Below are 57671 nucleotides of genomic sequence, written 5' to 3' on the forward strand. Positions count from 1 at the left end.
CAAAGCTTTCTATCTTTATAGGAAGCTTAGTATCAGCATCATCTTCTTGTGAAAGATTAGCATTAGTTCTTAAAACTAAGACTATGATTCTAGAATCTTGGGCTGGGACTGCAAAACTATCATCTTTTGGGCTAATGACATATACATCTTTTGCTAAGTCTCCAACTACCCTAATCTTAAAATTATGCGGTTTAGAATCTGTGTTTTCTATAAGCACCTTATAAGCATTATCAACTGCACCAGTTCTTCTTATCTCATAGGTTTCTTGGGTCCTATTTATATTTAGCAAGGTATCTTTTTTGTTAAAAGCTAAGATAATAGCAACTATTATAATTAAGACTATAACTACTATGTAGCCTATGGTTTTTGGGCGGAAGAATCTAATCTTATTACTTTTTGCTACAGCATTAGGAGAACTCCAAGTTATAAGGCTTTTTTTACCCATACGCCCCATGACATTAGTACAAGCATCAACGCACTCTAGACAGTTTACACACTCTAACTGCATGCCTTTTCTTATATCTATGTGAGCTGGGCAAATATCTACGCAACGCATACAGTCTATACACTCATGGTCATTTCCACCTTGGAAGTTATTAGGCTTGCCATCTGGCATATAAACTGCCCCACCTCTATTTTCATTATAGATAGCCATGATGGTATCATTATCATAAAGTACGCTTTGTACTCTTGCATAAGGACAGATATAAACGCAGAAGTTCTCAGCTATAAAGCAAACATCCGCAAATAAAAATAGCCATATAACTATCCAAAATCCTAAAAAGACAAAGTGATCTTGTATCGTTAAAAGGAAGTGCCAAAAATCAACTGGGGCTACAAAGTAAAACAAAAAGTCAGCACTAGCAACGCCTGCTATAATGAAAAATATAACTAGTCCTAAAAAATATCTAAACTTCTTACTAGCTGTGTCTAAGACTAAAGGCTGTTGCTTATTTGATATCTTTTTTCTAAGCCTTAGAATCTTTGTTTGGATTAAGTCTCTATAGATAACGCGGAATATGGTCTGTGGGCAACCCCAGCCACACCAGACCCGCCCCCCCATCGTAGTAATAAAAAAGATGCCAACAAAAAGCAGTATGGTTAAAAAGGGCAGCACATAAAGCTCTTGGAAGTTAAAGTTTACAAAAAATAAATGCAACTCTCCCCTAGTAAAAGAAAGCAAAAATACATGGATTCCATCTATAGTTATAAACGGAACTACTAGCAAGACAATAGTCAAGATCACATACCAAACATAACGCTTCTTGCGAAAAAGCTGTAAGCCTTTGGGGATGAATTTTTCTTTTTTATCTTTTAGAGCTGAGTTTGGGTTGTGTGTACTTATAGTCTGAGTAGATTCCATTAGCTCTCCCTTATCTTCTTGAATGCACTAATCTTAAAGTGACCTAAGCTTAATTATATTTCATCAAGACAATGCAAAACTAAACTTGGGTTAAGTTTTCTTAATAAAACACATATCTAGGAAATCTCTACACTAACCTAATATATAAAAGGTCTAAAGCCTTAATCTTTTTCTAGGCTATTTTGGATAGTAAAAGTTTTAACTAGTTAAAAAGTCATCTATAAATGCACTCTGAAGATAAATATTAGCATAATTACTTGTATCTAAAACCATTAGTTTTTAATATTTTAAGCAATCTTTTATATAAAAAACTATGTATTCAAGCTGGATATTTTTAGGATTTTATATGTGTAAAAATGTACAAAAAAGAGATTTTGTAAGATGGGCTAGCTTATATAAAAATGAAAGTGGATAAAAAGCCTTCTTTTAAAAGAAGGCTTTTTACACGGAATCAAAACTTAGATTAACTCTATTATAGCTAGAGTACTAGCGTCACCTTTTCTGATGCGGCTTCTTTGGATTCTTGTATAGCCACCATTTCTATCTTTATAGTTTGGTGCTACTTCAGTTATAAGCTTTTTAGTAGCTTCTTTGTTTTGAAGCTCGCTAAATACAGCTCTGTGAGTATTAAAGTCTGCATTCTTTGCTGGAGTTATAAGCTTTTCTATATAGCTTTGAAGTTCTTTTGCTTTGAAAACTCCAGTTTCAATCTTCCCATGCTTTATAAGGGCTATAGCAAGATTTTTAAGTAGTGCTTTTCTGTGGGAAGATGTTCTTCCTAGCTTTCTATAACCGTGTCTATGTCTCATTTCTTTTTCCTTACTTTTGCTTACTTAATCGTTTATTTAATGTATTAACTAATGTTGTAGGTAGCTCTGTGCCTACTGCAAAACCTATATCTGCAAGCTTTTGGGCTATCTCATCATAAGACTTTTTGCCTAAGTTTTTAATAGACTTTAGTTCTGCTTCATCCATCAAGACTAGTTCACCAACATACTTAATACCTTTGTTTTGCAAGCAGTTACTTGGTCTGTGCTCTAAGTTTAGTATCTCTATAGGAGACATTAAAACATTAAGCTCTGGACTATTTTCTATGCCACTTGAGTTATTAACTGGTTCTGAACTTAGATCTGCGCCAAAAACTTTCATCTGAGAGTGCATAGTAGATATGGCTTCTTTAAAAGCATCTACTGGGCTGATTTGACCATTAGTTTCTATGTCAAAAACTATTCTTTCAAAGTTTGGGTCAGATTCTACAAGTACATTTTCTATCTCATAGGTTGCACGTCTTACAGGTGTAAAGAATGCATCAAGTGGTATATAACCAGTTGGTGTGCTTTCGCGTATGTTTTCACTAGGAACATAACCTATGCCTTTTTGAATGATGAAGCTAAACTTAAAAGTAGTGTCTTTGTTTATAGTGGCAAGATGAAGATCTTTATTAATGATTTCAACTTGGTCATTATCAAGATGTTTTCCAACTAAAGTTAAAGGACCATCAAACTCATAGTCCACTTCGATTCTGTCTACTTGCTCACCTTTTATCTTAAACTTAAGGTTTTTAACATTTACTATAAAAGGTGCAACATCTTCAACTATACCACGCACAGAATCAAATTCATGTGCAACGCCTTCTATCTTTATAGCAGTAGTTGTATAACCTGCACAGCAAGACAAAAGTAGTCTTCTTATAGGATGTGCAAAAGTTATGGCATAACCTTGCTCGAAAGGAAAAACATTAATGCGAACTCTATTATCAGCCACATTTTGCACTTGAAGCTCTGTAGGTTGATATGGGCTTGTTTTGATACTATTCATGTTACTTCCTATTATTTAGAATACAACTCAACAATTAGTCTTTCTTCTATTGGTATTTCAACTTCAGATCTTTCTGGATATCTAGTTAAGATTCCAAATTTTTTATCCTTGTCTATATCAACCCAAGGGGCGATTCCTACTTGCTCAGTTAAACCTATAGCTTTTACTATTTGAGGGTTATTTTTACTTTTTTCCCTTACTTCAACTTTTTGACCTTGCTTTACTACATATGAAGGAATGTCAAGTCTTTTTCCATCTACTAAGATATGACCGTGAGTTACTAACTGTCTTGCAAATCTTCTAGTAGTAGCAAAACCCATTCTATAAACCACGTTATCAAGTCTAGTTTCTATTAGACGGATTAAGTTTTCTCCAGTATTTCCTTCTTGTCTGTTAGCTTCAAAGAAAGTAGCACGGAACTGTTTTTCACTAATACCATACATAAACTTTGCTTTTTGCTTTTCTCTAAGTTGTAAGCCATACTCTGATATCTTACCTCTTCTTTGCCCATGTTGTCCTGGGCCATAGCTTCTTTTATCCAAAGAGCTTTTTCCAGCGATTCGCCTTTCGCCCTTCATATTTAAAGAAACGCCAAATCGTCTTTCGATCTTTTCAACTGGTCCTGTATATCTAGCCATCTACTCTCCTTATACTCTTCTTCTTTTAGGTGGTCTACAACCATTATGCGGTAAAGGTGTGACATCTTTTATCCAAAGTACTTTTATGCCTTCAGTAGCACCTACGCTTTTTATAGCAGTTTCTCTACCACTTCCTGGACCTTGTACTTTTATACCAACTTCTTTGATGCCGTGTTCTTTTGCCTTACCAAGTGCACTTTCTACTGCTTGTTGTGCAGCATAAGGAGTGCTTTTTTTAGAACCCTTAAAACCAAGACCTCCAGCAGTTGCCCAGCAGATAACATTTCCGACTTCATCAGTTACTGTTATGTTTGTATTATTAAAAGAAGCAGCTATGCATACTATGCCTCTAGCTATATTTTTTTTGACCACTCTTTTTTTAAGTGTTGTATTTTTCTTTGCCATTAACTACTCCTTACTTACTACCAACAGTTTTTTTCTTACCCTTGCGAGTACGTGCATTGTTTTTAGTTGTCTGACCACGTACTGGAAGACCTTTCCTGTGGCGAAGCCCTCTATAGCTTCCTAAGTCCATTAAGGCTTTTATATCCATCGTTACTTTTTTTCTTAAATCACCCTCGACCATGTAGTCTGATTGAATCTTTTTAGCAATCCTTGAGACTTCATCTTCGCTGAGATCAAAAACTCGCTTATCAAAAGATATATCCACGCCTTTCAAGATGTCTCTTGAGGTCTTAAGACCTATACCGTAAATATATGTTAGAGCGTATTCAACTCTTTTCTTTTTTGGCAAATCTACACCAGCAATCCTAGCCATATTTTATCCTTGTCTTTGTTTGTGTTTAGGGTTAGCACAGATCACTCTGACTACACCCTTACGTTTGATAACTTTGCACTTATCACACATTTTTTTGACCGAAGGTCGAACTTTCATAATTTCTCCTTGACTGCCCTAAGCACTAAATGATGTTTAAATTAAAGGGAGTTTTTAGTGATCAATACATAAGTATTAAGCTTTGCATTCTATCATTTTAATATAAAAAAAAGCTTAACTAAACCATGACTTCTATGTGGATGTTTGCGTGGCGGCTAGCAGGCTATTTGAACTATTTGGGATAAACTTTTGCATTTTTATATAGCACACTAGCCACGCACGTGATGAGATATAGCAACATACATCAAGCACTACTTATAAGTGCTTTATACCTTATTAAGCACTTATAAGTCTTACATCTGCAACTTGTAAGAAAAGTCTTAGCACTCTTTCTACTAGCTTGGTTCGGTTTATACGCAAGGCTTTATTTTCATCATTAATTAACACACTTTCAAATAGCCTATCAAGCAAAGGTATCAAGCTAAAAAATGACTGAACTTTTACATCCACGTTCTCAAACTTCCCATTTTCAAGCTCTAAAAGCCTTGTAAAAAGCACCTTCTCACACTCAACCATCAAGCTTTCATCTACCTCTAAGTTATCACTACTTTCACTAGATACATTAGCTAGCCTTTTAAATGTGCTTTGAAGCGTGCTTAAAGAGTTTTCCTTTAAGTACTTATCTATAGCATAGATGTTTTTAAAAGTACTTGCCACGTCTTGATTTAAACTAACCACCGATCTAATCACGCTTGGATTGATATTAGTCAAGATTCCAAAATAGCGCTCTTTTATAAAGGTTAAAAGCCTTTCATCACTTATGATATCTTCTAGCTTTAAGTCAAGTTCAAATTTTTCTAAGATTCTAAGTAAGGCACTTGCGTTACGCCTTAAAGCAAAAGGATCTTTTGAGCCAGTTGGAATCTTATCTAGTTTAAAAAGCACATTTAGAGTATCTATCTTAGTGGCTATATTTACCAAAGCACTAATCTTAGAACTTGGCAAGGCTGGGTCTAAGCCATTAGGCAAGTACTGCTCTTGTATAGCCTTGCAGACTTCTTCACTAAGGCCTGCTTTTCTAGCATACTTTGCACCTATTACTCCTTGAAGCTCTGGGAACTCATTAACCACTTGACTTAAAAGATCGTTTTTTGCAAAACTTAAAGCAGTTGCCGCTTCTTTGCTATCTAGTCCTAAAAGTGTGCAAAGCTTTAAGACTATCTCTTTTTCGCGCTCACACTTTTCTTGTAAGTTGCCACCACCACTCACAAAGCCTATAGTGCTTAAATCGCCAAAGTCAAGCTTAGATTCTAAGTCATTAAGATAGAAAAACTCAGCATCTTTTAGCCTTGCCTTAAGCACTTTTTCATTACCACTTATAATTAAAGAGTAGTCATCATCTTTTAAAAAAGCATTACTTACTACTACAAATGAGTTATGCAACCTTCCATCTTTAAAGGTAGGAAAATAGCGCTGATTAGTCTTCATAGATGTGATTATCACTTCGCTTGGCACTTGTAAAAAGCACTCTTCAAAACGCCCTAAAAGTGCACGTGGATACTCAGTTATAGCCACTACTTCATCTAGCAAGCTAGAATCTAGGTCAATTGTGATTCCATATCTTGCTTCTAGTGCTTTGAAGTCTTTTTCTATACTTGCCCTTCTTTTGTCTTGATCTAGCACAACTCCAAAGTTTTCTAAGCCTTTAAAGTACTCATCTATGCTATTTACTTCAAGTATAGGCACTTGAGACTGCCTATGAGTAAAGGTTATGCTTTTAGATTTTAGTCCATAGCCACTAAACTCTAAAGTTTTAGAATCTAAAAGTATAAGAACGTTTCTAATAGGACGTATGAAACTCTCTTTATTATCCCCCCATCTCATAGCCTTGCCAAAGTTAAGCCCTCTTAAAAACTCTAACACTAAGCTAGGCAGTATCAAACTAGTATCTTTTGGGCTTTCATACTCTTCATAAAAAAGCACTTCTTTCCCATCTTTAGTAGTAGTTTTTACATCCTCTTCTTTTAAATTATGCTTTTTTAAAAAAGCAAGGCCTGCATTAGTAAGTTTGCCATCTTTATATGCTATCTGAACTGGTGCGCCATAGTGTTGTACTATCTTTGGTGTGCTAGCTTGTGGAAAACTTTCAGCAAAAAAGACTAGGCGTCTTGGTGTATAGTAAAACTTAAAATCACTATCGATGTTGTTTTGTGCTAACAGGGTTTTAAAGCTAGAGGTTATAGAATCTAGATTCTTAAGTAAAGGAAAGGCTGGTAGTTCTTCAGTTAATATCTCGATTAAGGCTTTCACAGTGCTCCTTTTTTGTTTTAAGTATAATACAGATTTATCAAAGGTATAGAGTGCTAAAAAAAGTTTTAATCTTTATTATATTTAACATTTTGCTAGTCTTTGGAACTGAATTAAACTTCAAAGTTGAACAAAAGTGCGTTCATATAAATGAGTTTAGCAAACAACAAATTGACGTTTTACTCTATGCCTATCTATACGGAAAGGAACATGGCTTTGGCTACACCATGGCAGCTATTGCTTGGCAAGAATCTTGTAGTGGGGAGTATCTTCTTAACTTCCAAGACCCAAGTGCTGGAATCTATCACGCACTAATACCGGGTGTAATTAAAAAATATACTAAATATAGAGATTCTAAGTTCTTGCGTAATATCATAGGACAGATGCTTATCTCTAATCCTGAGTTTGCAAGCTCTATAGCCTTAGATGAGTTAAAGTACTGGAAGAGGATAAGGAAGGGCAACTTTAAAAGCATCATTAAAAGCTATAACAAAGGCTTTTCGTGGGAGAAAAATCATAGGGCTAATAGGATGGCTACAAACTACTATTTAGATATAAGCAAAAAGATAAAAGCCCTCCAAAACTTCATACCCAAAAAACTAAAGCACTATGACTACAAAACCCCAAGTCTTGACCTAGACTACTCTATAAAAAAAGAAGACAAATTTAAACCTTACAAGAAAGATTCTAAAACTCCTACCTACTATCTACTAAAAGAAAAATAGCATATGGCGTTTGAAAGCTTTACCTGCCTTAACAAAGCCTCTTTTGAGTATAATAAAGCCTAGTTTTAAGGAGATTTAATGGAGAACAATGTAAAAGAGATACACATAGATCAGTCTATGAAGGAAAGCTATCTTGACTACTCTATGAGTGTCATAGTAGGTAGGGCTTTGCCCAATGCTAAAGATGGCTTAAAACCGGTTCATAGACGTATACTTTATACTATGAGTGAGTTAAACATAACCCACAAAACGCCTTATAAAAAGTCAGCCCGTATCGTTGGGGACGTTATGGGTAAGTATCACCCCCATGGTGATAGCTCTATATATGATGCTTTAGTTAGACTAGCCCAGCCTTTTTCTATGAGACTAGAATTAATTGATGGGCAAGGTAACTTTGGGTCAATTGATGGCGATAAAGCCGCTGCTATGCGTTATACAGAAGCGCGTATGACCTTAGCTAGTGAAGAGCTACTAAAAGATATAGAGAAAAATACAGTTGACTTTACACCAAACTATGATGACACCTTAAAAGAGCCAGATGTCTTACCTACTAGGATTCCAAACCTTTTGATAAATGGTAGTAGTGGGATAGCTGTAGGTATGGCTACTAATATACCTCCACATAGGACTGATGAAGTCATAGACTGCCTTTTACATTTAATAGATAATAAAGATGCTAACTTAGAAGAGCTTATGCAGTTTATCGCAGGGCCTGATTTTCCAACAGGTGGGATAATCTATGGTCGAAGTGGAATCTTAGAAGCCTACGCCACAGGACGCGGACGCATAAAGATACGCGCTAAAACTCATATCGAAACTAATAAACATAAAGATTCTATCATCATCGATGAGATACCTTATCAAGTAAACAAAGCCCGTTTAGTGGAGCAAATTAGCGAGCTTGCTAAAGAAAAGATAGTTGAAGGTATAAGCGAAGTTAGAGATGAAAGCGATAGAGAAGGGATGCGTGTAGTTATCGAGCTTAAAAAAGAAGCTTTAAGTGAGATAGTGCTAAATCATCTTTTTAAATCAAGCCAACTAGAAGTCACTTTTGGAATAATCATGCTTGCTATTGATAATAAAGAGCCAAAAGTCTTTACCCTTGTAGAGCTGCTTAATCTTTTCTTACAGCACAGAAAAACTATCGTCATAAGAAGAACTATCTTTGACCTAGAAAAAGCACGTGCAAGAGCACATATACTAGAAGGGCTAGTTATAGCACTAGATAATATAGATGAGGTCATAAAACTTATAAAAGCTAGCAAAGATGCACAAAGTGCAACTGATGGGCTAATGGAGAAGTTTAAGCTTAGTGCCCTTCAAGCAAAAGCGATTCTAGAGATGAGGCTTCAAAGGCTTACTGGACTAGAAAGAGACAAGATAGAACAAGAGTATAAAGAAGTACTAGAGCTTATAGAAGAGCTTAATAAGATTCTAAAAAGTGAAGAGCGTCTAAATGAAGTCATCAAAGAAGAGCTTTTAGAATCTAAAAAGCTTTTTAGCACTCCTCGCCTTACTCAGATTGAAGACAACTATGATGCTATAGATGTGTTAGACTTAATCCCTAATGAACCAGTAGTTGTAACTATGAGTCATAGAGGCTATGTAAAACGTGTGCTTCTTAAAAACTACGAAAAACAAAACAGAGGTGGCAAAGGAAAAATTGGGGCTAATACCCATGATGATGACTTTATACAAAGCTTTTTTACTGCCAATACTCACGATACTATCTTGCTTATCACTAACCGCGGTCAGCTTTACTGGCTAAAAGTTTATAAGATTCCAGAAGCTAGTAGAACAGCCATTGGCAAAGCTGTAGTTAATCTTGTAAATCTCCAACAAAACGAAAAGATAACTACAACTATTACAACTACAGACTTCTCTGATGAAAAATCCCTAGTCTTTTTCACTAAAAAAGGCATAGTCAAACGAACTAACTTAGATGAATATAGCAATATTAGAAATGTAGGCGTAAGGGCTATTAACCTTGATGAAGATGATGAGTTAGTAAGCACTCACATAGTTGATAAAAACATAAAAGAGCTTTTCATTGCTACTTATAAAGGTCTTTGCATCCGCTTTAATGTGGATGATTTAAGAGAGATAGGTCGTGTAAGTCGTGGAGTTACAGGTATAAGATTTAAAGAAGAAGGCGACTACGTCATAGCCGCTACTACTTTAAGAGGCGATAGCGATAAGCTTTTAAGCGTCTCAGAACTTGGTATAGGCAAGCAAACTACTGCGGGTGATTATAGAATCCAAAACCGTGGCGGCAAAGGTGTTATAGCTATGAAGCTAACTAACAAAACTGGCAATCTTGTAAGTGTGGTAAGTGTTGAAGATGAAAGCCAAGATCTAATGCTTCTTACAAGCCTAGGCAAGATGATAAGAGTAGATATTGCTAATATTAGAAATGCTGGGCGTAACACTAGTGGTGTAAAGATCGTAAATGTAGTAGCCCCTGATAAAGTAGTCTTTGTAAGTCTTTGTGCTAAAGAAGATGTAGATGAAAATATAGAAGATGAAGGCTTAGAAGGTGGAAGTGAGGGCACATCAGATTCTAGTGGAAGTCAAAATACAAATACTAGTAAGGATGAAGGCGGACTGTTTTAGTTAAGTGGTATTTTTAGTTAGTAAGTCTTAAAAAGACAAAGGATTAAGTCATATAAAGGGACAAAATATGAAAAAAGTGGTGATTTTAGCTACAGTACTAGCCATAAGTGCACTTTATGCTAGCTCTTTAAAAGACTTAGCTAAGAAGTGTGATTTGAAAGATGCAAGCAGTTGCAAAGAGGTAGCAAGAATGTACTATAACGGTAAAGATGCTCCAACTGACTATGAAAAAGCACTTAATTATGCTAAAAAATCTTGCTCTTTAAAAGACCTTGAAGGCTGTATCATGGTAGGCTCACTTTATAATGAAGGCGAAGTTATAAAGCATGATGCTAAAAAGGCTATCACCTACTTTAATGAGGCTTGTGAGTTAAAATCAGGTGAAGGTTGCACTTTAGTTGGTCAAGTCTATGCACAAGAAGCCCTTGCTAAAGAAGCACAAAGCAAAGAAGGCGTACAAAAAAATGGCAATATGCAAGGCTACAGCAAAGCAGTTAGTTTTTTTAACAAGTCTTGCAATCTTAATAGTGCTAAAGGCTGCTATAACTTAGGTATAGCTTATAGCTTTGGCAAGGGTGTAGCACAAGATGATAATAAAGCAAGTGCTATGTTTAAAAAAGCTTGTGAGTTAAACAGTCCTGCTGGCTGTTATAACCTAGCTATAAATAGCCTTATGCATAAAGATGATGCTAAGACCAAAGAAGCGGCAAAAGGCTACCTTACAAAGGCTTGCAAGCTAGGAGATATGCGATCTTGCTCTGCTTTAAAACAACTAAAACTATAAGGATGTGGTAAGTTGAAAAAAGGAATCTTATTAGGAGCTTTGCTTATAGCTGGCTTTGCTTATGCAAACCCAACCTCGCTAAATGACTTTTTTAGCCCTTCTCACTTGCAAAACACTGAGCATTTTACTAATCCAAACAGGGATGATGAGATACGCTACTACAAAAGAAACTGTGATAATAACAACGCCCTAGCTTGCAACAGCCTAGCAAACCTTTACTTTTCTGGCAGTGGTATAGCACAAGACTATCAAACCGCTAGCAAGCTTTATGCTAAGGCTTGCGAGCTTGGTAGTGCAAACGCTTGTACATCTTTAGCTTCTATCTACAAAAATGGCATTAGCGGTAAAAAAGATTCCATGCTTGCTAAAAGCTACTATCAAAAAGCTTGTAACTTAGGTGATAACACTTCTTGCTTAGAATCTAAATGAGTTATATAGTTTTTATCAACGTAGGTTTTGTATATGTAGTTTAAAAATATATGATTGCTACGACTTGTTGCACAAGTCTGGCACATGATATAAAGTTATAGCCTTCTTATAAAAAGAGATCTATAAGTAGTTAGTTATATAAAGTGGCTCTAAGGGTTGTTTAAACTCAGATATATCTAAAACTTCTGGCATATAAAAGCTAGAATGTGGACTTATGCTTTTTTCTAAAACTATCTTTCTTGTAAGACCTTCTTCTAGCCTCTCCTCTTTTAAAAAATAGCTCATAGCCCCAAAGGCTTTTATCTCTTTACTCTGTGAAAAGCTAAAGATATCACTAGCATGTAATGTTATGCCTTTAGTTTTATGCAAGGTTTGAAGTGCTATATGAGTTAGCTTCATAGCACTTAGATTCCCAACACCTCTAGCATAAAAAATAGATTCTAGGCTTATATCACCTAAAAGCACACTTAAGGCCTTAGCATCAAAAAAACTTTTATCAAAGTCTTGTTTTAAAAGTGCACCAAAAAGGGCGCGCAAGGAGTGAACTAGCATGCCTTCAAAAGAAAAGCTTGCAAGTTTTGTGTAACTATCACTGTAGATTCCCACCTGAAAGGGAGGTATCAGGGTTTGGAGTGCTACAGTCATCTACTAGTTATATCTTAGTCTCTAGCATAAGAAAATGAAGTCTGAAGTGCCTTATCTTCTACTTTATCTTGTAAGTCTACTATCTCATAACTACTTGCATCACTTAGAATCTTTTCTGTTAAAAAGTGATTTAGCTTATGACTTCCTGCAAAAGATATATAGCTGCCAACTAAAGGCATGCCAAGAAGTGCCATATCACCTATTGCATCTAGGATTTTATGTCTTACAAACTCATCTTTAAAACGAAGGCCTTCTTTATTTAAGATTCCATTCTCATCTAAGACTATGCAGTTGCTAAAGCTTCCGCCAAGCCCAAGCCCCATAGCCCTAAGCTGTTGTACTTCTTGCAAAAAGCCAAAAGTCCTAGCCCTTGCTATCTCTTCTTTATAGGCTTGAAGGCTGTAGTTAAACTTATAGCTTTGCTCTTTTATACTTGGGTGAGGAAAGCGTATAGTAAAGTCAAAGATTATAGAATCACTTGGCTCAACTCTTACAAACTTATCTTTATCTCTAACCTCAACGGCTTTTTTTATAGAGATGATTTTTTTAGGCTTATCTAGCTCTTGTATGCCCGCTTCATCTATAAGCATGCAAAAGCCTATGCTTGATCCATCCATTATAGGGGCTTCTTCATTATCAAGCACTATGCGCAAGTTATCTATACCATAAGCGTGCACTGCAGAAAGAAGATGCTCTATAGTAGAAATCTTTGCTTTTTCCCTACCTATAACCGTGGCCATAGTTGTGTCTATAACATTTTCTGGCTTTAAAGGCACAGACACACCAAGATCACTTCTATAAAAAACTAGACCGCTATCAGCAGGAAGTGGCTCTAATGCCAAGTTAACTGGCACTCCTTTATGAAGTCCTATGCCTACTAGCTCCACTCTTTTAGCTATGGTTCGCTGTTTCATCACTTGCTCCTTACTTAAAGTGGATTTAACTCTGTTATCTCTAGCTTTTGGTTAAACCTTAGCATCTTTAGCTCAGAGTTTTGATTGATTCTTTCTAAATCTTCTTTATTTAAAATATTACCTTGAAAAGTTACTCTTCCAATAAATATATTTCTTAAAATAAGCACATCGCCATCACAGTTAATATTTCCTTCGCACTTTTTGCCAAGTATGCTAAGACTACCCATGCAAGTTACACTTGCCCCACTATGTATGTTACCCCTTATGACACAGTCCCCTGCAGCAAAGACTTCTTCACCACTTCTAACATGCCTGTTTATAACCACAGTGTCAGCACCTTCTTCTATAGCAGCACTAGATTCTACGTCATCTTCTAAGTTGCCTTCTTGCTTTAAAAGGGCTGCTTTTTTTAAAGAATCTAAGATCTTAGTCTCATCAAAAGCAGGATAAGTGTCTATATCTTCATCTTCAAAAAGACTAAGTCCATCATCAACTTCTTCGTTTTTGACTTCTTTAAACTCAAGGTATTGCATATTCATAGAACTTAAAAGTTTTTTTAAATTATCATCATTAATAGATTCTAAAAGTTCATCTTTAAAACTAAAGTAGTAGTTTTTTAAAAGCTCTGCATGCTTTAAAGTATAGGCTTTTATCTCATCTAAGGTGCCTTCTTCAAACTCGAATACGCGTATGGTTTTTTGTCTGGCTTTTACCATTTTTATCCCTTATATACTTAGTGCGATGCGATGTATCGCCCTTTCTACTTTCAAGTCTATAGTTTGCTTAAAGTAGCCTTTAGACCTTCTATATTGTTTACGCTTAATGTCCTTGCATCAAGCTTTGCATTTAACCCAGCCAAAACTGTACCATTACCAAACTCTATAAAGCAAGTTATGCCCTTTTCTTTTGCAAGGCTTACGCACTCATGATATCTAACTGGCATGACTAGCTGACTAGTTAAGTTAGTTATAGCTTCATTTTTAGTTTTATAAAGGTTTATATTTGCATTACTTATAACTTCAACTTTGCTATCTTGCAGGCTAGATTCTAAAAGTGCTTTAAAAGGCGTACACGCACTTTCTAAAAGCTCACAGTGGCTAGCAACTGACATATTTAAAAGTAAAGCCCTTTTAGCCCCTGCTTCTTTTAAAACTGGCATAAAAGATTCTAAGTCTTTTTTGATGCCTGCTAGCACTGTTTGACCTTCTAAGTTAAAGTTAGCGGCATAGACTTTAGCGCCTTTTTGTCTTACCTCTTCACACATAGTTTTTAAAAGACTTTCTTTAAGTCCTAAAACTACTAACATAGCACACTCATACTTCTCGCAAGCCTTTGCCATAAACTCACCTCTTTTATGAGTTAGCCTAACCCCCTCTTCAAAACTAGTCCCACCATTTATTGAATAAGCACTTACTTCACCTAAAGAGTGCCCAAAAGCAAGGCTTGGTCTAATCTCACTTTCGCTTTCAAAAACAGCTTGTGCCATAGCACTTACAGCAAAGATAGCAGGTTGGGTAAACTGAGTTTGATTAAGCCTAGATTCATCTTTTAGCAAGTCTTTAAGCTTAAGCCCTAAAGCCTCACTAGCCCTCTCTTCTAACTCTTTTGCTACTTTGAAGTTATCTATAAAATCTAAGCCCATATTTAGACTTTGTGAACCTTGTCCGGGATATAAAAAAGCGTATTTCATCTACTAGCCTTTGTCTTGGTATTTATATACAAAAAGTATAGTTTATAATTAAAGAAATCTAACATGGAGAAAAAGCTAATGAGTAAAAATATTTTTATAGATGCCTGCTTTAGAAAACCTACGCCTTATACACCTATATGGATGATGCGTCAAGCGGGAAGATACTTAAGTGAGTATCAAGAAGTAAGACATGAAGCGGGTGGCTTTTTAAACATGTGTAAAAACCCTAGCCTTGCTTCTAAAGTGACTTTGCAGCCTATAGATGTGCTAGATGTAGATGCTGCGATACTTTTTAGCGATATCTTGATGCTTCCTCATGAGATGGGGCTAGATCTAGTCTTTGAAAACCATGTGGGGCCAAAGTTTTTAGAAGTTATAACTAGTCTAGATTCTATAAAGAATCTTAAAAGGGGTGCTTTTAAAGACTTAAACTACGTTTATGAAACTATTTCTTTAACTAGAGCTAAGCTTGATAAGTCTAAGGCGTTAATTGGCTTTTGTGGTGCGCCATGGACACTAGCAACTTACATGATAGAAGGTCAAGGAAGTAAAAGCTATGCTAAGTCTAAAAAGATGCTTTATTCTAATCCAGAAACCCTACACGCCTTAATGAGAGTTTTAACCAGCGAGTTAAAAGGCTATCTAGATTCTCAGATAAAAGCAGGGGCTGATGCAGTTATGCTTTTTGATTCTTGGGCGAATGCCTTAGAAGATAGTGCTTATATGGAGTTTGGTTTTAGCTATATGATAGAAATTAGCGAGTATATAAAAAGAGAACACCCTAGAATCCCAGTTATACTTTTTCCAAGGGGTACTGGAAACTTTTTACATAAACTAAATGGCAACTTTGATGTTTTGGGTGTTGACTATCAAACCCCTATGGAAGAAGCCAAGCACAAAGCTGGATCAAAGTACGTCTTACAAGGAAACCTAGAGCCTGCAAGACTTTATGACTTTGATGCTATGAAAAAAGGAGTTGAGCATATAATTGAGATTATGGGTAAAAAAGAAGGGCATATATTTAACCTAGGTCATGGCATGCTTCCAGATTTACCTAGAGAAAATGCTATCAAGTTAGTAGAGCTTGTAAGAACACTAAGTGCTAGATAGGTTTTATGATTTTAGATTCCATCTTTGGAATCTAAAAGGTGTTTTTAAAAATAAAAAAAGCATTAAGCCACATAACAAACTAAAGTAAAAGTCACATTTTCCTTGCAAGCTTAAGTATTTACTTAATATTTAGCTAGTTTTAAAACTAATATCTTAATAAGCTATAAGCTACTATTAAGAATTAGTCTATTTTTATATAAGCGTGCTAACATTCATAACACAAACTTTAAAAAGCCAAAACCCCACACAACAAAAGGATACAGCCTATGAGACTAAACTTAAGATTTAAAGCCTTAGCACTTATATTACTACTGCCTATAAATTTTACCTTTGCAGAAGTGCTAAGCTTATCTGACTTTAAGCGTGCCATAGATTCCAACTCCTTAGAGCTAAATGACAACAAAGCAAACTATGAAAGCCAGATTAACCAATCTAAAAGCGACCTCTCTTGGCAGTTCCCCTATATACAAGCTACGGGTAATACAGAGCCTAGTGGCATAGGTGGAGGCACAGTTTTTACTTCAACTACACTTTTTATGCTAAGACCCACGCTTCCTTGGGTTAACTCACTTTTAAAGCAAGCCCTAAAAGTAAAAGGACTAGAGTATAAAGAAGCTACAGAGCTTGTAAAAAACATAGCTTTTATAAATGCAAAAAAGATGTATCTAACCTATATGGCCATAAAAGAAAAGTATAGATATGACATCCAAAGAGAGATAAACTTTTTAACACTTTTAAACATAGCCAAAAAAAAGCTAGATGCTGGAAGCATCAGTCAAAAAGACTATGTAAACTTTGAAAGCGCCTACATAGCTGCTAATCTAATAAGCATCTCTACTAAAAATGACCTTATAAAAGCACAGCAAGACCTCTATGTGATTTTAGGACTAAAAGATGCTGAGTTTTTAGAAAGCACTACTAAAAAAGATATATCTTCCATACTAGCTGATACTACTAGTGAGCTTTTGCGTCTAAAGAAAGTAGAAAGAACTATAACTAATAATAAAAATGACTTAATGGTACAGGGCTTAGAGATAAACTTTGATGACTTAGAAAAAAGTCAAGTACTAGGCATGCTTGAAAAATCTCCTTACTTAAACATACTCCAAGCACAAAGTAAGGGCTATGAGCTTTTAGCTAGGCAGGCTGGGAGGGATATCTTCCCGGCAGGAGATTTAATAGTTGGCCTTGGGGTTAATACAACTGGTCTTTCTACAGGAGCTGCTTTTGATGTACAAATCCCTTTGCCCATAACTAGAAAGCAAACCCACTTAAAAGCTAAGTATATGGTGCTAAATCAAAGCACTATATATAAGTCTAATATCACAAAAAACACACTTCACATAAAGGTTAAATCCTACTTAGAACAGATGGATATATTAAAGCACTATATAGAGATAGCAAAAGAAGACATCAAGATAAAACGTAAACTTGCAGCCTTAACCAAGCTAGCCTATGATGCACAAAAATCTAACCTCTTTGAATACATAACTTATGAAAACGCCTATGTAGATTCCCAAATACAGCTAGTAGACCAAAAGATACGCTACATCCAAACACTTGCCTTTTTAGAAGAAACGCTAGGGCAAAGCTTTACTAAGTAGAATCTTTTTAGATTCTAAGTTTTTAGAATCTAGTTTTTTATAAAAGTTTAAACTAAGCACTTTAGTGCTTAAAAGCTAAAAGCTTAGTAGTGCATAATGTCAGCATTTTTGCAGCCTAGTTTATTACCTAGCTTGCAAGATTTTTTAAAGTACTCATTTGCCTTAATCTTATCTTGCTTTACACCCATTCCCTTAAAGTAAAACACTCCTAGATTAAAACAGCCTTTAGCACTACCTAGCCTACAAGCCTTAGTATATAGCTTAAAAGCCCCCTCATAACTTTGCGTTATACCATCTCCATATTCGCTAAAGTATCCAAGGGCATTACAAGAATCTGCCACATCACCATCGCAGGCTTTTTTAAGATACATAAGGGCTTTAGCCATATCCCTTGGTGCTTCTCTCCCAGTATAATAGGTCTTACCAAGCCTCCCACATGAAGCCATATCGCCACTATCACATGCCTGATTTAACCGTTCTAGCGAAGTAGCAAAGCCAAAACTACTAGCTAAAAACACTCCTACTATAAACCCTTTTAATACCAACTTTTTCATTATGTATCCTTTGAGTTATGTTTTAGCTAGTCTTAATGTTAGCAAAAACTACTAGTGATGCTAAAGTCTTTAAAACATATAGCAGCTATGCAAAAAGCACTTATGTTAGACTTATAAGACTAGATAATATTAAAAAGGATCTAAAGATGACTAAGCTTTTAAAGATAAGTCTAAAACTACTAGCTAGCTTTTTTCTTCTAGCCTCTTTTGGGAATCTTGCAAGTGCTAAAACTAGCTCAAAAGATAATCAAAGTAGCAGCATAGACTTAAAAGCAAGCAATATACTCTCAGGTGAAACTTTGCAGCATATGCAAGATGATAGATCTTTAAAAGAAAAGATTTTAGTTATAGATATAAGATCTAAGAAAGAGTATAAAAAAGGTCACTTAAAGTTTGCTATAAACTTAGATAAGAAGGCACTAAAAACGCTAGATAAGCACTTTATAACTAAGTACAAAGACTTTCCTTTAGTGCTTATAGCAAACAAGGCAAGTGAAACTAAGTCTGTGCTAAAAGAGCTTAAAAAACTAGGTTTTAAAGATATAAAGATAGCTAAAGGCTATGATGAGTTTAAAGGCTATGCACTTTATACTTATACAAGTATATTAGGTGAAGATGTAGAAGCAAGTGTTGGTAAAAAGAATGTGTTGATAATAGATGTTAGGGCTAAAGAAGACTATGAAAAAGGTCACCTTAAAGGTGCTATAAATATCCCTTTAAATGATGATATAACACCTTTTCTTCCTATGCTAGAAAAAAATAAAGATAAGAAGTTTGTAGTACACTGCTATACAGGCACTCAAAGTCAAGTCATGTCCACAAGGCTTACAAAACTAGGGTTTAAAAATGTTTATAACTCACTAGATGGAAGCTTGGAGTATGACTTTAAGTTTATACACTAAAGACTTTGCAAGCTTAAAGCCTAGCTAGATTTAAAACTTTTACCTAGGCTTTTTAGGCAGTTTTAGTCCATCTTTATAAGCATAAGAAAGTACTTAGTTTTATCCCTTTTTTATCTTTCTTGCAAGTAAAATAAGTTAAAATTAATTATCACAATTAAAATCTTAAAAGTTAGGTATAACCAAGATGAATAAGCTAAATATAAACAAACTAAAAACAAATAAGTTGAGGTTTTTGGGGATAGTAGCAGTAGGTGTATTTTTCATAGCCTGTCAAAGCCATGATGGAACACATAAAGATAGCAAGCAAGACAAGATATCAAGCAAGGAAGCCAAAAGTGTAGCAAGAGATACTACAAAGCCTATAACCTTTAGGGCGCTTTGTAGAAACTAAGACTTTGCCTTTTGCTAGATTTTATATTTTTACTTTTTTAGTTTTTGCACATAGCAAGATTCTAAGCTTTTCATAAAAGTTAGCAAAGCTAATGCACGCTTTTAGTAACGTAAAAAGCACTAAAGGCATTAGTTTTGTCTCACTTGTAAGTGAAAGTAAGTTAAAATCTAGACTAATTTAAATTTTAACAACTAGGCAAAGACATGAACTTAACAAAAAACATTCAAAATAAATATCTTAACAACTATCTAAAATACCTTGGAATCTTAGTCATAGGCATCTTTTTTATAGCCTGCCAAGGTGAAGCAAGCAATCACAACAAGACAAGCACTCAAACTTCACAAAACTCTATTGACGCTTCAACATCAAGTGCTAAAGCAAGCACTCAAACAACAAATAACGATATGGAATCTAAAGTAGATTCTAAAGCAAGTGATGTAGACTTAAGTAAGCCTATGGAGTTAAGGGTTGGGCATGAAGATGCTTACTATCCTTTTACTAGTATAAAAGATGGCAAGCCTTTAGGTTATGACTTAGATGTGATAAAGGCTATAGGTGAGATAGACCCTAATCTAACTATAAAGTATAGTGGTGTGCCTTGGGCTAGCGTTATATTAGGTCTAGATTCAGGTCGTTTTAACGTTATAGCTAATCAGATAGGGAAAACTAAAGTAAGGGAAGAAAAGTATATATTTAGCAAGTATCCTTACTTTATAAGCACTTCTCAGCTTATAGTTAGAGGAGGTGATGACAGTATAAAAACTGTAGCTGACTTAAAAGGGAAAACTTTAGGTGCAAATATAGGAGCTAATCACACTTTGACTTTAGAAAACTATGACAAAGCACATGGGAATCTTTTCAAGATTAAGTACTACAAAGACTTAAACTCTCTTTTAACTGACCTTAGTCTTGGTAGGATAGATGGCACGCTTAATGACCCAGCAAGTATAAAGTATCAAGCACAAACACAGCATCTTAACTTAAAAGCACTGCCTTTAGTTTTTGCAATAAACCCAATCTATTTTATGTATGAAAAAAATGACACTGCCCTAAGAGATAGAATCGATGTCGATCTTAAAAAAGCTATAGATAGTGGTAAGCTAAAAGAGCTTTCACTTAAGTGGTTTGGGGATGATCAAACAAGCCTAGATTCTATAAACTCAAAGGCTATAGTCAAATAGATGTTTCACTACATACTAGAAGTTTTTGTAAGTCTTATAAAAGGCTTGCCTTATACCCTGCTTATAATGATAGTGGGCTTTGTGATAGGAAGCATCATAGGCTTTATACTAAGTCTTCTTCGTATATATAAAGTCTTTTTCTTTTCGTGGCTAGCTGGAGTCTATGTATCTTTTTTTAGAGGCACGCCCTTACTAGTTCAAATATTACTAGCTTATCAAGGGCTTCCTTTAGTTTTAAAAGATACTAGTATCTACCCTTATATAAGGGACTTAGGGGCGATTTACTACGTGCTTTTTGTATATGTCTTATACTCTAGTGCGTATTTAAGTGAGATCTTTAGGTCTGCCCTTTTAAGCGTGCCTCACTCTCAGATGGAGGCTAGCTACTCTGTGGGCATGAGTACATCTAAAGCCCTCTTTCATGTCATCATACCTCAAGCTTTAAGTAATGCCATGCCTAATCTTTCTAACTTCATAATCTTGCTTATAAAAGATACCTCTTTAGCAAGTATCGCTACTATCCCTGAGGTAATGGGTCTAGTAAACCAAGAAATAGCCAATACGAGGTCAGTTTTTACTGTCTTTTTAGTAGCAGCAGTCATCTACTGGGTGATATCTGTAGTGCTAGAAAAGATATTTGGTAAGTTAGAAAAAAGACATAGTTTGCACAAAAGGAAGATTTAGTAAATGGCTAATGTGATAGCAACAGAAGACTTTGTGCATGAAAAAGAAACTAGCAAGCTTGTAAAATCAACTGACATGGTAACCATATCTTCGCTTTATAAAAGTTTTAACAAACTAGATGTATTAAAAGATATCAACCTAAGCATACAAAAAGGCGAGATAGTAGCACTCCTAGGCCCTAGTGGCAGTGGCAAAAGCACACTTTTAAGGTGTCTAAACTTACTTGAGATTCCAAGTAGTGGTAGTTTTATCATAGATGGCTATAAGTTTGATGCCAAAAAGTACAACAAAAAAGACATCTTAAATATGCGTAAAAAAACTGCCATGGTCTTTCAAAACTATAATCTTTTTGCTAATAAAACTGCACTTCACAACATCACTCTAGCCTTAAATGTAGTCTATAAGCAAAATAAAAAAGAAAGTGAAAAGCTAGCTTTAAGTCTACTAAAAGAAGTAGGGCTAGAAGATAAAAAAGATGTTTTCCCCCATATGCTTAGTGGTGGACAACAACAGCGTATAGCCATAGCTAGAGCACTTGCCTTAAAACCTAAAGTCATACTTTTTGATGAGCCAACTTCTGCCCTAGATCCTGAGCTAGTAGGTGAAGTCTTAAACGTTATAAGTAATATAAAAGATCAGACCATGCTTATAGTCACTCATGAGATGGAGTTTGCAAGGAAGGTTGCAAGTAGAATAGTTTTTATGAGTGAAGGAAGGATAGTTGAGATATCTAGTAGTGAGGAGTTTTTCTCCCATCCTAAAACTGAGAGGGCAGTGGCATTTTTAGAGAACTTTCATAAGAGGTTTTAGGGCTAGTAGACTAAAGCGTGTAGTGATAGATGTAAAAAGGTTAATAAAGCTTTTTAACTAAAAGATTAAAGCTATGCTAATACAAAATCTAATTTTTATAATCCAAGTCTAATTAGATCTAATTAGATACATAACACCTAAGATTTTAATCATAAAGATATGTTTAAAAAGTAGTATAGATTCTATTTAAGATAAAGATTATATTTTCTTTAGTTTGCAAGATTAAAAATTTACTAAATTGGAGCTTTGCTAATAAAGCTTGCGCCCTCTTTCATATTGTGAAAAAAGAAGACGCCAGTGTGTGTGTAAAGGAAGATAATGCGTAAAATGTTCTTTAACTTAACCCAAAACTTAAAGGACTTTTAATGTATCAAAGGAATTGCTACACGAAAACTAAATCTAATGTTGTAAATCATTTGATTTATGAGTGGTATATTATCAGAGCTAAACTTAAAAGAATATTAAAAATAAGAATTAATCTTAAAATATAAAACTATAAATACTTACCCCAGTTTAATAGAAAATTTGGCAAAGAAATGTAGAATCACGTGTAACAAACCAAACCCCAAGGATACCCAACATGCAACATATCCAAAAAGCCCTCACATTTGAAGATATATTACTAGTCCCAGCCTACTCTGACATCCTCCCAAAAGAAACCAATCTAAACTCAAATCTAACTCGAAACATCACCCTTAACACTCCTTTTTTAAGTGCTGCTATGGATACAGTAACTGAATTTAAAACAGCTATAGCTATGGCGCGCATTGGTGGCATTGGGATAATCCACAAAAACATGCCAGTTGCAGAGCAAGCTAAGCAAGTAGCCCAAGTCAAAAAAAGTGAAAGCGGGATAATCACAGACCCTATATTTATCCACGCTTATGATTCTTTACAAAAAGCTAGAAATATAACTGATACTTATAAGATTTCAGGTGTGCCAGTGATTGATGATAAAGGCGTATTAATTGGAATCTTAACTAATCGTGACTTGCGTTTTGAGACTAATATGGACAAAAGAGTGGGCGATGTCATGACCAAAGCTCCTCTTATCACTGCAAATGTAGGCATAAGCTTAAATGAAGCAAAAGATATCATGCATAAACATAGAATCGAAAAGCTTCCTTTAGTAGATAAAGATAATGTCTTAAAAGGGCTTATCACCATAAAAGATATACAAAAAAACATAGAGTATCCTTGCTCTAATAAGGATTCTAAAGGGCGCTTAAGAGTAGGAGGTGCTATAGGAGTAGGACATATAGATAGGGCTTTAGAGTTAGCAAAGGCTGATATTGATGTGCTAGTTTTAGATAGTGCGCATGGGCACTCAAAAAATGTCATTAATACTTTAAGAGAGCTAAAGTCTAGGCTTAGCATAGATGTCATAGTGGGTAATGTAGTCACTCCAAAAGCTACACTTGATCTAATAGAAGCGGGTGCTGATGCCATAAAAGTTGGAATCGGACCTGGCAGTATATGTACTACTAGGATAGTAGCAGGAGTTGGTATGCCTCAAGTAAGTGCTATATCAAACTGTGCAGACGTAGCCAAAAAACACGGTGTGCCTATAGTTGCTGATGGGGGTATAAAGTACTCAGGAGATGTAGCTAAAGCCTTAGCAGTGGGTGCAAGTAGTGTTATGATAGGCTCTTTACTAGCAGGCACTGAAGAAAGTCCGGGCGACTTAGTCATCTATCAAGGAAGACAGTATAAAAGCTATAGAGGCATGGGGTCAATTGGTGCTATGACCAAAGGAAGTAGTGATAGGTACTTCCAAGAAGGAACAGCTGTCGATAAGCTAGTACCAGAAGGCATAGAAGGAAGAGTACCTTTTAGAGGAAAAGTAGGCGATGTTATGTATCAGTTAATTGGTGGGTTAAGAAGTTCTATGGGCTATCTAGGTGCTAGTACTATAAAAGATATGTGGGGGGCTGATATAGTACAGATAACTCAAGCAGGCTTAAGAGAAAGCCACGTGCATGATGTAGATATAACTAAAGAAGCACCAAATTATCATGGATAGGACTTGTATGAGTAAGATTTGCACAGATAAACAAAAAGATATGGAATCTAAAAGTGCCAAAAAGCATGTACTAGTAAGTCCAAGTTTACTAAGTGCAAACTTTTTAAGACTAGGAGAAGACATCCTTAGTGTTAGCTCTAGTGATATGTTGCACATTGATGTGATGGATGGTCACTTTGTGCCTAATATGACTATAGGTCCTTTAGTGCTTGAAAATGTACAAAGTATCACTAGTTTGCCGCTAGATGTGCACTTAATGGTAGAAAATACTGACTTTTTTATAGATCTTTTTAGCCCACTAAAGCCAAAGTTCATGAGTGTGCACTTAGCAGGGGCTACCCATCTTCATAGAAGCATACAAAAGATAAGAAAAGAAGGTATAAGTCCTTCAGTCGTACTTAACCCCCACGAAGACCCTAGCACCTTAGAGTACATACTACAAGATCTTGACATGGTCTTACTTATGAGTGTTAATCCGGGCTTTGGCGGTCAAAGCTTTATAGAATCTACTTTCAAAAAGATAGAGCGGCTTAAAGAGATGATAACGCGTCTTAACCCAAACTGCTTAATAGAAGTAGATGGGGGCGTAAGTGATAAAAATATACATAGGCTTAGTGTTCTTGGAGTAGATGTCGTAGTATCAGGTAACTATATATTTAAGTCCAAAGATAGAAAAGAGGCTATAAAGTCCTTGCAAGTCCCAGTTCATGCGTCTTTGCCAAGATAGCCCAAAATGAAGTTTAACCACTATAATCAGCTAGTAGAAGCCCTCTACAAAGCCCCTATACCTAAAGATGTGTTTATGAAAAACATAAGGCGACTTTTTGATTATAGATTCCAAGTTAATACTTCTTTAAAAGACGCCCTAAGCAAAAAGCTAGAAGGTTTTTTAAGCACTCTTATAGATAACAGCTTAGAAGATGACACGACACTAGAAGTTCTAAAAGCTTATGGCATGCCTATAGTTTGGGATGAAGACTTTGTAACTTGCTCTTTAAAGGGTCTTAGCTTAGATGAAGCAACTTTTTGCTTTGTGGATATAGAAACTACAGGCCCTCGCCCCAGTGAAGATGAACTCTTAGAGATAGGGGCCTTAAAGTGCAAAGGTGGCAAGATATTAGGGACTTTTCAAAGCCTAGTAAGAGTAGAAGAGATCCCAGAAAATATACAAGAGTTAACTAGCATAACTCCAGATATGACCAAAGACGCCCCTTTAGCTAATAAGGTCTTAGGTGAGTTTAAAGCCTTTTTAGGTGAAAGCATCTTTGTAGCACACGGCATAGACTTTGATTATAACTTTATAGCTGACACTTTAAGATATAAAAATATGCCTCTTATGTTAAACCCAAAGCTTTGCAGCCTACTACTTGCTAAAAAAACCATCCTTTCAAAAAAGTACTCTATATCTTTTTTAAATGACTTTTTAGGACTAGAAGTGCCAGTGCAGCATAGAGCCTATGAAGACGCACTATGCTCTAAAAAGATCTGTGATATAGCCTCTTTTATGCTACCTTATAGCGTGGATGATGTTTTAGGACTATTTGAGTTTGCAAGAGGGAAAAGTGGCTATCCTAAAAGTGCTATCTTTATGCAAGATAAATATAAGCTAGCCAAAGAAGAAGACGCAGCAAAAAAAGCTAGCCTAGAAAGCTTAGAATCTAAAACAGAAAGTCTTATAAAACTAGAAGGTGTAAATGTAGACTTAGAGATTTTGCGAAAAAAAAGGTGGCTACTATGAAGCTTCAAGACCTAAAAGATGTCGCTACACTTTTTAAAAGCAAGCCTAAGCTTAACCATATAGGACGTATAAAAGATAACCTAGTAGCCCTTAGGATGGATAAAGACTTTTACTACCTAGACTTGCAAAGTGGCGATATCTTTGAAACTAGAGAGCTTACTAGCATTAAGACTTACTCTTCTCCTTTTGATATGGCTTTAAGCAAGTTTGCTTCCTCATCTAAGATACTAGATTGCACTCTAGATGGACTAAATAAGATCTTATTTTTAGACTTAGAAGTTAAAAATGCTTATAAGGTTTTTAACTCCCGCCTTGTCATAAATCTAATCCCAAGAAGCACTAACCTTATCTTGCTAGTAGATTCTAAAGTAGTAGCAGCACTTCACTATAAAGAAGATATCATCTTAAAGATGCCTTATATCCCAACTCCCCAGCCAAGCTTTACTAAGACTTTAAAAGAAACTACCAACTTAGAAGCAGTGCAAAAAAGCCTTAAGCAAAGATATATAGACTTACAAGAAGACTTAGTAAGACAAAAACAAGCTAGCTTTAAAGCAGCTATATCAAAGCAAATAGCTACATTACAAAGTGTGCTAGATAGTCTTTTAAGTGATGAAGACTTACAAGCCAAAGTAAGACTAAATTACACTTTAGCTAACTTTGTTTTATCAAACTTATCACTCATCCCCCCTTATGCAACTAAGCTTACTATGGATAAAAAAGTCTATAAGATAAAAGCCTTTCCTAGTTCTACTGAGTTAGCAAACTCCCTTTTTAGTGAAGCTAAAAAGCTAAAAAGAAAACTTAAAAATATCTCCTTGCAAAGGGCTAACTTAGAATCTAAGATAGTCCTTTTAAAAGAAAAACTAAGCCTTACAGAAAATACAAACATGCTTGAGCTTTTAGAGCACACACAAAAGTCTAAAAGCCAAGATTCCAAAAAAGAAAGATGTTTTTTTTATAAAGACATAAAGATAAGTGTGGGCAAAAGTCAAGCAGAAAATGCAAAGCTTTTAAAAGATGCTAAGGCAAAATACATATGGATGCACCTAAAAGATAGGCCTTCATCTCATATGATCTTACATACTTCAAAGATAGATTCTACTTTATTAGAGTATGCAGGAGAACTGCTTTGTCGACTTAATGGTTTAGAATCTGGGAAGTTTTTGGTCGATTATACTTATAGGAGAGACTTAAAAGTACAAAGCAACGCCTTTGTAACTTATAATAAATACTCTTCAGTCTACATAACTCTATAGTTAAAGGAGCAGACATGGCATTAAGTCCTATAGCTAATCTAACCTACATCAACCAAGCTAGTTCAGTAACTGCTAACTTGCAAGCTAATAACCTAACCCATCCACTCCCGCTTAACCAACAGCTTTTTGCTGACGCACTAAATCAAGTTCAAGAAGTAAGACCCACTGAAGAAAGCGATGCTTTAAATCCAGATAGAGATTCCGCAAAACATGAGTTTGACGAAGAGGCAAAAGAGCAACTTGGAGAAAAGTCTAAGCCTAAAAAAAGATATAGCTATGCTAAAGCTACTAGAGAAGAAGACATGCTTTTAAAGCCAGATAGGCATTTGCTAGATATCTCAGGCTAGAATCTTTTTAGTACTAACTCCCTTTTAATGTTAGAATTTAGCCTTAAGACTTTAAAAGGAGTTAGCCATTAAGCAGTACGTAAAAAACAAAAAGCAAGATATAAAAAAGATAGTATTTCTAACTGGCTCAAGGGCAGAGTATGGCAAGCTTAAGCCTCTTATAAAGGCTCTAGATTCCAAAAACTTCAAAACTCATATATTTGCTTGTGGTATGCACCTACTTAAAAAGTACGGGCTTACTTACATGGAGATCTATAAAGATGGCTTTGAAAATGTCTTTTTAGGCAAGCCTTATAAAAGAAAAGAGTCTATGGACTTAAACCTAAGTCATACTATAAAAGACTTTTCTAAGTTTATAAAATCTTATAAGCCAGATTTAATAGTAGTACATGGCGATAGGCTAGAAGCCCTTGGAGGGGCTATAGTTGGGGCATTTAACAACATCTTAGTAGCCCATATAGAAGGTGGTGAAGTAAGTGGCACTATAGATGAAAGCATAAGGCACGCAGTAAGTAAGCTTTCTCACATCCACTTTGTAGCAAACGCCAAAGCCAAACAAAGGCTAATGCAGCTTGGAGAGGCAAAAGAGTATATCTATGAGATAGGAAGTCCTGATATAGACATCATGCTTAGTGCTAATCTTCCTAGCTTAGAATCTACAAAAAACTACTATGGCATAGATTTTGAAAGCTTTCACATACTTACTTTTCACCCAGTTACTACTAGTATAAGCTCTCTAAAAAAAGACATAGATGAGGTAGTAAAAGCCTTGGTTGCAAGTAAAGAAAACTTTGTAGTCATCTATCCTAATAATGACTTAGGTAGTGAGATAATCTTAAAAAGACTAAAAGCTTTAAGCGGTAATAAAAACTTTGCCCTCTTCCCATCTTTGCGTTTTGAGATGTTTTTGACCCTTCTAAAACACGCCAAATCCATCATAGGTAATAGCTCAGCTGGAGTTAGAGAAGCCCCTATCTTTGGTACTCCAAGCATAGATATAGGTCTAAGACAGACTAATAGATATGATGCAAACCCACTTATAACCCATATAGAATCTCCAAAAGACTTAAGCACAGCTTTGCAGACCATAAAAGATAAAAAAGATTCTAAAAGCACTAGGCAAGAAGCTGTGCAAGGTGAGTTTGGAGATGGAAAAGCAAGCCTTAAGTTTAAAGAGATCTTAGAAGGCAAAGAACTTTGGGAGTTAAAAGTACAAAAGAACTTTATAGATCTAAGATGGGGTATGTAGTGTCTAAGATAGCTTTAAAGTCTTTAAAAACCCTAGCTCTAATCCCAGCACGCAGTGGCTCTAAAGGCTTGCTTCATAAAAACATAAAAGAGTTTTGTGGAAAGCCTTTGCTAGCTTATACTATAAAAGCAGCACTAGATTCTAAGGTGTGTGATTATGTCTTAGTTAGCACTGATAGTTTGGAGTATGCAGATATAGCTATAAAATACGGTGCAAAGGTGCCTTTTTTAAGAAGTGAGAAGAACTCTAGCGACTTTGCTAGTGCTAGTGAGGTTATAGCTGAAAGCTTAGAATCTCTAAAAGAGTTAGGATTAGAGTTTGATACTTTAGTATTTTTGCAGCCTACTAGTCCTTTGAGAGATGCTAGTGATATAAGGAGTGCTTTTAAGCTTTTTGTGGAATCTAAAGAAGATGTAGTAGCTGTTTGCAAAGCTAGAAAGCATATAAACTTACTTAGAAGTATAGATGAAAAAGGCTTTTTACAAAGTGTGAGTAAGACTAAAGCTTATAGAAGGCAAGACTACTTGGCACTTTTTGAGGTTAATGGAGCCCTTTATATAAACAACCTAAAAAACTTTACAAAAGATACTAGGCTAAATGATAACAAAAAGCCTTTTTTAATGCCCTCTCTTAAAGGTATAGATATAGATGATGAAGATGACTTTTTTTTGGCAAGTTGTGTTATGAGGCATTTGTCTAGTTTAAAGGGTAGATAAATATTTATAGAATCTATTTTTAAAGTCTCTTACTTAAAGCAGTAATCTTTAGGCAAGTTTAAAACAATCTTGTAGTGCGTAAACGTAGTGCTACTTTTTTAAAAAATCTTATGAATTTCTTATAACCAAGTATATTTCAACTAAATATGCTTAAAAAAGCTTATTACACAAAATAGGGCTTTTTACAAAGCCCCTTAATTTAATTTAAAGCTTGTGAGTTAGTTTTTAGCATGTGCTTCTTTACGTCTTAGTCCATCAGCAAATCTTCTTTTCTCTTCTTCAGTTTGAGGATTTAAAGGTGGGATAGGAGTAGGTCTTCCATGCTCATCAACTGCCACCATAGTAAAGTAAGAGCTATTAGAGTGTACTACTGATCTATTTTGTATATTTTCAGTTATAACTTTTATACCTACTTCACAGCTTGTGCGGCCAGTATAATTTATATTTGCCAAAAAGTGCAAAAGATTACCTATAGGGATAGGGTGTTTAAAAAGCACTCTTTCTACACTCAAAGTTACTACATTTTTTCCAGTATATCTACTAGCACAAGAGTAGGCTACTTGATCTAAGATTCTAAGTAAGTCACCTCCATGCATAACGCCGCTAAAGTTAGCCATATCAGGTGTTACAAGCACGCTAAGTTGCAAGTTTCTACTATCAAATATCTCATTATTATCTATCATGTTATTCCTTATGAATCATATTTTTGATTGCAAAACAAAAACTGTAAAGTATAACAGAACCAAAACGCTATAATATTGGCTAAGGCATTTTATATGCAAAATCAAGTAAGACTAGGAGGCACAAATGACTTTACTTATAACTGGAGCATGCGGATATATAGGCTCTCACACTGCTATGGCATTTTTGAAAAACACAGACTGTAAAGTAGTAGTAGTAGATAACCTAGTAACTGGATTTATAGATAACTATAAGACTTTAAGAGAGCTTTTTGGTAGTAGAGTGACCTTTGTAGAATCTAACTTTGATGCGGCTAATGATGTATTTTCAACTTATGATATAGACTGTGTCATCCACTTTGCTGCTTCTATCTCAGTAGAAGAAAGCGTAAAGTCTCCTCTTAAATACTATATGAACAACACAGCAGCAACATCTATGCTACTTGATATGTGTGTAAGGCATGGAGTGAAGAAGTTTATCTTTTCAAGCACAGCTGCAGTTTATGGCGAGCCACAAGATGTACCAGTTAAAGAAGATAGTCCCTTGCTTCCTATAAACCCTTATGGAAACTCAAAAAAGATGATAGAAGAGATACTAAAAGATGTCTCTAAGGCACATGATTTTAATTACGTGGCTTTAAGATACTTTAATGTAGCAAGTGCTTATAGTGGTAATAACTATAACAACATAGCCCTAGGTCAAAGGACTAAAAACGCAACCCATCTTATAAAAGTAGCTTGTGAGTGTGCGGTTGGTAAAAGAGAAGGGATGAGTATATATGGAGATAGCTACGCTACAAAAGATGGCACTTGTATAAGGGATTATATACATGTAGATGACTTAGCAGATGCCCATATAACCGCTTTTAATATGCTTAATGACAATAAGGGAGTTAATGCTGCTTATAACGCAGGCTATGGTCATGGATTTAGCGTAAAGCAAGTTATAGACTGTGTTAAAAAAGTTAGCCATACTGACTTTAAAGTTGATATAGCCCCTCCTAGGGCGGGTGACCCAGCTGTGCTTATAGCTGATAACTCTAAGCTTAAGTCTATGGGATGGAAGGCAAGGCATGATGACTTAGAGCAAATCATCCTAGGGGCTTACTTATGGGAAAAGTATCTTTTAGTACAAGATACTAAAGTGACACTTTAAAAGTAGCTATATATTAGTTTAATAGCTTCAAACACGCTTACATCAAGTAAAAGGCTTAGCTTTTCATTTTAAGCCGCTTCATTGTAGTGGCTTCATTTTAGCCATTTGGTGTATAGCGATGTTTTTTTGTGTTTTTTGTTATAGGTGTGCTTTTATGCCATGTGCCAGACTTGTGTAACAAGTCATAGCGTGGCAAATATTTAAAAAAGATTGCCAAAAGACTGATGATTTTTAACAGTCTTTTGCAAATAGATTTAAGTGATATGGGAATCTAGTCTATGAGATGCTTTAGTCTATGATATAAGGTATGCTATGTACTCCAGACTTTTCTACACTATCACTTATCTTTAAAGCAGTATTGTTATCTTTTACACTAGGGCTATAGCTATCTTCAAAGACTTTTTTAAGTAGTGCTAGCTTTTGTGCTTGGCTTTTAGCCTTAGGGAGTTCTTCATAAAAGCCTGAAGCCCTATTCATAGCATCAACCCCTAATAATCCAGCAACTAAGATTTCTACATTACCTTTATCAAGATAAGTATTTATATTATCTATCTCTTTTTTGCAGTGAGGGCAAGTAGTATCTACTATCATGCGTATAGTTTTAGTGCTAGGTTTGTTAGCCTTTAGAGTTATGACATCTTTTTTGTAAGTCTTAAAAAGTGCTAGGGCGTTTTTATCTACTAAGACTTTATTAGCAGCGTTATTATCAGTAATGCTAGCTTGAATCATTCCTATAAAGTCCTTATTACCAGTGACTATACCTTCTGGATCTGGGGCTATAACTACGCTTCCATCTTCGCTAGTTAGCACTGAAGTTTGGATTCCATTATCCCCTTTTATGGTTACTATCTTTAGTCCTTTAGCTTTAGAATCTTCTATCTTAACTATAGAAAACTCTGAGTGCAAAGCTAGTTTTAAAGTATCAGTTAGGTTTGCTTTTAAGTCCTTAGCAGATAACATGCTTAAAGGCAGACTTAAAAGTAGCAAGGGGGCTAGCAGCTTTACTTTGTTTAGTTTTTTCATTGATTATTCCTTTGTTTATTAGTTTAGTAAAGTTTTACAGGAGATGGGTCTCTTACAAGGTTGGCAAATCTTTGGTGCCAGTAAGGATATATAGGCTTAAGCTGGCTTGCTTTATCAAGTAGCTCCATATGTTTAGAATCTAGTTTTATCTCACTAGCTTTAAGATTTTCTTTTAGCTGTTCTACTTTTGTAGCACCTATGATTAAAGAAGTCACGCTTGGGCGAGATAGATTCCAAGCAAGGGCGATTTGTGCCATAGTGTGACCACTTTCTTTAGCTACTACTTCTAAAGCATCAGTTATCTTAAAAAGATGCTCTTTGTCTATATCCCAAGCCCCACCACTGCCAAGGCGGCTATCTTTAGAATCTGTCTTGCTTCTAGTAACCTTACCACTTAGATAAGCCCCACTTAAAGGACTCCAAGGCATAGTAGAGATGTTTTCTTCTAAGGCTAGTGGCATAAGCTCAAACTCATACTCCCTAGCAGCTAGTGAGTAGTAAGCTTGGTGGGCTATAGGGCGAGAAAGATTATATCTATCAGCCACGCTTAACATCTTCATTAGATGCCAACCTGAGTAGTTACTAACTCCAAAGTATCTAATCTTGCCTATACGCACTAGTTCATTTAAAGTCTGAAGCACTTCAAGGTGTGGAGTTAAGGCGTCATAGCAGTGAAGATAATAAAGGTCTATATAGTCAGTTTGAAGACGTTTTAAGCTTGCATCTATACTTTGTAGAATCTTATATCTTGAAGTACCAAACTCATTAGGCCCTTCCCCCATATACATACCAGTTTTAGAGCTTATATAAACTTTTTCCCTATCTATCTTTATAGCTTTTAAAGCCTCACCTAAGACTATCTCACTATCGCCACATGAGTAGCAATCAGCCGTATCAAATGAGTTACACCCATAATCTAAACAAGTCTCAAGCAAAGCTACTGCTTCATTAGTCTTAGTAGTGCCCCACTTTTTAAAAAGCTCAGTGCTTCCTGCAAAAGTGGCAGTGCCCAAGGTCATAGCAGGGAGGATTAACCCACTGCCTTTAACATGCCTTTGTTCCATTAATGTGTCCTTTGTAAAATTTGGAATTTAGCAAATTGTATAATATTAAAGGTATATTTAAAAGATTAAGGAAAGTTTATGTTTCAAAAGATTATAAGCGAAAACAAACGTAAGACCATCTACGTGCTACTTACTTACGTGCTTATATACATCATCATAGGCTTACTAGTTGATATAGTTAGGATTAATGCAAGTGATTTTCCTAAAAGTTTTTACTACCTAATAACGTTTAAAATCTTCCCAACTGCAACAGTTATACTAATACTTATAAGCTTAGTTATCATTTTTATAGCTACAAAGTCATTTAATAAAATAATGCTAGGTGGAGCAAGGCACAAGCTTTTAGACCCTAGTAGTGCCTTATTAAACTCAAGGGAAAAAGAAGCCTACTACATACTTCAAAACTTAGTTAGAGTTTCTAAAACCGGCTTTACCCCTAAGCTTTATGTCATGGAAGCCCCTTTTATGAACGCCTTTGCAAGTGGCTGGAGTGAGAGTAATAGTCTAATCTGCCTTACAACAGCCTTGCTATCTAAGCTAGAAAAAGATGAGCTAAGTGCAGTTATAGCCCATGAGTTAAGCCATATAAGACACTATGATATAAGGCTTACTATGAGTGTTGGAATCTTAAGTAATATCTTAGTTTTTTCGGTTAATATCGCTTCAAGCTTTATGTTTGTTAATAATAGAAACTCTGGGGCAAACATCGCTAGAAATATCCTCTTTGCCCTGCAGTTTATCTTGCCTCTTTTAACTATAGTCTTAAGCCTTTATCTATCGCGTGCTAGGGAGTATATGGCAGATTCTGGTGCGGCTTATATTATGAAAGATTCTAGACCTATGATAAGGGCTCTCCAAAAGATAAATGCCGATTATAAAAAGACAGACTACTCTCACACCGAGACTAATCCAGCGCGAAATGCAGCTTATTTGGTTAGTATAAAGGAGATGTTTAGTACACATCCAAGCATAGATAGTCGCATAAAAGCCTTGCTTGGCAAGCAATATTAAGGAGTGTTTTATGAAAAGATTCTATGATGTTTTATACTCTCCAGTTAGAGAAGAGTACTTTAAAGAAAAAGTAGAAGGCTGCGTTTTTTGCAATATATCTAAAACACCAGAAGATGATATGAAAAATAGAGTTTTTTATAGAGATGAGTTTTGCTTTGGCGTTATGAATAAGTACCCTTACTCCCCGGGTCACTTTATGCTTATCCCTCATAGTCATGTTAACTCACCTAGCCTTTTAGATCCTAAAACTTGGCTTCATATAAACGCTTTATCACAAAAGGCTATAGCGCTTTTAGAAGAGTATGGTGCAGGTGGGATAAACCTCGGGATGAATATACAAAAAGCAGGAGGAGCTGGCATACCAGATCATATCCACATGCACTTTGTGCCTCGCTACATCGGTGATACAAATTTCATAACTACTATAGGCAGTGCTAGGATTTATGGGGTTAATCAAGATATAATTTTTAATGAGATTTTAGAGCTTGCCAAAAAGCACTTTAAATAAAACTTTTTAAATAATACTTTTATAAGTTAAAGACTATCAGATACAAGGAGACTAGATGTTTAAGCTGGCATTTTTGCTTTCTACTCTTTTTGTATTTTTAAATGCAAACGTATATGACTACTTACTTACAAGCAATGTTTACTCAGATGTTAAAAAAGGCATAGAGCTAGGTGCTGATGTTAATGGCAGGATAAGGGGTAAAACCCCACTATATATCGCCGTGCAAAATAACAACATAGAGATACTTTACCTACTACTTAAAAGAGGTGCTAAGGTTAATGCACTAAGTGATGGAGAAAGCCCCCTTCATAAAGCAGTAGAGTTAAGAAAGCTACTTTATGCTAAGGCACTTTTAGAATCTGGGGCTAATCCAAACTTAAAAGACAACATAAAAGGCAACACCCCCTTAGCCTACGCAGTTGTAAACAACGATGTTAATATGGTAAGCCTTCTTTTAAGATATGGCGCTGATATGAAACTATCTAATGATGAAGGTATAAGCCCAGCTAAGTTTATCTTGGCTAATACTTTTATCCCTCCACTAGAAGCACAAGACCAAGTCCTTGCCTTCTCTTCTAGCGCGTTTAGAGTGGGAAGTGGTGCTATTGCCTTATCTATAAGGAATCTAAGCGACTACCCCGTAGTAGTTAACTACGTTAGCTTTTATATCAATAAGACTTTAGTTAATGACTTGCCGCTTAATAGAGTGATACCACCTAACTCAGTTATAGATTCTATGGCTATCTTACCTTTACCTCCAAAGTCACTAGACTTACTAAAGATAGATGAAGATGGTATAACTGATATAGAATATGGCTTTGATGTAAAATACACTATAGGCAATAGTCCAAATAGTCTTTATAATACCACTATAAAAGAGCTTAAGCTTTGGTAGAGAAACTAATATACATAAGGGCATAAGATGATAAAAGTAAAGATAGAAGTAAGTACAAGAGAGGGCGTTTTAGATCCAGAAGCAAAGGCCATACATACTGCCTTATTACACATAGATGACAAAGTGGCAGGCCTTAAAAAAAGCACAGTTTTTTATGTCGACTTAGATGTAGACTGTGTTGATGAAGCAAATACAAAGGCTATAGCACTTTGCGAGGAGCTTTTAGTAAACCTAGTCATACAAGACTATAAGATAGAAGTTTTACCATGATAGCTATACTCCACTTTCTAGGCACAAACTGTGCCTATGACTTAAAAAACTTTTATGATGATGAAGGCTTAGAATCTATCTTAGTAGATGCTAATACTACTAGTTTGCCAAGTGAGACAAGTCTTGCCATACTAGCTGGGGGCTTTAGCTATGGAGACTATCTTAGATGTGGGGCTATAGCTGCTAGAGCAAAAAGTATAAAAGCTTTAAAAGACTACGCCCAAAAAGGTGGTAAAGTTTTAGGAATCTGCAATGGCTTTCAAATCCTTTGTGAAGCTAGGATGTTACCCGGAGTTTTGATGAGAAATGCTGGCTTAAAGTTTATAAGCAAAGATGTAAAGCTAAAGATAGAATCTAAAGACAATGCTATGCTAAAAAACTATGCAAAAGATAGTATAACCCTGCCTATAGCTCATATGGAAGGAAACTATCAAGTTGATATAAACATACTAGAAGAGATGAAAGCTAACAATCAAGTGCTTTTAACCTATGAAAATGACATTAATGGCGCCATCTCTAAAATAGCTGGCATTTGCAATAAAGACAAAAATATATTTGCTTTAATGCCTCATCCAGAAAGAGCAGTAAACAAACATCATCACGATCATAGCCATCATCACGACTTAGGACACACCCACGACCACCACCATCATCATGACCACGACCACGCACATCTATCTTTGCCAAGTGAAGGCAGAGAGATGCTTTTAGGGCTGGCTTAAAGGCGGCATATGTTTTGCTTTTTACTTACTAAAATATCTCATAAAAGGGTTTAAATCATGAAAACTACACTATTTTGCGCGCTAAGCCTTTGTAGCATCTTAAGCCTAAGTGCTAATGGCTTTAATGATGGGAATATGAACTATAACTCACCTAGCCAAAGGGCTACCCTAGACCCAAGAAGTCCAAACTACGACCCAAGGCTTGACCCTAGAGTTAACTCTAATATGAATCCTTACTACTATCAAAGCACGCAGCAGCCTTCCATGCAGCCAAGTTATAATGACGCTTATAATCAAATGCAAAACTACAACCAAGTCATGCATAATATACCAAATCCAAACGTGATGCAAGGAAGAGTTATACAAAAAAATCCAAACACAAATCAAAATATGCCTTCCCAAAACACCCCTCAAAACACACCTATGAATCAAGGCTTTACCGCACAAAACACCCCTCAAAATGCACCCCAAATGCCTCCTCAAAACATGCCTCAAATAAACCCTAACTATAATCCAAGCTATAACCCTAACTATGATGATAGAAACTATAGGGCGCCTAATAACCAAGCACCAAACTACCCAAGCAATCAAAGATATGGAAGTAGTGACTACTATAATGACGCCCCAAACTATCAAGACCCAAACTACGACCCGGGCGTTTATAGAAATGGTCAGTACTATGATAGATATGACCCAAGACTTTATGAAGATAGAATCTATACACCAGCCCCAAGAGTGTACTATGTGCAGCCTCAGCAAGTCTCGCCTAATGTCTACTACTCTCCAGTAGCTCCAAGTAATGGCCCCTCTTTAGATATACCTTCACAGTCTCTAGACCCAAACTATCAAGATAGTCCTTCACAAGGCTGGTATGATGACACTAGATCAAACATGGCACCTCGCTTTAATCAAGAAAGATTCCAAGTGCTAAAAAAAGGAGGGGGTGATATCTACCTAACTGCTAGTGCCCCTATAAATAAAGCACAGATTCTAAAAATAGCAGATGGTGATATAGACTTAGCACCTAGAGTGCCACCTATGCCTCAAGGTCCGGGCTCAGTAAACGTCTTAGCACCTAGTCAAGCTTACAGCCCAAGTAATCATAATAACTTTGCTAGCATGCTTCCTCCTAGTGAAGATTCCCTAGCTAGCCCACTAAGTGCTTCAGCTGCTTTAAATGCCGCTATAAAGTCAGCAAGAGAAGGCGACTATAAAAAAGCCCTAGATCTTTTTAACACTTCTTGCAATCAAGGAAACCCTGCTGCTTGCTTTGGCATAGGCGTTATGTTTATGTATGGTGCAGGTGTGCCTCAAGATAGAGCTAAAGCTACTAGATACTATCAGATGGGCTGCAGTGGAGGCGACCCTACAGCTTGTACTAACTTAGGCATGCTTTATGATGAAGAAGCCAAACAACCGGGTAACTCAAGAAAGGCAGCTGAGATGTATATGACAGGTTGCCAAGGTGGAGATATAGAATCTTGCAACAACCTAGCTTGGGCTTACTCTAATGGTGTAGGTGTACCAAAAAACTATCAGATGGCACTGCAGTACTACAAGTTTGCCTGTGATAATGGCTCAGATATTGGCTGCTATAACCTAGGACTATTAACTAATACTAATAGTATCTATGGCCCAAATAAAGCCACTATGACTCCACAAGAGCAAAACGTCGCTGCTTGTAACGCAGGTGATGTAGAAGGCTGTGCAAACCTAGGCTGGATGTATGTGCAAGGAAGCAATGGAGTTTCTAAAAACTACCGCCTTGCCGCCCAGTATCTAAACACTGCTTGTATAGGAGGTGTAGGAAGTGCTTGTAATAACCTAGGGGTTTTATACGAAAAAGGGCGAGGTGTAACTCAAAACAGAGCCCAAGCCTTAGAGCTTTACTCACTAGCTTGCAATAGAGGTGTGGCTAATGGCTGTAGGAACTATGCTATCTTAAACAACAAGCCAGCAGAGAAAAAAAGTAGATTTAGGTTTTAGTCTTGGATGAAAAAAAGAAAAAAGATTCTAAATTAGACTTTATAGAATCTTTTTTTTTCTACCCTAAGCCTTATCACCTTATCCTTGCCTTTTTACTTTTACCTTTTAGCTTTTTATATGCACTTTTTACTATTGCTACTAAGCTTTTTACTCCTAGGAAAGATTTTAAACTCCCCATCATTAGCATAGGGAATCTTGTAAGTGGTGGCAGTGGCAAAACGCCTTTTTGTATAGCAACTGCTAACTTACTAGAAAGACAAGGTATAAAAGATGTGTTTATAGTTTCAAGAGGCTATAAGCGAAAAAGTAAGGGTGTGCAAGTAGTTAGCCTAAGAGGTAGTCTTAAGCTTAGTGTTAGCCTTGCAGGAGATGAACCCTACTTAATGGCTAGGCTTACTCAAGCTAGCGTTATAGTAAGTGAAGATAGAAGTGAGGGTATAAGACAAGCAAAGCTACTAGGAGCAAAAGTTATCATTTTAGATGATGGCTATAGATTTAGCTATAAAAAGCTTGATATCTTGCTTAAACCTAGCCTTAGCCCAAGGCTTCCTTTTACGCTTCCTAGTGGCTACTACCGCTTTTATCCTTTCTACTACAGGCTTTGTGATTTGTGTTTAAAAGAAGGCAAAGACTACAAAAGACATGTTAGCTTAAAACACGAAAGCCCCGCTATGTTGCTAGTTACTGCTATAGCCCAAAGTAGTCGCTTAAAGCCCTACTTAGATTCTAAGGTGGTTGGCTTTGTGTCTTATAAAGACCATGCTAGCTTTAATGAGGGCATTTTAGAATCTTTGCTAAAAAGCTATAATGCCAAAAGTATCTTGATGACAGAAAAAGACATCATCAAGTGTGAAGGCTTTGCCCTCCCCTTTAGCTTACTAAGCTTAGAGATAAGTATAGACCCTAAGATAGAAGAAAAGATCTTAGAGTATGTACAGGGCTACTACAAAGGTTAAAATGCAAAAGATAACTGTGATAATCCCAGTTTTTAACGTAGAAAAGTACTTAAAAGAGTGCTTAGATTCTTGTTTTAGTGAGGGCTTAGAAAACTTAGAAGTTATAGTTATAGATGATGGTTCAAGTGATACTAGTTTAGATATAGCTAAAGACTATGCTAGAAAATATCAAAACATCTTAGTACTTACTAAGCCAAATGCTGGAGTTAGCTCTGCGAAAAATGCAGGCTTAGAGCTAGTCTCTAGTACGCCTTTAAGAGCCTTGCTAGATTCTATGCCTATAGAATCTAAAACTTTAAAAGAGCCTTCAAGTCTTAAGCCTTTAGGTTTAAAGACTAGTGTCATAACTCCAAGTTTTGGTTTACACCCTGATGCAAGTGCCTACTTTGAAAGAATAGAATCTAATATCTATAAAACTAATATCGCTAACTTTAATGATATAAGTTTAAGCAAACTCCCAAGTGATAATATAGTTCACTTTCTAGATAGTGATGACTACTTTATAAATGACGCTTTAAAAGCCACCCTAGAAGCCTTTAAAGACCCTAGCTTAGATCTTATCTTTAGTGATCACTTTAGCTTTCAAGAAGGAAGTATAAAAGGCTTTATTAGAGGTGGTAGGGCTGACTTAAATGCCTTAAAGCTTCATATACCAAGTCTATATGTAGCACCAAAAGATATTTTAAAATATCTCCTAACAACTATATTTTGGTGGAGTTGGAGTGGGGCTTTTAGGGCAAATATACTAAATCCTTATGCACTTCGTTTTAGCCTAGATATGGAAAATGAAGATGTAGACTTTGGCTCTATCATCTTTGGCTTAGCTTCTAAGATCTATCTTGATTACTCGCCACGCTTTGCTTATAGGGTAAATGCCAACTCTACAAGTCACTCTGCTAATAATGTCTTTAAGCCTACTACTATGCCCTCTCATCTAAAAGAGCTAGATTCTAGCTTTAAAACTTATGCTAGCTTAAAGCATTACTACAAAACTCATAGCCTTCTAGCCATCTGTGAAAACTTATATAACTTTCAAGAAAGCCTAAAAGATATAGAGTTAAAAAAACTATATATTGAAAACATACGCCTTATGTTAAAAGTAGCATCAAAAAGACTAGATTTTAAAAAGCTAAGCCTTATTGACCCAAAAGGGCTAGTAAGCCGCTTTGAAAAGCTAAGCAAAGAAGCTAGCTTTAAGCCTAAGGGCTTTGATATGAAACGCTACGCACTAAAACACCGCTATAAAGATATAAAAGATAGCTTTAAATCCCTAAGCAAGCACGCATAAACATAAGAGGTAAAAATGGCAAAACTTTCTATCATCATCCCAGTTTTTAACGTAGAAAAGTACTTAAAAGAGTGCCTAGATTCTTGTCTTTGTGAAGATGTCACTAACTTTGAAGTTATAGTTATAGATGATGGTTCAAGTGATACTAGTTTAGATATAGCTAAAGACTATGCTAAAAAATATCAAAATATCTTAGTAGTAACTAAACCAAATGCTGGGCTTAGTTCTGCAAGGAATGCAGGCTTAGAGCTTTTAGAAGGGCTTCCTTTAAGAAAGATCTTAGATAACTTAGATACAAACCAAAAGATACAAAACCTAGAAGGCTTTATCCCAATAGCTACTAAGGCTAATAAGACAAAACCAAGTTTTGACATCCACCCTGATGCAAGTGCCTACTTTGAAAGACTAGAATCTAATATTTATAAAACTAATATCGCTAACTTTAATGATATAAGTTTAAGCAAACTCCCAAGTGATAATATAGTTCACTTTCTAGATAGTGATGACTACTTTATAAATGATGCCTTAAAAACTACCCTAGAAGCCTTTAAAGACCCTAACTTAGACTTACTTTGGCATGACTTTAGTGTCATCTTAGATGATGGCATAACTGGCATAACTTGGTATAACTCGCATGAGCTAGCCTTACTAAAGACTTTAACTAGTAAGATAAATATGACTAATGTAGAAGTGTTAAGCCATATACTAACTGGATGGTTTTGGTGGAGCTGGGGAGGGGCATTTAAAGCAAGTGTGTTAAACCCTTACGCACTTCGTTTTAACCACTCTGTAGAGTTTGAAGATAACGACTTTGGCCCCATAATCTTTGGGCTAGCTAAAAATATACACATAGACTACAACCCCCGCATGATATACAGGATAAGAAACAACTCCATAACTAGAAGCTACACTCGCCCTAAAGTAGTACCAGACTATCTAGCAGCTATAGAATCTAACTTTGAAACCTACACAGAGGCTAAAGTCTACTATAGGGCATATAGCTTTTTTAAGCTTTGTCTTAATGTCTATAACTTCCAAGAAGCCTTCATCCCTGAGACTTCACCCTTAAAAGATAACTATAAAAAGTGTATGCAAGCTATCTTATTAGGTGCTTTTGAGTTAGCAAGTATGCAAAGCTTAAAGAAAAGTGACCCACTAAATGCCCTAGAATTATTTGAGTTTTTAAGCAAGGCTTGTAACTTTGCCCCTAGCATGTCTCAAAACCTTAATAACTCCCTTAAAAGAAAGATAACTTCTAAGTCTAAAAATGCAAGGACTGTGCTAGAAAGTCTCTCACAGATAAAGCAGCTTACTAGGGCTTATGTAGGTGGGATGCTTAAAGTGCCTCTAATCAGAAAGTTTCTCAAGATGATAGTGCCTTCTTTTATAAGAAAAGGCTTAAAAAAGCTTTTAAAGATAGCCTAGCTTTGTCTTCCAAGTCTGTTATAATCTTTTAAAATCCAACTTTTCATAGGAACGTCCAAGCCATGGTAGATTACGGTATAAAGTTTTGGTCTAATGATGATTTTATCATCGAAGATTCTGTAGTTAAGATTAACTATAAAAGCAAGCCTGCTTTGATAGATATAGTCTTAGAAGCAAGAGAAAAAGGTTACAGAGGCCCCCTACTTATAAGATTCCCCCACTTAATAGAAAATCAGATAGATAAGATATTTTGTGCTTTTCACTCTGCTATAAAAGAGTATAGCTACAAGGGTAGCTTTAAAGCAGTCTTTCCTTTGAAAGTTAACCAGATGCCTAATTTCATACTGCCTTTAGTTGAACTAAGCGAGGATAAAGAGTATGGACTAGAAGCAGGCAGTAAAAGTGAGTTAATAGTAGCTATGGCTTATACTAATAAAGGAAAGCCTATAACAGTTAATGGCTTTAAAGATAAGGAGATGATTTCTCTTGGCTTTATCGCAGCCAACATGGGGCATGATATAACTTTAACGATAGAAGGCTTAAACGAGCTAGAAACTATAATAGAAGTAGCAAGTGAGATGAGTGAACCTTACCCAGATATCGGCCTTAGGATAAGGCTACATAGTGCGGGTGCTGGACTTTGGGCAAAAAGTGGCGGGATAAACTCAAAGTTTGGGCTTACTAGCACTGAGCTTTTACAAGCTATAAAGATGCTTACTAAGTCTAACCTCTTGCATAAATTTACAATGATTCACTTTCATATCGGATCGCAAATTAGCGATATATCCCCTTTAAAAAAAGCTATACGTGAGTTAGGAAATATCTACGCAGGCTTGCGTAAGATGGGTGCTACAAACTTAAAAAGTGTCAACATAGGTGGTGGTCTTGCTGTTGAGTACACCCAGCATGAAGGTATAAACTATAAAAACTATACTTTGCAAGAGTTTAGTGGCGATGTAGTTTTTAGCTTAAAAGAGATAGTTAAAAATAAAGGCGAGCCTGAGCCTGATATATTTATAGAAAGTGGACGCTTTATCGCTGCTAATCACGCAGTACTAGTCGCGCCAGTCTTAGAGCTTTTTTCTCATGAGTATGATGAGAAAGCACTTGATTTAAAAGAGGAAAATCCTCCTTTGATAGAAGAGCTTTATGACCTCTATAATACTATGGTTGAAAAAAATGCTATCGAATATCTACATGATAGCCTAGATCATATGGAATCTTTACTTACGCTTTTTGATCTAGGTTATATAGACTTACAAGATAGATCTAATACTGAAGTCTTAGTGCATCTAATCATAAAAAAAGTTATCAAACTTCTAAAGTATAAAAATCATAATGAGATTTTACGTATCCAAGAAAGTGTACAAGAACGCTATCTTTTAAACTGTAGCTTTTTTCAAAGCTTGCCTGATTACTGGGGCTTAGCACAAAACTTCCCAGTCATGCCACTTAATAGGCTTAATCGCCGCCCAACGCGTGCTGCAAGTCTTTGGGATATCACCTGTGATAGCGATGGCGAGATAGCTTTTGATGCAAGAAAGCCTCTATATCTCCATGAAGTAGATGTATCAAAAGAAGAGTACTTTTTAGGCTTTTTCTTAGTTGGGGCTTATCAAGAAGTACTAGGCATGAGGCATAATCTCTTCACCCATCCAACCGAGTTTAGCGTAGTCTTTGATGATGAACTAAATAAGGGCTATGAGATAGAAAACCTCCTTGAAGCACAAAATATATTAGATGTGCTTGATGACTTAGACTATGATACTAAAGAGATAGAAAGAAGGCTTAAAGCTGGTCTTGAAGAAAGCGAGCTAAGCCCAGAAGACAAAAAAGATGTACTAGGCAAGCTTTATGTCATGCTTAGTGAAAATGGCTACTTAAAAACTATAAGTCCACAAAAGGATAGCTAAATGTTAAGCGTTATCATCATGGCTGCAGGCTTTGGCACACGCATGAAAAGCACCACGCCAAAAGTCTTGCACACTATATGTAATAAAAGCCTTTTAGAGTACGTGCTAGATGCTGCTTTAAGTGTCAGTAAAGATGTGCACTTAGTGCTTTTTAATGAGCATGCAAAGATTAAAGCCTACGTAGAATCTAAGTATGAAAACACACTTAAAGATATAACTTTCCACCTACAAAACCATAACGAAACGCCCGGTACTGGCGGGACTTTGATGAAAAAAGATAGAAGCTTTTTAGATATCAAAGGAGAAAAAGTGCTTATCTTAAGTGGAGATACTCCTCTTTTAGAAGGCTTTGAGCTTGAAGGGCTTTCTAAAGTAAAATCTCCTATAGTGCTTAGTTGCTTTAAGATAGATGATCCCTTTGGCTATGGACGCATAAAAGAAAAAGAAGGCAAAATCTCTATAGTTGAAGAAAAAGATGCAAGCGAGGAAGAAAAAGCTATCACTTTAGTAAATGCTGGGCTTTACTGCTTTGATAAAGAAGTGCTAAAAACTTGCGTGCCACTTTTAAAAGATGATAATGCACAAAAAGAGTTTTATCTAACTGACATCATATCCATCGCCCAAGATAAGGGCTATAAAGCTAGTCTTTTCTCTGTGAAAGAAGAAAATCTTTACGGTATAAACACTAAAGCTAATCTTGCCCATGCCCAAGACTTGATGCTTAAGCGTTTACGTAAAAAGTGGATGGAAGCAGGAGTTATTATGAATATGCCTGATTCTATATACATAGATAGCACAGTTAGCTTTGAAGGCGAATGCATCCTAGATAGCTTTGTGTCTATTAAAGGTAAAAGTGTTATAACAAACTCTCACATCAAGCAAAGTAGTGTGGTAGTAGATTCTAAAATAAAAGATAGTGATGTTGGACCTAGTGCACACGTGCGTCCAAACTGCGAGATAGAATCCTCTCACATAGGTAACTTTGTAGAGTGCAAAAACGCCAAACTAAAAGGCATGAAAGCCGGCCATCTTAGTTATCTAGGTGACTGTGAAGTAGATACTGGAAGTAATATAGGCGCTGGAGTTATCACTTGTAATTATGATGGTATAAGAAAGCATAAAACGCTAATTGGCAAAAATGTCTTTGTAGGAAGTGACGTGCAGCTTGTAGCCCCAGTAACTATCGCTGATAATGTTCTAATTGCTGCAGGAAGCACTATTACCAAAAATGTAAAAGCTGGCTATCTAAGTATAAGTCGCACCAATCAAACTGATATAGAAAATGGATTTTTTAGATTCAAAGAACTAAAAAGCAAGAGTTAAAAGTAACAATGTAGTTTGTTCTCCCTCCAAGCCACGAGTAAACTCTGGAGGCTTAAGTGAAAAAACACATGAAGGGCTAAGAGGGCTTAAGTGAAAAAACAAATAATGCCCTATCTAATCACCATACTTTCTTACTGCAAGCATCAAGCGTGGCAAATGACATAAAAGACAAGATTACCACGCTAGCTTTTAAAATCCCCTAGCGTCAAGACCAAAAATAGATTCTGTAAATAAACCTCTAGCTATTTTTAGGCTCAAAATGGCAAATAACACAAGAGCACTCTATCTGAAATACCCTTGCATGAGAAAAGTTCCTTAAAACTAACTCTCCTACTTTTTGAGCTTCTTCTTTACTGACATAAAACTTGATTAAAGAAAACTCCTGTCTACCGCTTACCCTTTCTTTATCGCTTGCTAAAAGGCTTTTAGAGGCGTACTTTTGAGTATCTATATAAAAAAAGTCATCATAGCCATTTTCTAAAAAGAGATCTACTATATTGTCTTTAAAGTCTGATTTGATATGGATATCTAGCATTACCATATATGCCTCCTTATAGCTTTAGCTTTTTGGCAATTATCTTAAATGTCGGTGGAAGGATAAGTAAGGTTAGTATAGTTGAAGTGACTAGTCCACCAAGCACAACTATGGCTAGAGGCTTTTGTACTTCTGAGCCAACCCCATGAGATAAAAGCATAGGCACAAGTCCTAAGGCTGCTATAAAAGCAGTCATTAAAACTGGTCTTAAACGCCTTTTAGCTCCTATCTCCACGGCTTCATCTATAGTATGGTTTTGCCTTATAAGCTGGACAAAGTAGCCTACCATAACTAAGCCATTTAAGACTGCTATACCAAAGAGGGCTATAAAGCCTACGCTTGCAGGAACTGACATATACTCTCCTGATAAGAAAAGAGAGATAAGCCCGCCAGTTACCGCAAAAGGTATATTAAGCAAGATAAGAAGTGAAAGCGATATAGACCTAAATGTAAAAAATAAGATAAAAAATATCACTAGTATGCTTATAGGTATAACTGTAGCAAAGCGTGCATTAGCCCTTTGTTGATTCTCAAACTGACCGCCATAGGTTATAGAGTAGCCACTTGGAAGCTTTACTTCAGAATCTATTTTTTGCTTAACCTCATCTACAAAGCCACCAAGGTCTCTTCCAGCGACATTACTTCTTACAACGCTATATCTTTTACCACCTTCTCTTATGATACTTATAGGGCCATCTACTTCTGTTATATTGGCTATTGAAGTTATAGGCACTGCTATGTCGTTATCACTAGCTAACTCTAAGTTTTTAAGCTTAGCTATATCATAAGTTATGCTTTCATCTTGACGGATGATAACTGGAGTTCTTATAAAGCCAGAAGGTATATAGTCTACAAAGATTCCTTCAAGCGAGCTTTTCATAAACTTTGAAAACTCATCAGTTGATATACCAGCACGCGCCATAGCCTCTCTTGAAGGGGTTATATAAAGGTAGTTTACACCCTTATTTAAAGCAGTATAAACCTCACTACTTCCATGAACCTTTCTTAATATATCAGCAATTTGTGCACTAAGCTTATTAAGCTCATCTATATCAGCACCAAAGATCTTTATAGCTAAGTCTCCCCTAACCCCAGTTAGCATCTCACTTGTTCTCATCTCTATTGGTTGAGTGAAGATAAAACTTACGCCTTTCATGTCTTTTACTGCATCATTCATCTTTTCTAGTAGTTCTTTTTTAGTCTTAACCTTCCACTCTTTATGAGGCTTCATGGATATAAAGAGGTCAGTTTGGTTAAGCCCAGATATATCAAGCCCTAGCTCATCACTACCAGTTCTTCCAACTATCTCTTTTATCTCAGGTACTTTTTCCATTAAAAGCTTTTCTACTTTTAAGACTATCTCGCGAGACTGAGGAAGTGAGATAGAAGGCACAGTCTCTACAGTTAAGACAACCTCTCCTTCATCAAGGTTAGGCATGAAAGCCTTTCCGATGTAGGGAAAAAGTGAAAAAGAAAAGACTAAAAAGATAAGGGCTATGACTATAACTTTTTTAGGGTTGTTAAGACAAAACTTTAGACTTGGGTTATAGATATAGTTAAAAAAGCGTATCAAAAAAGTATCTTTATGAGGCTTTGCCTTTAAGATAAGAGAGCTTATAACTGGTATAACAGTAATAGATAGTATAAGAGATCCAATTAATGCAAAAACTATAGTAGCCCCAAGAGGTGAAAACATCTTACCTTCTAGCCCTTGGAGTGTAAGTATAGGTATAAAAAAGACTATTATTATAATTATCCCACTTACTACAGAGGTTGATATCTCTTTACACGACCTATAGATTGAGTGAAGTTTAGTAGAGTTTTGATCGTGACTTAACCTTTCAAAAGCGTTTTCCACCATAACAACTGCACTATCTACTAAGATTCCAACAGCTATGATTAACCCTCCTAAACTCATGAGGTTTGCCGTTATATCCGTAAAGTGCATAAGGATAAAAGCTACACTTAAAGCAAGAGGAAGTATGACACTAACTGCGACTGCAGCACGCAAGTCCCCTAAAAATAAAAACAGCAAGATGATGATTAAGACAATAGCTTCTATAAGCACTTTTATAACATTATCAACAGCCTTTTGAGTAAGGTCAGATCTGTTGTAGTAAGTAATTATCTTTACACCTTTTGGAAGTTGGGACTTTAACTCATCAAGCTTTTTTTCAACTGCAGTTATAGTGTTTTTAGAGTTAGCCCCTTTTAGTCCTAAGACTACAGCTTGTGCTGTTTCTTCATTGCCATCACGGGTTATAAACCCAAGACGTGTTAGGTGGTTTTGAGTAACTGTTGCGAAGTCTTTTATCCTAACATAGCCATGTTTGGTAGAGATAGCTATATTTTCTATATCATCCATACTTTTAGCAGCAGATTCTATCTTTACTATATAGCCCTCGCCTTTACGGTTTATGATACCAGCGCCATCGTTTTTAAGGTTGTCTTTTAAAGCACTTTCAAGCTCATTAATGGAGATTCCAAGTTTTGCCATATCATGAAAGTCTGGTATCACTACATAGGCTTTAGCATAGCCTCCAACAACACTTACATCAGCCACGCCTTTTATACTTCTAAGGGCTGGTTTTATAGTAAAGTCTAAAAGCTCTCTTTTTTCAGTTAGAGATATATCCCCTTCTATAGTAAACATATACATATCGCTTAGTGGAGTTACTATAGGGGCTAGTGATGCAGTAACACCTTCAGGGAGATTAGGCAATATGGAAGCAAGCTTTTCACTCACCATATTCCTTGCAAGATATATATTCATAGAATCTTCAAAGTCTAAAGTTATATCAGCAGTTGAGTACTTGCTAACACTTCTTAAAGACTTTTGTCCTTGAAGACCTAGCAAGTCAAGCTCTAGAGGGCGTATAACTCTGTTTTCTAGCTCTTCTGGGCTAGCACCGGGGTATTTAACAACTACTTTAACCTGAGTGCTGCTTACATCTGGATAGGCATCTATTGGGATATTTATAAAGTTATAAACTCCATATATAAAAAGCAAACAGGCGATTATTACTATGATTATGCGTTGTCTTAGTGAAAACTCTATGATTTTTGTAAGCATTATTCTCCTTCGCCTACGCCATTTAAGATACCTTTAAGTGTGACTAAAGATCCACTTGCTATAACAGTGCCTTTTTTTATCTGCGATGAAACCACAACAAAGGCGTTATCCCTCTCTTCTAAAACATTTACATTAATAGGTAAAAAGCCAGTTTTGGTCTTTTTAAAAACAAGATAGTCATCTCCATTTTTAATAACTGCATCAGTAGGTACCACGTAAGCATTACTTGGGATGATGCCAGATATATAAACTTCTATTATCTCTCCTACTTTGTAGTCACTTCCTTTAGAGTTTGTGATATTAGCTATGGCGTTTATACTGTTTGAGTTTTGATCTACTACTACAGAAACTGAGCCTACATAGCCTATAACATCTCCATTAGAACTCATAACCACATCACCCACACTTATATTATCTTTCATACTTAGTGGCACTCTTATAGTAGCTAGGAGTTTTTTTGAAGTTGAGATTCTAATAAAAGGACTAAAGGCTGGTATCTTTTGCCCTATGTAGTTTGGTGCCACACTTATAGTCCCACTTCCATTAGCCCTAACTATAAAGCCATACTGCCCGCGTGGGTTTTTTACATCTATACCAAAAAGATTAAGTGTATAAGTTATCTCATTTAGCTTTAATTGAAGCTCATTCATAGCAAGATGGCTTGCTTGTGCCTCCCTGTGGGATATAACTCCTTCTTTAAAAAGTGTTTCATCTTTTATGGCTATATCTTTTGCGACATTAAACTTAGAAAGGGTGTTTTGATACTCAAAAAAGAGGTTATTTAACTCATTAGAGCTAATCTCAGCTATCTTTTCACCCTTTTTAACTCTCTGACCTTCTTTTTTATAAATATTTACCACTATGACTTCAGAGCTAGTAGTCCTTGTATAGCCCTCTTTCCCATCAAAGTCTATAACCGCACTAAATGGTATACCCTTGCCAGTATAGTTTTTTTGTATAGCTGTTGTACTAAGCCCCATGTAGTCCATGTCTTTTGAGCTTAGCGTGATGGGTTTATAGGTTTGAGCGCTTAAACTTGCAACGCTTAGGGTGATAAGAAATGTAAGAAAACTTACCAATGCCTTCATATTTCATCCTTTTGCTTTTGTGTTACTTAGATGTCTAATAGCAATTTATCTTATAAAAGAGATGTGCTAGTTATTCTATCTTAGAATTATTATTTAACTTAGTTTACTGAGAAAATAAATACAATATTTATCATTTAGATTCTCATTTAACTAGTGAAAATTACTATTACTTTTATTAGATGTAATGGATGTAATGATTAATAAAATTTAACATTATATAGACAACACACAAATACCAAAGCTTCATTGCATACCCTCTAATAATCTTGTCTATCTTTGCTGCTTAAGTATTAAGAAAAAAGCTATCTTTTTAATCTAAGTAGGTAGTGATAGTTTTTACTTTTTTTATCCACCTCTTAACCCCTTGCTACCTTGCCTTTTGTTCCTTGCCAAAAAGCATCATATAGGAGAACTAATACAAACAGCCCTTAAAATAAAGAATCTATATTTAGATTCTCCCTGCACTCTTGTAAAAAGCCACCTACCCTACTATCATTTATGACATCTCTAATGCTTATATTACACATTAAGTGCATGTCTTCTTTTCTCCTAGTGCGACTTAAAGCGACATAAAGCTGACCATGGGCAAAAGCCCCCTTGTTTATATCAACTATGACCTTATCTAGCGTCTTTCCTTGTGCCTTATGTATGCTTAGTGCGTATCCAAGCTGGAGTGGAAACTGAGTGAACTTGCCTATCTCTTTTTCTTTTATAGTGCCACTTTCATCATCTAGCTCATAGCTATAGCTACTCCACTCTTCTCTTTTTACTTTGACACACTCACCACTTTGCAAAAGTCTAACAGTTATCTCATCTTCTTCTAGTCTTTCTACTAAGCCGGAAGTACCATTTATCCAAGTAGTGCCATTGTTTTTATTAAAAATTACTAAAGCGCCAACTTTTAAGGTTAAAACTTTAGGAGAAGGAGTGTTAGCACTTTGCTCAAAAGTCCCACTAGTCTTACAAAGATAGCTCTTACTAGGCGTGCTAAGCAAGGCTAGCCTTTTATTATTAACCTCATCTACTACTTTGTTATAAGGGGTTATAAGGAGGGCAGATTCTAAGATATTAGGATCTGTTATCTTGCAAGTATTAAAGTAGCTAACTGCAGAGTATAAGTCTTTGCCTTCCCTTATTTTTATAAGATTATCAAGTAAGCTTTCATCTTCTTGTCTATAGACCTTTGTTAGCTCTATAGTCCTAAAGTTTCCTTCTTTAAAAGCTTTAGAATCAAAAAAGTAAGCCCTTTTACTTCCATAAAACCGCTCACATATCTCATAAGTATTAGACTTGATAACTGGAGGTAGCTGGCAAAGATCACCTACTAAAAGCATCTGTATGCCACCAAAGGGCTTAGTGCTATTTCTTGCTTGCTTACATAAAAGATCTATGGCATCAAGCATATCAGCCCTTACCATAGATATCTCATCTATGACTATTAAGTCGATTTTTGCAAGTATATTTTTTAGTCTTCTTCTAGGGGTTTGTAAAATCTCCTCAAAGACAAAAAAGTCACTTAGTGGAAGCTTGAAAAAGGAGTGCAAACTAACACCATCTATATTTAATGCAGCAACTGCAGTGGGTGAAGTAAGGGCTATCCTCTTAGTGGAGTTAGCCTTTAAATGGTGGATAAAAGTAGACTTTCCACTGCCTGCTTGACCTTGCAAGAAGATGTTTTGTGAGGTGTAGATGACGTCATTAAAAAGCATCTCTAAATCTTGCATGTTAAAAGCCTTTAATAGAAGTGTTATCTTATAAGATTAATTTACCTTAGGGCAGTCTTGCTAAGTTGTTTTTGCATTTTTGTACTTGCAAGGCTTTGAAGTAAGCTAACAGCATAGCAGATATTAAAAATTTCTAATTTTTGGAATCTAAGCTTTTATGATCTAATATCTCAGCACTTTTTTCTCCGCCATGCATGATTTGCATGTTTATAAGACTTTAAGCTAACAGTTTTCCTAAAAAAAGAGGGGCTTAACCCCCTACCCTATCTACCTTGAAAGACTTTTAAGATATCAGCAGCACTCACCTCAGCTAGCTTTGCCTCACTAGATTCCATAGAATCTAACTCGCTTAAAGTTCTAATAGAGTTCATACACATACTTATCTCATCTTTTTTACTAGCTATGTAGGCATTTAGTGTTTTAAAGTTTTTAGATTCTAATAAAGGAAGTGGACTATCCATCTCAAAGCTTATCTCAACACCACTTAAAGAGGCATTCAAGTTAGCATCAAAAAGCTCTTTATCTACAAACCTAGCCCCAGCTATAAGCTCCCTTGCTTGGTTCATAAGTAGCGAACCAGTATTAGCAGTGTCTGCTTCAAAAGGCACTCTATCTTCAAAGCCAAACTCCATCTTTGAGACTAAAGTAGAAAGCTTATTAAGCTTAGATCTTAGAACTTGCAAGCAGCCTACTAGCTCATTTATCGCCTTCATGCCTTCTCCAAAGCGGTAGGTACTAACTTGAGAAGGAAGGGAATCTTTTAAGTTAGTGCCTGTATCTAGCCCATCTAAGTGCTTTTTTAAAGTCTGCAGCATCTTATCCATATTTAGCCTTTATCTTGAAATGTAGTCTTTTCAAGCAAAGAGCATGCCAAAGGGCTTAAAAAGCATATATTAACTAGAAGATATAAGAGTAGCCTATACTCCCTGAGTAGTCTAGGGCTGTAGTGCTTACGAAGCTGTTTTCAACTGGCAAGAGTTTGACTAAGACTTCGATTCTATGTTTGTAAGCTAGGGTAAAACTTATACCACCTTGTACTATGACGCCATTTCTAAAAAGTGTGACGTGGTTTTGAGTGTCTTTGTGATAAAGCGTTGCTAGTCCAAAGCCAGTTATAAGCCCCACATAGTAGCTATAAGCGTTATCTAACCTAAAGTCAGTAAAGAAGTCTAGCCCAAGGCTTGCAGAGACTGTGTAGCCTTCATGTATGGCGGCGTTATTTATAAAGGCTATGTTATGAAGGGCACCTTCAGCTTTTAGATAGCCTCTAACGCCTATGGCGTTGTTTAGGTAAGTTATCACCCCGCCATAGATTCCAAGTGCTATAGGATAGTTAGTATCTTTAGAGTTTACTGGCTGAAAAGGAAAAGTGCCAATTGACACTCCTATAAACTTCCCACTTCTTTTAACTATGCTAACACGTGCGTTTATAAACTCTGACTTTAAGTCAACTTCCTTAGAGCTATGTTGTAAGGGCACATAGTCTTTAGGGTTTATAACGAGATCATCATAAGAGTGAGTATCATCACCAAAATTTATATCATTGCCCCCCATGTTGCTTCCTTCTGCATGAAGCACAGTTTGAAGCAAGATAAAAAAAGGCAAGATAAAAAGAAGCTTTTTCATATAAGGCTTTCTCCTTTAGTGATGATGCCTTGAGCTAGCAACTCTTTAGCTTGGCTTTCAAGTGAAGCTATAGCATTAGCTTTAAAAAATGATTCTAAAGCGCTTAAGCTTTCCATAATGTAGTCTATCTCAGAGCTAAAAGGAAGGTACTCATTTATAAGCCTTCTTTGTCCAAGACCACTAAAGTAGCAAGACACACATCCTTCTCCCTCACACTCTAAGCACTTAGTCATAAGCAAGCGTTGGGATACAAAAAGACGTAAAGTAGCTTTTAATATATACTTTTTCGCACCAAGATTTCTAAGCCTTTGTATGGTGCTAAAAACTGAGCTTGAGTGGATACTTGCTAGCACAAGATGCCCACTTAAAGCTGCCCTCAAGGCTAGGGCAAGCGTTTCTTTATCTCTTATCTCACCTATCATTATCACATCTGGGTCTTGGCGAAGCACGTACTTTAAAGCCACCTCAAAGCCAAAGTTTTCTTTAACCTCACACTGAGAGATGTTAGCTATCTCTTTTTCTATAGGGTCTTCTATAGTGACTATCTTTTTAGTGCCTTTGTTTATGTACTCTAAACAAGTATAAAGTGTGGTTGTTTTACCACTACCTGTTGGCCCACTTATAAGTATAAGACCAGACTTTGCTTGCAGGCTATCTTTTAGCAACTCTATGAACTTAGCATCTAATCCTAAGTCTTTAAAACTAAAGTCCTTAGTTTTAAGGCTAGGTAGTCTTAAGACTATAGATTCTCCATTTTTTAAGGCGAGAAAAGAGCTTCTTGTATCTAAGGTTTTAGAATCTATCTCTATGCCAAAGTGCCCATCCATCGCATTAAAACGATTAGTTATATCAACATCACTTAATAACTTTAACTGCTTAGATATGCTTGTAAAGTTATTAACTCCTAGCTTTCTAATAAACTGCATAACTCCATCAAGTCTTATATAAAAGCTAGCCTCTTTAGCTTGCTTAACTAAGTGCACATCGCTTGCATTTAAAAGTGTGGCATAGCTTAAGATAGAAGTTATATCTACTTCTTTGCTTTCATACTTAAACTTCAAGGCTTTATTAATCTTTTGTAGCATATGGTGAGAACACACACAAAAGTCAATCTTATAGTCTTTAAACTTATCATTAATGCTTTGAGTTATGTTTAACTTATGAAAAGGGTTTATAAAGTTTGGCGCTATAAGCTTTAAGTGCTTTTGCTTAGGCAAGACTTCAACTACTATAGCCGGTAAAAACTCTTGAGGAAGTATTAAGACATTAACAAGGCGGATAGAATCTATATCTATATACTCTATCCCTTCTTCTTTTAAAACCTTAAAGATAAGCCCTTCACTTTCTAGGTTACTTTTTAAAAAGCATTCTAAGTCTATATCATCCCTGCCAAGCAGGCTAAGTATTAACTCTTTTTGCCCTTTTTCATCTAAGGCTTGTAAGTAAGGTGCTAGATTAGTGTAAGGATTAGTTTCAAAGATGGCTTTTAGGGCTTGGCTCATCTTTAGTTACTATCTTCACTCTTAGTATTTATATAGTCTACAAAAAGATACTTGTGGTCTTGCGGCAAGGCCTCAAAGATGCTTAAGGCAAGATTCCTTATCTCCCAAAGTGCATTTTTAGAGCTTCTTAACTCTAAGAAGTTTTGCAAACTTCTAGCATTTATACTCCACACTAAAGAAGTCTTATAGCACTCTGGCAAAGAGTACTTAACTACATCATTAGGAAGGCTAGCATCTAAAAGCTTTTTTATATTTTCTAGTGCGTTTAAGCTTGCTTTATCTATATCAGGGTTAGAGGTTAAAACTATGTACTTGCTAGCCCTTTCTAGTCCATCTTTGGAATCCAAAAAGCTTGTCTCTTTCCTAAGCTCTTTTAGTGTATAGCGAGTAGACTTTACGCTTAAGCTTGCCATCCTATGTCTTGCTAGCTCTTGTAAGCAAGCCCTGCTTATACCTTCAATGTTAAAGTTATAAACTAGATGCTCTAAAGTAGACTTGTGCTTATTAATATTGCCTACTCTATAGATTAGTGCTTTATCTGCCTCACCACCATTATCGCTTTTAGCGTGACTATCCCAACATGTTCTTATAGCAAGAGAACAAACACTTAATGGTGTGTGATGAAGCAAGGTAATTTCCATGCAAGTCCTTTGAGTATCAAAAAGAAATATCTAATATATTGTAACGATTTTCTAACAAAGGTGCTATAAAAAGCACTTAATAAAGTTAGTTTTAAAATAGTTACTTAAGATAGAATCACCCCCCAAACTTAATTGAGGTGAATACATACACATATCATCTATCACCTTTAGATTCTAAGTACTCTTCATAAGTCCCTTTAAAATCTATAACTTTTACGCCCTCATCTGTAGGCACAAGCTCTATGATGCGGTTTGCATAAGCATCTATTAACTCTCTATCATGGCTTACACATATCACATTACCACTAAACTTATAAAGCCCTTCACCTAAAGCGATGATAGCTTCTAAGTCAAGATGGTTAGTTGGCTCATCTAGTACTAAAAAGTTCCCGCCTGCAAGCATGAGTTGAGAAAGCACCATACGGTGTTTTTCACCTCCACTAAGTTGGCTTACTTTTTTTTCTTGCTCAGCCCCGCTAAAAAGCATGCGTCCTAGTGCACTTCTTATCTCATTAGAATCCATTTTCTTATCAAAGCTTCTTAGCCACTCATATAAAGTCTCTTCACTTTTTATGCTCTCACTTACGTTTTGTGGAAAGTAGCCTTTTTCTATAGTCGCTCCCCACTTAACGCTTCCACTTTTTGGCTTTAAGTCTTCAACTAGCAGTCTACAAAGTGTAGTTTTACCAACACCATTTGGGCCAATGATGGCCACTTTTTCACCGGGTAAAAACTTTAAGCTTAGATTTTCTATAAGCTTAGAATCGTTATAGCTAAAAGTAAGGTTTTCACACTCTAAGGCTTCATTACCTATGCTTCGTTTTGGCTTAAAAACTATGCTTGGATCACGCCTGCTTGAAATCTTAACTGCTTCTATATTTAACTTATCAAGTTGCTTTTGCCTTGAAGTTGCCTGCTTAGCCTTAGAAGCATTAGCGCTAAATCTCGCTATAAAGCTTTCTAATTCTTCTTTTTCTTTTAGCTTTTTATTACGCTCAGCATCTTGCTGCTTTGCTATCAGGGTAGATTCCATATACCAGTCATCATAGTTACCACTAAACTCCCTAACATTACCAAAGTCCATATCTAAGATGTTTGTACAGACTTGATTTAAAAAGTGCCTATCATGACTTATAACTATCATAGTGCCTTCGTGGCGTTTTAAGTGCTCTTCAAGCCAGTTGATAGAAGGAAGATCAAGGTTGTTAGTTGGCTCATCTAAAAGCAAAATCTCAGGCTTATAAAAAAGCACTTGTGCTAAGAGAATCTTAAACTTTTCACTGCTTGTTATAGAACTCATCAAATCATCTTGCTTTGAAGCTGGGAAGCCTAAGTCTTCTAGTATCTTTTCTATAACAACATCAACTTCATACATCGGGTCTTCTTCAGCGTAAATCATCTCTAACTCTGCTAAGCGATTATTAACCTTATCATCACTTAAGTCTCCAGTTGCATAAAGCTTTTCTTTTTCTTTCATGCACTCATAAAGCCTCTTATTACCTATCAAAACAGCATCTTTAAGGCTTAAGTCTTCATAGGCGTACTGATCTTGTTTTAGCACGCCTAAACGAAGGCCATTATTTATAACTATATCGCCGCTACTTGCTTCTAGCTCTTTTGAAAGGATTTTTAAAAATGTAGACTTACCAGCACCATTAGCCCCAATAAGGCCATATCTTTTGCCAGAATCTAACTTTATATTGACATTTTCAAAAAGCTTTTTTGTGGCAAAACGCATCGATAGATTGATAGTTTGTAGCATTAACTTCCTTATAGTAGTTGTAGTTTTAAATTATCTAATTATATTACTCTAACTTATGGATATCTCTTAAAGTGCATCTTCTATAAAGTTGACATTTGCCATCTCTATAAACAAAAAGTGAGTATCGCTTAAAGCCTTAAAGTTTAAACTTACTTCATCTAGTATCTTTAC

56 protein-coding genes (2 of these 56 cut by a window edge) are annotated in these 57671 nt (G+C 36.0%); 30 read left to right on the forward strand and 26 right to left on the reverse strand.

The window, feature by feature from the left end; genetic code table 11:
* The 8 genes from ccoG to glyS all read right to left on the reverse strand — a co-directional run.
* On the reverse strand, nt 1–1363 hold the 5' portion of the coding sequence (ccoG, locus tag BKH40_RS05060) for a cytochrome c oxidase accessory protein CcoG (protein ID WP_095277502.1). 107 nt of this gene lie to the left of the window's left edge; 1363 of the gene's 1470 nt are visible here — the first part of the coding sequence; it begins with the start codon at nt 1361–1363; the stop codon falls past the left edge of the window.
* Nucleotides 1364–1821: 458 nt separating this feature from the next.
* The gene (gene rplQ, locus BKH40_RS05065) at nt 1822–2172 is read right to left on the reverse strand and encodes a 50S ribosomal protein L17 (protein ID WP_095277504.1); all 351 of its coding nucleotides are present in this window, start codon (nt 2170–2172) and stop codon (nt 1822–1824) included.
* 10 nt (nt 2173–2182) lie between these two features.
* Nucleotides 2183–3181 (reverse strand): DNA-directed RNA polymerase subunit alpha, encoded by a 999-nt coding sequence (locus BKH40_RS05070; protein ID WP_095277506.1) that lies wholly within the window; start codon nt 3179–3181, stop codon nt 2183–2185.
* A gap of 11 nt (nt 3182–3192) precedes the next feature.
* Nucleotides 3193–3819, reverse strand: coding sequence for a 30S ribosomal protein S4 (gene rpsD / locus BKH40_RS05075; RefSeq protein WP_095277508.1), 627 nt, complete (start codon nt 3817–3819; stop codon nt 3193–3195).
* Nucleotides 3820–3828: 9 nt separating this feature from the next.
* Nucleotides 3829–4224: a 30S ribosomal protein S11 gene (gene rpsK, locus BKH40_RS05080; RefSeq protein WP_095228423.1), complete on the reverse strand. Its 396-nt coding sequence runs from the start codon at nt 4222–4224 to the stop codon at nt 3829–3831.
* A 10-nt stretch (nt 4225–4234) separates the two neighbouring features.
* Entirely contained in the window at nt 4235–4597 is a 363-nt protein-coding gene (gene rpsM / locus BKH40_RS05085; protein ID WP_095277511.1) for a 30S ribosomal protein S13, read from the reverse strand.
* 3 nt (nt 4598–4600) lie between these two features.
* A complete protein-coding gene (gene rpmJ / locus BKH40_RS05090; RefSeq protein ID WP_005216958.1) occupies nt 4601–4714 on the reverse strand; it encodes a 50S ribosomal protein L36 in 114 nt (37 codons plus the stop codon).
* 276 nt (nt 4715–4990) lie between these two features.
* Complete coding sequence (gene glyS / locus BKH40_RS05095) at nt 4991–6964, reverse strand: glycine--tRNA ligase subunit beta (RefSeq protein ID WP_095277513.1); 1974 nt, start codon at nt 6962–6964, stop codon at nt 4991–4993.
* A gap of 50 nt (nt 6965–7014) precedes the next feature.
* On the opposite strand from glyS, the gene BKH40_RS05100 reads away from it, so the two are divergent.
* The 4 genes from BKH40_RS05100 to BKH40_RS05115 all read left to right on the forward strand — a co-directional run bounded on the left by BKH40_RS05100 (nt 7015) and on the right by BKH40_RS05115 (nt 11512).
* The gene (locus BKH40_RS05100; protein ID WP_095277514.1) at nt 7015–7686 is read left to right on the forward strand and encodes a hypothetical protein; all 672 of its coding nucleotides are present in this window, start codon (nt 7015–7017) and stop codon (nt 7684–7686) included.
* A gap of 78 nt (nt 7687–7764) precedes the next feature.
* Entirely contained in the window at nt 7765–10299 is a 2535-nt protein-coding gene (gene gyrA / locus BKH40_RS05105) for a DNA gyrase subunit A (protein WP_095277516.1), read from the forward strand.
* Nucleotides 10300–10366: 67 nt separating this feature from the next.
* Nucleotides 10367–11083 carry a tetratricopeptide repeat protein gene (locus BKH40_RS05110; RefSeq protein WP_095277518.1) on the forward strand — a complete coding sequence of 239 codons (717 nt, stop codon included), beginning with the start codon at nt 10367–10369 and terminating at the stop codon, nt 11081–11083.
* A 12-nt stretch (nt 11084–11095) separates the two neighbouring features.
* A complete protein-coding gene (locus BKH40_RS05115) occupies nt 11096–11512 on the forward strand; it encodes a tetratricopeptide repeat protein (RefSeq protein WP_095277519.1) in 417 nt (138 codons plus the stop codon).
* 120 nt (nt 11513–11632) lie between these two features.
* Here the strand turns inward: BKH40_RS05115 and BKH40_RS05120 are convergent, their stop codons facing one another.
* Genes BKH40_RS05120 through fabD form a run of 4 tightly spaced genes read right to left on the reverse strand, consistent with a single transcriptional unit; the run spans nt 11633 to nt 14761 of the window.
* Nucleotides 11633–12157, reverse strand: a complete 525-nt coding sequence (locus BKH40_RS05120) for a hypothetical protein (protein WP_095277521.1) — start codon at nt 12155–12157, stop codon at nt 11633–11635.
* Nucleotides 12158–12171: 14 nt separating this feature from the next.
* The gene (gene lpxC, locus BKH40_RS05125) at nt 12172–13071 is read right to left on the reverse strand and encodes a UDP-3-O-acyl-N-acetylglucosamine deacetylase (protein ID WP_095277522.1); all 900 of its coding nucleotides are present in this window, start codon (nt 13069–13071) and stop codon (nt 12172–12174) included.
* Nucleotides 13072–13085: 14 nt separating this feature from the next.
* Nucleotides 13086–13787 (reverse strand): hypothetical protein, encoded by a 702-nt coding sequence (locus BKH40_RS05130; protein WP_095277524.1) that lies wholly within the window; start codon nt 13785–13787, stop codon nt 13086–13088.
* Nucleotides 13788–13843: 56 nt separating this feature from the next.
* Nucleotides 13844–14761 (reverse strand): ACP S-malonyltransferase, encoded by a 918-nt coding sequence (fabD, locus tag BKH40_RS05135; RefSeq protein WP_095277526.1) that lies wholly within the window; start codon nt 14759–14761, stop codon nt 13844–13846.
* A gap of 63 nt (nt 14762–14824) precedes the next feature.
* Between fabD and hemE the strand changes: the two genes are divergently transcribed.
* Nucleotides 14825–15871 carry a uroporphyrinogen decarboxylase gene (hemE, locus tag BKH40_RS05140; RefSeq protein WP_257842520.1) on the forward strand — a complete coding sequence of 349 codons (1047 nt, stop codon included), beginning with the start codon at nt 14825–14827 and terminating at the stop codon, nt 15869–15871.
* A gap of 266 nt (nt 15872–16137) precedes the next feature.
* Nucleotides 16138–17475, forward strand: a complete 1338-nt coding sequence (locus tag BKH40_RS05145; RefSeq protein ID WP_095277527.1) for a TolC family protein — start codon at nt 16138–16140, stop codon at nt 17473–17475.
* A gap of 83 nt (nt 17476–17558) precedes the next feature.
* On the opposite strand, the gene BKH40_RS05150 is transcribed toward BKH40_RS05145, so the two are convergent.
* Nucleotides 17559–18029, reverse strand: coding sequence for a tetratricopeptide repeat protein (locus BKH40_RS05150; RefSeq protein WP_095277529.1), 471 nt, complete (start codon nt 18027–18029; stop codon nt 17559–17561).
* A gap of 146 nt (nt 18030–18175) precedes the next feature.
* Here BKH40_RS05150 and BKH40_RS05155 point away from each other — a divergent pair, with 146 nt between their 5' ends.
* The 12 genes from BKH40_RS05155 (at nt 18176) to BKH40_RS05210 (ending at nt 29329) form a co-directional block, all read left to right on the forward strand.
* Nucleotides 18176–18931 (forward strand): rhodanese-like domain-containing protein, encoded by a 756-nt coding sequence (locus BKH40_RS05155; protein ID WP_180675133.1) that lies wholly within the window; start codon nt 18176–18178, stop codon nt 18929–18931.
* Nucleotides 18932–19115: 184 nt separating this feature from the next.
* Nucleotides 19116–19322, forward strand: a complete 207-nt coding sequence (locus tag BKH40_RS05160) for a hypothetical protein (RefSeq protein ID WP_095277532.1) — start codon at nt 19116–19118, stop codon at nt 19320–19322.
* A gap of 203 nt (nt 19323–19525) precedes the next feature.
* The gene (locus tag BKH40_RS05165; protein WP_095277534.1) at nt 19526–20503 is read left to right on the forward strand and encodes a transporter substrate-binding domain-containing protein; all 978 of its coding nucleotides are present in this window, start codon (nt 19526–19528) and stop codon (nt 20501–20503) included.
* On the forward strand, nt 20504–21187 hold the full coding sequence (locus tag BKH40_RS05170; RefSeq protein WP_095277535.1) for an amino acid ABC transporter permease: 684 nt from the start codon (nt 20504–20506) through the stop codon (nt 21185–21187).
* A 75-nt stretch (nt 21188–21262) separates the two neighbouring features.
* Nucleotides 21263–21997, forward strand: coding sequence for an amino acid ABC transporter ATP-binding protein (locus BKH40_RS05175; protein ID WP_095277616.1), 735 nt, complete (start codon nt 21263–21265; stop codon nt 21995–21997).
* 580 nt (nt 21998–22577) lie between these two features.
* Complete coding sequence (gene guaB / locus BKH40_RS05180; RefSeq protein WP_095277537.1) at nt 22578–24020, forward strand: IMP dehydrogenase; 1443 nt, start codon at nt 22578–22580, stop codon at nt 24018–24020.
* Between the two features lie 7 nt (nt 24021–24027).
* Nucleotides 24028–24747 (forward strand): ribulose-phosphate 3-epimerase, encoded by a 720-nt coding sequence (rpe, locus tag BKH40_RS05185; protein WP_257842521.1) that lies wholly within the window; start codon nt 24028–24030, stop codon nt 24745–24747.
* Nucleotides 24748–24753: 6 nt separating this feature from the next.
* Nucleotides 24754–25758 (forward strand): 3'-5' exonuclease, encoded by a 1005-nt coding sequence (locus BKH40_RS05190; RefSeq protein ID WP_095277538.1) that lies wholly within the window; start codon nt 24754–24756, stop codon nt 25756–25758.
* Complete coding sequence (locus BKH40_RS05195; RefSeq protein WP_095277540.1) at nt 25755–27017, forward strand: DUF814 domain-containing protein; 1263 nt, start codon at nt 25755–25757, stop codon at nt 27015–27017. The genes BKH40_RS05190 and BKH40_RS05195 overlap by 4 nt, the downstream gene beginning before the upstream one ends.
* Before the next feature lie 14 nt (nt 27018–27031).
* Nucleotides 27032–27364, forward strand: a complete 333-nt coding sequence (locus BKH40_RS05200) for a hypothetical protein (RefSeq protein WP_095277541.1) — start codon at nt 27032–27034, stop codon at nt 27362–27364.
* 100 nt (nt 27365–27464) lie between these two features.
* Complete coding sequence (gene neuC / locus BKH40_RS05205; protein ID WP_095277543.1) at nt 27465–28613, forward strand: UDP-N-acetylglucosamine 2-epimerase; 1149 nt, start codon at nt 27465–27467, stop codon at nt 28611–28613.
* Nucleotides 28601–29329 carry an acylneuraminate cytidylyltransferase family protein gene (locus BKH40_RS05210; protein WP_143428456.1) on the forward strand — a complete coding sequence of 243 codons (729 nt, stop codon included), beginning with the start codon at nt 28601–28603 and terminating at the stop codon, nt 29327–29329. The genes neuC and BKH40_RS05210 overlap by 13 nt, the downstream gene beginning before the upstream one ends.
* Before the next feature lie 218 nt (nt 29330–29547).
* On the opposite strand, the gene BKH40_RS05215 is transcribed toward BKH40_RS05210, so the two are convergent.
* Nucleotides 29548–30012 (reverse strand): acyl-CoA thioesterase, encoded by a 465-nt coding sequence (locus BKH40_RS05215; RefSeq protein WP_095277547.1) that lies wholly within the window; start codon nt 30010–30012, stop codon nt 29548–29550.
* 124 nt (nt 30013–30136) lie between these two features.
* Here BKH40_RS05215 and galE point away from each other — a divergent pair, with 124 nt between their 5' ends.
* Entirely contained in the window at nt 30137–31165 is a 1029-nt protein-coding gene (gene galE, locus BKH40_RS05220) for a UDP-glucose 4-epimerase GalE (RefSeq protein ID WP_095277548.1), read from the forward strand.
* 288 nt (nt 31166–31453) lie between these two features.
* On the opposite strand, the gene BKH40_RS05225 is transcribed toward galE, so the two are convergent.
* Complete coding sequence (locus BKH40_RS05225; protein WP_095277550.1) at nt 31454–32188, reverse strand: hypothetical protein; 735 nt, start codon at nt 32186–32188, stop codon at nt 31454–31456.
* Between the two features lie 23 nt (nt 32189–32211).
* Nucleotides 32212–33252, reverse strand: coding sequence for an aldo/keto reductase (locus BKH40_RS05230; RefSeq protein WP_095277552.1), 1041 nt, complete (start codon nt 33250–33252; stop codon nt 32212–32214).
* A gap of 78 nt (nt 33253–33330) precedes the next feature.
* On the opposite strand from BKH40_RS05230, the gene htpX reads away from it, so the two are divergent.
* From htpX to glmU, 11 genes are all read left to right on the forward strand, one after another.
* Entirely contained in the window at nt 33331–34263 is a 933-nt protein-coding gene (gene htpX, locus BKH40_RS05235; RefSeq protein ID WP_095277553.1) for a zinc metalloprotease HtpX, read from the forward strand.
* Nucleotides 34264–34273: 10 nt separating this feature from the next.
* A complete protein-coding gene (locus tag BKH40_RS05240) occupies nt 34274–34771 on the forward strand; it encodes an HIT domain-containing protein (protein WP_095277555.1) in 498 nt (165 codons plus the stop codon).
* A gap of 55 nt (nt 34772–34826) precedes the next feature.
* Nucleotides 34827–35666, forward strand: a complete 840-nt coding sequence (locus BKH40_RS05245) for an ankyrin repeat domain-containing protein (protein WP_095277557.1) — start codon at nt 34827–34829, stop codon at nt 35664–35666.
* Nucleotides 35667–35693: 27 nt separating this feature from the next.
* Entirely contained in the window at nt 35694–35936 is a 243-nt protein-coding gene (gene purS / locus BKH40_RS05250) for a phosphoribosylformylglycinamidine synthase subunit PurS (protein WP_095277559.1), read from the forward strand.
* Nucleotides 35933–36658 carry a phosphoribosylformylglycinamidine synthase subunit PurQ gene (gene purQ / locus BKH40_RS05255; RefSeq protein WP_095277561.1) on the forward strand — a complete coding sequence of 242 codons (726 nt, stop codon included), beginning with the start codon at nt 35933–35935 and terminating at the stop codon, nt 36656–36658. Before purS ends, purQ begins: the two co-directional genes overlap by 4 nt.
* A 57-nt stretch (nt 36659–36715) precedes the next feature.
* Nucleotides 36716–38644: a tetratricopeptide repeat protein gene (locus BKH40_RS08970; protein ID WP_257842522.1), complete on the forward strand. Its 1929-nt coding sequence runs from the start codon at nt 36716–36718 to the stop codon at nt 38642–38644.
* Nucleotides 38645–38646: 2 nt separating this feature from the next.
* A complete protein-coding gene (locus BKH40_RS05265) occupies nt 38647–39600 on the forward strand; it encodes a tetraacyldisaccharide 4'-kinase (RefSeq protein ID WP_257842523.1) in 954 nt (317 codons plus the stop codon).
* A gap of 1 nt (nt 39601) precedes the next feature.
* Entirely contained in the window at nt 39602–40888 is a 1287-nt protein-coding gene (locus BKH40_RS05270; RefSeq protein WP_180675135.1) for a glycosyltransferase, read from the forward strand.
* Between the two features lie 15 nt (nt 40889–40903).
* Nucleotides 40904–42313 (forward strand): glycosyltransferase, encoded by a 1410-nt coding sequence (locus BKH40_RS05275; protein ID WP_095277565.1) that lies wholly within the window; start codon nt 40904–40906, stop codon nt 42311–42313.
* A 62-nt stretch (nt 42314–42375) separates the two neighbouring features.
* Nucleotides 42376–44226, forward strand: coding sequence for an arginine decarboxylase (gene speA / locus BKH40_RS05280; protein ID WP_095277567.1), 1851 nt, complete (start codon nt 42376–42378; stop codon nt 44224–44226).
* Nucleotides 44227–45549: a bifunctional UDP-N-acetylglucosamine diphosphorylase/glucosamine-1-phosphate N-acetyltransferase GlmU gene (gene glmU, locus BKH40_RS05285; RefSeq protein WP_095277569.1), complete on the forward strand. Its 1323-nt coding sequence runs from the start codon at nt 44227–44229 to the stop codon at nt 45547–45549.
* Between the two features lie 238 nt (nt 45550–45787).
* On the opposite strand, the gene BKH40_RS05290 is transcribed toward glmU, so the two are convergent.
* The 10 genes from BKH40_RS05290 to BKH40_RS05335 all read right to left on the reverse strand — a co-directional run.
* Nucleotides 45788–46090 (reverse strand): DUF3240 family protein, encoded by a 303-nt coding sequence (locus tag BKH40_RS05290; protein ID WP_095277571.1) that lies wholly within the window; start codon nt 46088–46090, stop codon nt 45788–45790.
* Between the two features lie 10 nt (nt 46091–46100).
* Nucleotides 46101–49157, reverse strand: a complete 3057-nt coding sequence (locus BKH40_RS05295) for an efflux RND transporter permease subunit (RefSeq protein WP_095277573.1) — start codon at nt 49155–49157, stop codon at nt 46101–46103.
* Complete coding sequence (locus BKH40_RS05300; protein WP_143428457.1) at nt 49157–50245, reverse strand: efflux RND transporter periplasmic adaptor subunit; 1089 nt, start codon at nt 50243–50245, stop codon at nt 49157–49159. Before BKH40_RS05300 ends, BKH40_RS05295 begins: the two co-directional genes overlap by 1 nt.
* 428 nt (nt 50246–50673) lie before the next feature.
* Nucleotides 50674–51969 (reverse strand): AAA family ATPase, encoded by a 1296-nt coding sequence (locus tag BKH40_RS05305; protein WP_095277575.1) that lies wholly within the window; start codon nt 51967–51969, stop codon nt 50674–50676.
* A gap of 263 nt (nt 51970–52232) precedes the next feature.
* Complete coding sequence (locus BKH40_RS05310) at nt 52233–52793, reverse strand: flagellar FLiS export co-chaperone (protein ID WP_095277577.1); 561 nt, start codon at nt 52791–52793, stop codon at nt 52233–52235.
* 73 nt (nt 52794–52866) lie between these two features.
* Nucleotides 52867–53595 carry a hypothetical protein gene (locus tag BKH40_RS05315; protein ID WP_095277579.1) on the reverse strand — a complete coding sequence of 243 codons (729 nt, stop codon included), beginning with the start codon at nt 53593–53595 and terminating at the stop codon, nt 52867–52869.
* Nucleotides 53592–55097 (reverse strand): ATPase, T2SS/T4P/T4SS family, encoded by a 1506-nt coding sequence (locus tag BKH40_RS05320; RefSeq protein ID WP_095277580.1) that lies wholly within the window; start codon nt 55095–55097, stop codon nt 53592–53594. The genes BKH40_RS05315 and BKH40_RS05320 overlap by 4 nt, the downstream gene beginning before the upstream one ends.
* A 2-nt stretch (nt 55098–55099) precedes the next feature.
* Entirely contained in the window at nt 55100–55738 is a 639-nt protein-coding gene (gene thyX, locus BKH40_RS05325) for an FAD-dependent thymidylate synthase (RefSeq protein WP_095277582.1), read from the reverse strand.
* A 154-nt stretch (nt 55739–55892) separates the two neighbouring features.
* On the reverse strand, nt 55893–57500 hold the full coding sequence (locus BKH40_RS05330) for an ATP-binding cassette domain-containing protein (RefSeq protein ID WP_095277584.1): 1608 nt from the start codon (nt 57498–57500) through the stop codon (nt 55893–55895).
* Between the two features lie 66 nt (nt 57501–57566).
* Nucleotides 57567–57671 carry the 3' portion of a pirin family protein gene (locus BKH40_RS05335; protein ID WP_095277585.1) on the reverse strand. It continues 621 nt past the right edge of the window, so 105 of the gene's 726 nt are visible here — the last part of the coding sequence; its start codon lies off the right edge, out of view; the stop codon is at nt 57567–57569.

It is taken from the genome of Helicobacter sp. 11S02629-2 (genome assembly GCF_002272875.1).
GTDB lineage: Bacteria > Campylobacterota > Campylobacteria > Campylobacterales > Helicobacteraceae > Helicobacter_I.

What these genes read in the sequence shown, in the direction of transcription:
- rplQ (WP_095277504.1), bottom strand. Translation starts at nt 2,172, where the DNA reads ATGAGACATAGACACGGTTATAGAAAGCTAGGAAGAACATCTTCCCAC.
- BKH40_RS05070 (WP_095277506.1), bottom strand. Translation starts at nt 3,181, where the DNA reads ATGAATAGTATCAAAACAAGCCCATATCAACCTACAGAGCTTCAAGTG.
- rpsD (WP_095277508.1), bottom strand. Translation starts at nt 3,819, where the DNA reads ATGGCTAGATATACAGGACCAGTTGAAAAGATCGAAAGACGATTTGGC.
- rpsK (WP_095228423.1), bottom strand. Translation starts at nt 4,224, where the DNA reads ATGGCAAAGAAAAATACAACACTTAAAAAAAGAGTGGTCAAAAAAAAT.
- rpsM (WP_095277511.1), bottom strand. Translation starts at nt 4,597, where the DNA reads ATGGCTAGGATTGCTGGTGTAGATTTGCCAAAAAAGAAAAGAGTTGAA.
- rpmJ (WP_005216958.1), bottom strand. Translation starts at nt 4,714, where the DNA reads ATGAAAGTTCGACCTTCGGTCAAAAAAATGTGTGATAAGTGCAAAGTT.
- gyrA (WP_095277516.1), top strand. Translation starts at nt 7,765, where the DNA reads ATGGAGAACAATGTAAAAGAGATACACATAGATCAGTCTATGAAGGAA.
- BKH40_RS05110 (WP_095277518.1), top strand. Translation starts at nt 10,367, where the DNA reads ATGAAAAAAGTGGTGATTTTAGCTACAGTACTAGCCATAAGTGCACTT.
- BKH40_RS05120 (WP_095277521.1), bottom strand. Translation starts at nt 12,157, where the DNA reads ATGACTGTAGCACTCCAAACCCTGATACCTCCCTTTCAGGTGGGAATC.
- lpxC (WP_095277522.1), bottom strand. Translation starts at nt 13,071, where the DNA reads ATGAAACAGCGAACCATAGCTAAAAGAGTGGAGCTAGTAGGCATAGGA.
- BKH40_RS05130 (WP_095277524.1), bottom strand. Translation starts at nt 13,787, where the DNA reads ATGGTAAAAGCCAGACAAAAAACCATACGCGTATTCGAGTTTGAAGAA.
- fabD (WP_095277526.1), bottom strand. Translation starts at nt 14,761, where the DNA reads ATGAAATACGCTTTTTTATATCCCGGACAAGGTTCACAAAGTCTAAAT.
- hemE (WP_257842520.1), top strand. Translation starts at nt 14,825, where the DNA reads ATGGAGAAAAAGCTAATGAGTAAAAATATTTTTATAGATGCCTGCTTT.
- BKH40_RS05145 (WP_095277527.1), top strand. Translation starts at nt 16,138, where the DNA reads ATGAGACTAAACTTAAGATTTAAAGCCTTAGCACTTATATTACTACTG.
- BKH40_RS05150 (WP_095277529.1), bottom strand. Translation starts at nt 18,029, where the DNA reads ATGAAAAAGTTGGTATTAAAAGGGTTTATAGTAGGAGTGTTTTTAGCT.
- BKH40_RS05155 (WP_180675133.1), top strand. Translation starts at nt 18,176, where the DNA reads ATGACTAAGCTTTTAAAGATAAGTCTAAAACTACTAGCTAGCTTTTTT.
- BKH40_RS05160 (WP_095277532.1), top strand. Translation starts at nt 19,116, where the DNA reads ATGAATAAGCTAAATATAAACAAACTAAAAACAAATAAGTTGAGGTTT.
- BKH40_RS05165 (WP_095277534.1), top strand. Translation starts at nt 19,526, where the DNA reads ATGAACTTAACAAAAAACATTCAAAATAAATATCTTAACAACTATCTA.
- BKH40_RS05170 (WP_095277535.1), top strand. Translation starts at nt 20,504, where the DNA reads ATGTTTCACTACATACTAGAAGTTTTTGTAAGTCTTATAAAAGGCTTG.
- BKH40_RS05175 (WP_095277616.1), top strand. Translation starts at nt 21,263, where the DNA reads ATGGTAACCATATCTTCGCTTTATAAAAGTTTTAACAAACTAGATGTA.
- guaB (WP_095277537.1), top strand. Translation starts at nt 22,578, where the DNA reads ATGCAACATATCCAAAAAGCCCTCACATTTGAAGATATATTACTAGTC.
- rpe (WP_257842521.1), top strand. Translation starts at nt 24,028, where the DNA reads ATGAGTAAGATTTGCACAGATAAACAAAAAGATATGGAATCTAAAAGT.
- BKH40_RS05190 (WP_095277538.1), top strand. Translation starts at nt 24,754, where the DNA reads ATGAAGTTTAACCACTATAATCAGCTAGTAGAAGCCCTCTACAAAGCC.
- BKH40_RS05195 (WP_095277540.1), top strand. Translation starts at nt 25,755, where the DNA reads ATGAAGCTTCAAGACCTAAAAGATGTCGCTACACTTTTTAAAAGCAAG.
- BKH40_RS05200 (WP_095277541.1), top strand. Translation starts at nt 27,032, where the DNA reads ATGGCATTAAGTCCTATAGCTAATCTAACCTACATCAACCAAGCTAGT.
- BKH40_RS05210 (WP_143428456.1), top strand. Translation starts at nt 28,601, where the DNA reads ATGGGGTATGTAGTGTCTAAGATAGCTTTAAAGTCTTTAAAAACCCTA.
- BKH40_RS05215 (WP_095277547.1), bottom strand. Translation starts at nt 30,012, where the DNA reads ATGATAGATAATAATGAGATATTTGATAGTAGAAACTTGCAACTTAGC.
- galE (WP_095277548.1), top strand. Translation starts at nt 30,137, where the DNA reads ATGACTTTACTTATAACTGGAGCATGCGGATATATAGGCTCTCACACT.
- BKH40_RS05225 (WP_095277550.1), bottom strand. Translation starts at nt 32,188, where the DNA reads ATGAAAAAACTAAACAAAGTAAAGCTGCTAGCCCCCTTGCTACTTTTA.
- BKH40_RS05230 (WP_095277552.1), bottom strand. Translation starts at nt 33,252, where the DNA reads ATGGAACAAAGGCATGTTAAAGGCAGTGGGTTAATCCTCCCTGCTATG.
- htpX (WP_095277553.1), top strand. Translation starts at nt 33,331, where the DNA reads ATGTTTCAAAAGATTATAAGCGAAAACAAACGTAAGACCATCTACGTG.
- BKH40_RS05240 (WP_095277555.1), top strand. Translation starts at nt 34,274, where the DNA reads ATGAAAAGATTCTATGATGTTTTATACTCTCCAGTTAGAGAAGAGTAC.
- BKH40_RS05245 (WP_095277557.1), top strand. Translation starts at nt 34,827, where the DNA reads ATGTTTAAGCTGGCATTTTTGCTTTCTACTCTTTTTGTATTTTTAAAT.
- purS (WP_095277559.1), top strand. Translation starts at nt 35,694, where the DNA reads ATGATAAAAGTAAAGATAGAAGTAAGTACAAGAGAGGGCGTTTTAGAT.
- purQ (WP_095277561.1), top strand. Translation starts at nt 35,933, where the DNA reads ATGATAGCTATACTCCACTTTCTAGGCACAAACTGTGCCTATGACTTA.
- BKH40_RS08970 (WP_257842522.1), top strand. Translation starts at nt 36,716, where the DNA reads ATGAAAACTACACTATTTTGCGCGCTAAGCCTTTGTAGCATCTTAAGC.
- BKH40_RS05270 (WP_180675135.1), top strand. Translation starts at nt 39,602, where the DNA reads ATGCAAAAGATAACTGTGATAATCCCAGTTTTTAACGTAGAAAAGTAC.
- BKH40_RS05275 (WP_095277565.1), top strand. Translation starts at nt 40,904, where the DNA reads ATGGCAAAACTTTCTATCATCATCCCAGTTTTTAACGTAGAAAAGTAC.
- speA (WP_095277567.1), top strand. Translation starts at nt 42,376, where the DNA reads ATGGTAGATTACGGTATAAAGTTTTGGTCTAATGATGATTTTATCATC.
- glmU (WP_095277569.1), top strand. Translation starts at nt 44,227, where the DNA reads ATGTTAAGCGTTATCATCATGGCTGCAGGCTTTGGCACACGCATGAAA.
- BKH40_RS05290 (WP_095277571.1), bottom strand. Translation starts at nt 46,090, where the DNA reads ATGGTAATGCTAGATATCCATATCAAATCAGACTTTAAAGACAATATA.
- BKH40_RS05295 (WP_095277573.1), bottom strand. Translation starts at nt 49,157, where the DNA reads ATGCTTACAAAAATCATAGAGTTTTCACTAAGACAACGCATAATCATA.
- BKH40_RS05300 (WP_143428457.1), bottom strand. Translation starts at nt 50,245, where the DNA reads ATGAAGGCATTGGTAAGTTTTCTTACATTTCTTATCACCCTAAGCGTT.
- BKH40_RS05305 (WP_095277575.1), bottom strand. Translation starts at nt 51,969, where the DNA reads ATGCAAGATTTAGAGATGCTTTTTAATGACGTCATCTACACCTCACAA.
- BKH40_RS05310 (WP_095277577.1), bottom strand. Translation starts at nt 52,793, where the DNA reads ATGGATAAGATGCTGCAGACTTTAAAAAAGCACTTAGATGGGCTAGAT.
- BKH40_RS05315 (WP_095277579.1), bottom strand. Translation starts at nt 53,595, where the DNA reads ATGAAAAAGCTTCTTTTTATCTTGCCTTTTTTTATCTTGCTTCAAACT.
- BKH40_RS05320 (WP_095277580.1), bottom strand. Translation starts at nt 55,097, where the DNA reads ATGAGCCAAGCCCTAAAAGCCATCTTTGAAACTAATCCTTACACTAAT.
- thyX (WP_095277582.1), bottom strand. Translation starts at nt 55,738, where the DNA reads ATGGAAATTACCTTGCTTCATCACACACCATTAAGTGTTTGTTCTCTT.
- BKH40_RS05330 (WP_095277584.1), bottom strand. Translation starts at nt 57,500, where the DNA reads ATGCTACAAACTATCAATCTATCGATGCGTTTTGCCACAAAAAAGCTT.